We start from the raw sequence: 47,356 nt of genomic DNA on the forward strand, positions 1-47,356 counted from the left end.
TATCCCCTGTGTGCCTTGTTGTGGTCCTGCTTGCTGTCCGTATTGCATCCCTTGCTGAATTCCCGGTTGCTGGCCATATTGCATCCCTTGTTGTGTTCCTGCTTGTGGTCCGTATTGCATCCCTTGCTGAATTCCCGGTTGCTGGCCATATTGCGTGCCTTGCTGAGTTCCCGGTTGCTGGCCATCATTTTGCATCCCTTGTTGTGTTCCTGCTTGCTGTCCGTATTGCGTGCCTTGCTGGCCGTACCCTGGCTGGCCTTTGCCTCCATATACGGGATTTGTCATAATGTCTACACTCTCGTATTCAACTTCTGTGAAATTTCCATGAAGATTTCCTTGCTGTGGATAATAAGACTGGTTGCCAGGTTTCATCTTCATTGCATAACTAGGTTGTGGTCCCTTTGGCGTTTTTTTACCACATCCACAATCTGAGCTTTCTTGTTGTGGCTGCTTTCCATAATATCCTTGAGTTAGCGGCAGTTGTGCCATGGCTTGCTGATAATAGTGCATTCCAAGACCAGAAGACTCACTGGATGACTCCGCTTGACCATATTGCGGCATCTGAGCTTGGGGCATCTGAGTTTGTTGATAATAACCTGGCATTTGCTGCTGACCCATCTGACTGTACAATCCATAATTTTTCCCCGATGAAGACGAGGAAGACGAAGATTCATCCATCTGATATTGTGCTGTACTCTGCATTGGTTGATAAGATGGCGCTTGATAGGACTGTTCAGATTGATAATACTGAGGCTGCTGGTACTGCTGCCCCTGTTGGTATGTCTGAGCCTGTTGATATGGATTAAACTCATTTTCGCATGGCACTTCTTGCATTGCAGGCGACGGCCAAACTGCCTGCGGACTAATTCCGGCACTCTGAACATGCCCAAATGCCCAAGGAGGAATTGGCTCACAATATCCCGAACCTGCCATGATTGGTGTAATTGGCACACACTCTTGCTCTGGAGCAATATACTCCTGTTCCGGGACTATAATTTCTTGTTGTTGTTCTTGTATAATTGTAATTTCTTCCTCAGGACTTTCCTCCAAAACTGGGATCGGTGGAATCTTAGGCATCGGCGGCGGAATAATTGGTTTTTGAACCGGCTTCGGCGCCTCTTTAACCGGCTTCTGTATATTCATATTCTTCGTCATATTTACCATATAATAATTATTAATATCAATTTCAGGAGCTACTGGCTTAGGCATTGGCATTTCTTTAACAATTGGTTTTTCTTTTACGATGATCTGTTCCTTTACAATTGGCTTCTCTTTTACTGGTTGCTGAACAATCGGTGCTTCCTTAACCAGCTGTTGCATGGGTTGTTGCATCGGCTGTTGTATTGGTGCCTCCTTCACGCCGTAATTAATAACTGCACCTTGGTTTGCAACCGATTCTTTTTTTACATTACCGGATGTACCCGGGATCTTTATTTTCATTCCCGGCATCATCATGTCCGGGTTACTTAGCTGTGAATTTAATTGCTTCAGCTCCTCAAAGCTAACGCCGTACTTTTTCGATACTTTCCAAAGCGTATCGCCTTTTTGGACTATATGAATCTTCACGTTGACGATCCCTCCTATGCATATGTCCATACATACTATGAAGAACTAGGCAAAGTGCTAACATTTTTCATGAAAACTTATGCCAAAACTAATCCATTTATGCTAAAACGCCCTTAAACAGCCTTTGAAGAATAAAAGAAATTTCACGAAAAGCTATTTACAAAGGGTTTACGTATTGAAGTAATAAGCCTCTAATCGAGGTATGTGCGAAATTGACAAGTTTATGTGCGCTTCAGGTCAATTTGCGTGCGGAAACCAGTTATTCAGTGCTCTTCACACCATTTGTTGTGCGCTTCGGTCCTGTTCCTGTGCGGAACGACTTTTCCCGTTATGATGGGGTTGGTTGAAATAGGGGGACTTTGCTTGCTAGAGATAGCTCCGATATTGTTGTTGATAAGCTTCAACTCACCGTTTGTGCGAAATTGGCAAGTTTATGTGCGCTTCAGGCCAATTTGCGTGCGGAAACCAGTTATTCAGTGCGCTTCACACCATTTGTTGTGCGCTTCGGTCCTATTCCTGTGCGGAACGACTTTTCCCGCTATGATGGGGTTGTTGAAATAGGGGGACTCTACTTGCTAGAGATAGCTCCGATATTGTTGTTGATAAGCTTCAACTCACCGTTTGTGCGAAATTGACAAGTTTTATGTGCGCTTCAGGCCAATTTGCGTGCGGAAACCAGCCAATCACCTTAAATCGCATGTGGAACAACAACTTTTCTGAGATGACAGGGTTATTGAAAATATCATAACTCCATGTCTGAAGATTCCAGCGCGCTATGGTAAAATGAGGGCAATGAGTTGAAGGAGAGATATTTATGAGTGAACAGAGGAAGCTTTATGGTGAAGAGCGACGGAATAAGCTGCTAGAGATTTTGAGGGAGAGCCCAGAGCCTGTGACGGGTAGTGAGTTGTCACGGATGACGCATGTGAGCCGTCAAGTGATTGTTAGTGATGTTACCTTGCTGAAAGCTAAAAATGAGCCGATTATCGCAACCAGTCAGGGCTATATTTACATGTCCCCGTCCAATTCGAAGCATTATGAACGGATTATCACTTGCTCACATTCTCCGGAACAGACGGAGCAGGAATTGAATTTACTTGTTGATCTTGGCATTACGATTAAGGATGTAAAAATTGAGCATCCTGTGTATGGGGATTTAACTGCTTCCATCATGGTCAGCAGCCGTAGAGAGGTGCGTCAGTTCATCCAGCGAATTGCCGATAGTAATGCCTCTTATCTATCTGTTTTAGCAAATGGCGTCCATCTGCATACCTTATCCGCGGACTCTGAACAACATCTTGACGAAGCCGAAGCTGCCTTAAAAGAGGCAGGATTTCTTATCGACTACATAAGTTGACTTAACCTAAAAAGGCCTGTCCCCAAATTGGAGACGGGCCTATTTAGGTTAAACCATTTGTGGCTTTCCCACCTTAAAGCTTGGATAGCTGCCTAGAACATTGACTTTACAGCCGAGTGCCTCCATTTCGGACATAGCACCAGGAATAAGAATGTCATCCATTTTCCTATCAATATCGATAATGAAAAAGTAATTGCCTAGACCAGTTTTTAATGGTCTTGATTCAATTTTCGTTAAATTGAGTCCACGCCAAGCAAAGGCGGATAACACTTTATGGAGTGCCCCGGAACTATCGACAGGGAGTGTTACCATGAGCGTCGTTTTGTAGCCTTGTTCACTTGTTAAATGGTCATCAAAGGTAACTTCTTGTTTTGAGACCACAATAAATTTTGTATGATTATGGCTGTAATCATGGATTTGTCTCTTAGCGATTTTCAAGCCATACACGTCTGCTGCCATTTCATTAGCAATTGCAGCAATCTTTTTATCCGGATTTTCGCTGACCATTTTAGCGGCGGCTGCAGTCGATGTTGTGCTTTCATAGGGTACACCCTTCAGCTCTTTATGGAGAAACTTATGACACTGAGCGATGGCATGGGAATGAGAATAAACAATCTCTGGTTTAAAAGACGGTGTATCATTGTCCGGGTGAATCATATAATGCTGTTCAATAGGAGCGGTAATATCTCCACGAATGGGCAGCTTTGCTTCGTGGTATAAATAATCAATGGTGATATTAACAGATCCTTCAAGCGCGTTTTCAATGGGAACGACCGCTACTTCTACTTCCCCGTCATTTACGGCATCCAGGCAATCCGGGATGGTCGAAAGGGGCACTTTATAATCGTTAGGAAATAGACGGCTTACGGCTATATCCGTGAATGTTGCTTTAGGACCCAGAAATGCAATTTGCTTATACATGTGTGACGCTTCCTCTCACGGAAAATTTACTGTTTATCTTATGCTATTTTCAGCACTTTTACAATAAATAAGTTTGAAAATTCGCGGAAAATAGATAATTAGACTGTACAAAAAATGCCCCGCACCATAAGTGGTGGGGGGCATTCATTTAAGCTCCTGTGCCAAGTACTTCAACTTTTTCAACAAACTCCATTTGACGAAGGCGTGTCATTAACTCATCAACCGGCATACTCATGCTGCCGGTATTTAACGAGAGCGTAACGTTGGCACGCCCCTGCAAAGGGATCGTCTGGTGGATAGTCAGGACATTACATCCTGATGAGGCAACTACATGTAAAAGCTCCGAAAGCGTGCCTGATCGGTCCTCCAGATAGAAAAAGAGGGTAACGAGCTGTTCTTTAACGATTGTATGAAACGGAAAAACTGTATCACGGTATTTATAGAAAGCACTTCTGCTAAGATCCACTTTCTGAACGGCGTCCCAGATCGACTCTGCTCTTCCCCGTTCTATCAGTTCCTTCGCATCTAGTGTTTTCTTCATCGCTTCTGGTAGCACATCTTCTCGAACCAGGTAAAACTTTTTATCGGTCTTATCCATAGAGCGCACTCCAATCCCTCACCTTGGCACCTAACGCCATTATCTATTCATCAATCAACAAATTCAAACTCATACTCGAGAATGCGGACAATATCGCCGTCTTTTGCTCCACGTTGACGAAGAACCTCATCTACTCCGAACGAACGAATTTGACGAGCAAAACGTTTCACCGATTCATCACGAGAGAAATCAGTCATCTTGAACAGACGTTCAATCTTAAAGCCAGAAACTACGAAGCAGCCATCTGGTTCGCGGGTAACATCGAATTCGTCTTTTTGTGATACATGTTTGTAAAGAACACGGTGAATTCCGTTATCTTCCGCTTCATCATGATCAAGAGGGAATTCTGGTGTTTGTTCGATTTTATCTGCAATCGCATATACAAGCTCACGTAGTCCTGAACGGTTCACAGAAGAAATTGGAAAAATAGGGAAGTCATCCGTTAATTTTTCACGGAAAGCCTTCAGATTTTCTTCCGAATCCGGCATATCCATTTTACTAGCTACGATTAACTGTGGACGTTCAAGTAAACGTAAGTTGTATTCATTCAGCTCATTGTTAATGGTCAGGTAATCTTCGTAAGGGTCGCGTCCTTCAAGCCCTGACATATCAATTACATGGACAATTGCCCGCGTACGTTCAATATGACGGAGGAATTGATGACCTAATCCTACTCCTTCAGATGCTCCTTCAATCAGACCAGGTAAATCCGCCATAACAAAACTGCGGTGATCTTCTGTTTCAACCATTCCTAGATTAGGGACAATGGTGGTGAAATGATAATCAGCAATCTTAGGTCGTGCAGCAGAAACAACGGAAAGCAGTGTTGATTTTCCGACACTTGGGAAGCCGACAAGTCCAGCATCAGCAAGCAGCTTAAGTTCCATTGTGATTTCACGTTCTTGTCCCGGTTCACCATTTTCAGCGATTTCCGGAGCTGGGTTGGACGGAGATGAGAAACGAGAGTTTCCGCGTCCACCGCGTCCGCCCTTAGCTACGACAGCACGTTGGCCATGTTCGATTAGATCGGCAAGTACTTCGCCGGTATTCGCATCTGTAACAACCGTACCCGGTGGAACTTTAACAATCATATCACTCGCATTTTTACCGTGCATGTTTTTAGACATACCGTGTTCACCGCGTGGTGCTTTAAAATGGCGTTGGTAACGGAAATCCATTAACGTACGAAGTCCTTCTTCTACTTCAAAAATAACATTAGCGCCATTGCCGCCGTCTCCGCCAGCTGGACCGCCCATCGGTACATATTTTTCGCGGCGGTAGGCAACGATACCGTTCCCACCGTCTCCGCCTTTTACCAATACTTTGACCTGATCGATAAACATGCAATCACTTCCTTGTTTTCTGTATGTAACCTTGATGCATTACATATATTTTTACCACTTTAAATCTTCATATCCAACGTAAATACGACACATGTTTCAGTAAATTCCGATGACACACGCTCTAGTTTATCCAGCGGCTGGGAAAGCAAACGCATAAGTGAATCATCTTCTTTGCGGCTTCCCTCTATGTCAAAGGTAAATCGAATATTCTTTGCATTTGTTTCAAAGATAGAAACGGTAAGCACATTTTCGCTAAACCCATCCAGCGATTCATTCAAAATCGTAAATAATTCACGTGTCCAGGCTGTTATCGTTTCATCGAGATCCGAACAGCCTTTTATAGTGTCGATGACCTCGAACTCACAGCGGAAAGCACAGGGCTGCCAATTTGCCGTCATAAGAAGTTCACCGAATTGCGGCATTTTCAAATTGGACAACCTTGCTTCATGCTGAGATTCAATAATGATTTCTTCAATAATGGCCCGTGCACGATCACTTCTCTCGAGTTCCAGGTTCCCTTTAATTAACTGAATCTTATTGAGCCAATCATGTCGTGAGTGGCGTAGAATTTCCACGGTCGTCCATTCATTATCCATTCCATTAACTCCTACCATTCAATAGAACATTCCATACGCTCTATCATGTCAGATGATTTCTTTAGTATATCAAAAAAAGCTAGAAGGTAGAATAGAGTAATCTCCCTCTAAAACATGAAAGCCATCGTCCAAAGGACCCGTTTCGGCACAAGAGTGCTTTGGACGATGGCAGAGCAAAGTCATCTAGGATGTAAAAAATTAAAATAGGAGCTTAGACGTTTTTGGGAGACAATAAAAAAGAAAAGCCCTGACTCCTTCCTTTTCACACATATGTAGCAAAACATTCATACGAACGAGCTGCCGCAATATATTGTGTTCAATAGAAGGAGCCGGACCCTATAAACCAGCTTCTAAAAAGATGCTGTATTATGCTTCTTGTGCTGCTGGATAAACGCTGACTTTTTTACGGTCACGACCGTAACGTTCGAATTTAACAACACCATCCACTTTCGCGTATAGTGTGTCATCTCCGCCGCGTCCTACGTTTTCACCAGGATAGATTTTAGTACCGCGTTGACGGTAAAGGATAGAACCACCAGATACGAATTGACCATCCGCACGCTTAGCGCCTAAACGCTTCGATTGGGAGTCACGTCCGTTTCTTGTAGAACCTACTCCCTTTTTGGAAGCAAAGAACTGAAGATCTAATCTTAACATATGTTCCACCTCCTATTGTCTGAGGATAATTTTCATGTATTTTCCATAATCATGTTCGATAGTCTGCAATGATACAAGCATCCCGTCCAACAACAGCTGAACCTTTTCTCGTGACGATTCTGAAATATCTTCAGGTATCACACAGTTCAGGTAGCCGCCTTGTCCGCTCTGCTTAATCTCAGGTATGACATCCGTTAAGGATTCAATTGCATTAACAGCCCCGAAGGTAACTGCCGATACCCCTGCACAAACGATATCAGAACCTTTTTTAGCAAAATCAGCATGTCCACTTAAGGTAAAGGAATGAATCCGTCCTTGAGCGACATCGAAAGTTATCTTTATCATATTCAGCCTTATGCGTTAATTTCGCCGATAACGACTTTAGTATAAGGTTGACGATGACCTAGCTTTCTATGATAGTTCTTCTTCGCTTTGTAACGGAATACAGTGATTTTCTTTTGCTTCCCTTGTTTTTCAACAGTACCTGTTACAGTAGCGCCTTCAACTAGAGGAGCTCCAACTTTCACGTCTTCGCCGCCTACGAATAAAACTTTGTCAAATGTAACAGTTTCGCCTGCTTCAAGGTTTAATTTTTCAATATAAACCGTTTCGCCAGCTGCTACTTTAATTTGTTTACCGTCCAGTTTCAATAATTGCGTACATACTTGCACCTCCTTGGATCTCTCAGACTCGCCAAGCACAGGCGTTTTACGAAACCGTAAAAACTTCGGAACCTGATTTGAGCGGTTGTAGCACGGGTGCTACAAACATAACAGTAAAATTTTATCACATATAAAAACCTCTGTCAATCTCATTCCTAGATTTTTATTCGTGCACAGATTTCGCTTGTTTAAGTTCTTTGTATGATCCAAAACGTTTGATTGTATAGCTGTTTAGATATCCTTCTATATAGGTAACAAGTAATTTCTTCCCAATCAATGCTTCAATCCATTCTCGTCCTGAATCTTTGGCTCCAAGTAAGACGTCGGCTACAGCTTGATTCATCTCGACCCAGACCGCCTCATCTACACTTCTTCGATGTTCAAACAGCTCGCGTTCAAGGCGGAATGCTACCGTTTCTGGACTATCTACTCTTCCTGTCCCTTGGCATACCTCACATTGATTCGTCAGCTTATCTTGGAGTGACGGGGATGTACGCTTCCTTGTAAGCTGGAGAATCCCAAGCTCAGTAAACCCGACAATTTGAACATGTCGATTGTCCTGTTTCATTTCCTTTGTCATCGCTGCAACAATTGCTTTACGATGCTTCTCTTCTGTCATATTAATAAAGTCTACTAGAATAATACCAGCTAGATTACGTAATATGATTTGGTGAACTACTTCATTTGCAGCTTCAAGATTCGTTTCAAACAGCGTCTGTTCTTTTTGTGCTTTGCCGATAAATTTCCCTGTATTGACATCAATAATCGTAAAGGCTTCCGTTTCTTCTATGATTAATGAACCGCCATTTGGCAATGGTACCTGTTTATTCAGTGATTCACTAACTTGTGTTTGGATATGATATTTAGTGAAAAGATCACCAGGACCCGAATCATATGTAACCGTCCATTCACTATTCTGATCATCCAGACGCTTTTTCAATTCTTGGCAGCTTTCGAAATGATCCATAATGATTTCGCCAGTTGGTATTGCGGCAATTTTAGTAGTTAACATGTCTAAGAATGTATCACGTGCATACACCAGCCCAGGTTTCTTAGCCGAATCGGCCGTTTTCACCAAATGTTGATAGGTAGCACGTAAGGCATGGAGCTGCTTTACAAAGTCGTCTTCACTTTGATTTTCCATGGAGGTTCGGACGATTAATCCTTCAAGCTCCTGCTTATGCTCAGATGCCGCTTTTCTCCAATAACTTTGTAAACGGTGATTCGTGAATTTCTTGGATACTCCAAGATAATCATTTCCGTATATGTAGACCAGTGAAGGGCTCGATAGCTCAATCATTGCACTTAATTTTGCTCCCTTGGTTCCCGATTCATCGCGGCTGACTTGAACAAGCAGCTTTTGCCCCTGATGGATATATGAACTAATCCCCTTAACGGGCAGGTTCTTACTCTTATCTTGTTGAAAGGCAGGAAGCTCATCTCGATGTAACAGTCCATTTTTATCCGCTCCATATTCAACAAATACAGCCTCCATACCCGGCATCACCTTGGTTACTTTACCTGTGTAAATATTTCCAACTGTACTTTCTTGTTGCGGCTGTGCAACTTCCAGCCTGACAACCCGTTCATTTTCCAGCAAAGCATATCGTTTTTCTCGTGTAACTAGACTAGCAATTATTTTTTTCATGACAAAAAACCCCTTCTTCATGTGGGGACAGCAGACTTGTGTTAGTCCATCCTGCAACCATTTGAAGAAAGGATATCATATCTAATAGGAATATAACAATTCACCGATACTAGCGGATGTCAATTTGTCGGAAAAATAAGCATGAAGAATCTCATTTTCATCCAGTGCCCCGCTCTCCCGTCCATCTTTCAAGACAATTACAGGATGCTTACACCCTCTTTGAAAACGTTCCAGTACTTCAATGATTTTTTCACTTTGATCCACCTTAATCGGTTTAAGCATCTCAAGTGTACTATTACGTCCATAATGACGCTCGAGAAGAAAACGAATAAACGCAAAGTATCGCTGCTTCCATTCCATCACAAGTGTAAAAATAATAAACCCAGCAATGATCCAAGCATTCAAATTCAATGGTTCAGTCAGTAAGATATAGAAAAAACCTAAAACCGCAATCGCCGTTGACAACAGGATCGTTAACCGATGAGCATCAATAAAGGACCGTTTTAGCGAAAGACCCAAAAAGAGTAGCTTCCCTCCGTCCAGCGGCCAGATTGGCAGCAGATTGAAGAGCATGACAGCTGAATTCATATAGAAAAATTGCTGATATAATTCAAAAGAAACCAGTGAAAATGAATACATCAAATAAGCGACACCAACGAGCCAAAGATGCTGGATGGGACCAGCTAAAATGACGAGAAGTTCCTCCCTCATTGACTTATTTCCATATTCCTCCGTTTCCACAGAACCACCGAATGGGAGAATCTGAATGGCTTTAATCCGCCAATTAAAATGACTTGCTGTCACCGCATGTCCCATTTCATGGACAAAAACAATGCAAAAAAGCATTAAAATTTGTGTGAAATGAGCGGTGACAACCGCAATCCCCATAACTACCCAAAGCGTCGGATGGATGTTGATTTTCTGAAGAAGCTTAATACTTTCATTCAAAGGAAATCACCTTTTTAGGATCAATAAATGCATCATCCTTTTTAATGGCGAGATAAAAGGATCCTTTTGATCCATCTTGACTTGCCGTCACTTGTCCAATTTCCGCTCCCTTTTTCACTGTTTCAAAAAGTGTTACATTGATGTTTTCAAGTTCGCCATACCATGATTCCGATTTATCCACATGTTGAATGACAATCGTTTTCCCAAGTCCCTCTTTCGTCCCGGCAAAGATCACTAATCCGCCATTCAGTGCCTCTACCTTGGAGTTACTGCCAGTTTCAAGAATAATCCCCTCTCCATTGGTTTCAAAACTTTCAGTGATCTTACCAGACACAGGCTGTGCAAATTGCCCATCACTCTCTGCCACATTCGTATTCGTGTTATCAGATGGTAAAAAGGCAATAGGCTTCCCAAACGTATCCTCATACCAGGATGACACAGCTGCAAATTGGAACTCCTGTTTCATTGCCGTAGAAACAGCATTCCGCGCTGGTTCAAACTGTGGAGAAGGATGCCTGAACAGCACAGCCACAATTAAGAATAAACAAGCTGCACCTAAGATTTTAAAAAGAAAGTATTCCTTCTTAAACAACGGATGCTCCTTTTCCCGATTACCTGATTCAAAAGAGACACTCTCATAACCATATTGCTCCTGATTATCCACTTTCATCTCTGACCACGGAATCTCAGTCCGGCTACTCTCAAGCTTACTCTCAAGCCTTCTCCGCTTTGCAATCCGATCTTGTATCTCCTTCCTGCGGTCTACCAACAAGCATCACCCTTCCCCAAGCCTTTGTAATCAGCATATGACACCCTTGTCCAGACTATGACTTTCAAATTTGCGAGGCGTGGGAAACTCGAACAGCAATTAATGCTCGAACACATTTATCGGTCCGCCAAAAATTTATCAGTCTAATTGGTCCTTTAACAGTCACCTAATTTCAACGAAAAAAACACCTCCAGCATAACTGGAGGTGTTCTACATTTATTGACCGGCAAAGATTTTCTTGAGCTTGGCCATAAAGCCTTTTGGCTGATCCTCAAGCGGGTTGAGCGGCACAGATTCACCAAGGATTCGACGGGCTATATTTCGGTACGCAATAGACGCCCGGTTGTTCGGATCGAGGGCAATCGGCTCTCCCTGATTGGAGGCTTTGATAACTTGATCATCATCGGCAACGATTCCGAGCAAGTCAATGGAAAGATGAGTGGTAATTTCGTCAATATCCAGCATCTCTCCGTTTTTTAGCATATGATTACGAATTCTGTTGATAACGAGTTTAGGAGATTCAATATGATCTTCTTTCTCAATCAACCCGATGATACGATCGGCATCACGGACAGCTGATGTTTCAGGTGTGGTTACGACAACTGCCTTGTCAGCTCCTGCAATCGCATTTTTAAAACCTTGCTCGATACCTGCTGGGCAATCGATGATGACATAATCATAGTCCTGCTTTAATTCACCAATTAATTTCTTCATCTGCTCCGGATTAACGGCCGTTTTATCACTCGTTTGCGCTGCTGGAAGCAGATACAATAAGTCATCAAACCGCTTGTCCTTCACAAGTGCTTGGTGAATTTTACAGCGTCCATCAATGACATCGACTAAATCATAAATGATTCTGTTTTCAAGACCCATAACGACATCTAAATTACGAAGTCCGATATCTGTATCAACCAAGCAAACTCTTTTACCGAGAATTGCCAATGATGTACCTAAGTTAGCGGATGTTGTGGTTTTTCCCACACCGCCCTTTCCCGACGTAATGACTATGGCCTCTCCCACGATTAGAGTCCTCCTTCTAATCTATTTAAATTCGGTCTTTGTTTCTTTAAAACATGGAGTTTTTCAACAACGATGTGTTCATCATTATCGATAAATGCACATTCCATGCCATGACCTTCATTGGTGTATTCTTCCGGTGCATGACTAACAAGTTCTGAGATTCGTAGCTGTGACGGTTTCATAACAGAAGCCGCAATAACAGCTCTCGAATTGCCGTGTGCACCTGCATGTGCGATGCCCTTAAGCGTTCCCATGATATAGACGTTTCCGCCGGCCACCACTTTCCCGCCAGGATTGACATCACCTATTAGTAATAAATCACCCGGCACCTCAAAAACCTGTCCTGATCTGATGACTTTCGCTACAGTTTCAATTTGATTTTCATCTTTCCACTGCTTTGCTTCATCATATGTCATCACATTCGACACAATCTCATCGACGACTAGCTTTTTCTTCTTACGAATTAATTCTTTAATTTCTTCCTTCTGTGCCTCTGTTAAATAACGATTGCCTATATGTACCTTTACGGCAAGCAGTGGGTCATTTTCCTGAAATCTATAATTTAAGGATAGCTTTGTTTCCAGCTCCCTTATTAATTCTGAAAACGAACACCCATCATCAAGATGCAGTGTGAGCCCATCTTTCGTACCCTTTATTAAAACATTTTGCTGACTTCTTTTATTCATGGCGCCTGTTTCACCTCAATGAAAGTATAATTCGACACAGACAGCGAATTTTCCTTTTTATCCGAAAGAAAACACGTAGATTACGATTATTCCCCTTCAGAATCGACTCTTAAACTTTCTATCGTCCGTCTTAAAGGATATGCAGTGATCACAATGAACACCAAATTCAAGAGCAGTGTCGGTACAAGACGTAGCAAGGAAAAATCACGAAAATCCACAGATGTGAAACCAAGAAGTATGTTTAACTGATAAACCGCCGCTTCGATGACGGCGATGAAAAGGAGTGTAATTAATCCACTAATCAACAAATTCGATTGTAGAATCTTCATAATCTTTGATATTAAGTAGGCAGCGACAGGGAACGCAAACGTATAAACGCCAAGAATCTCTGTATATGCTACATCATACAACAAACCAAGAATAAAGGCATACATAAACGCCGTCTTTCTCGAACCATAAATAGTCAAAAAGGCAATAAAAATAACGGTCATCCTTGGAATAAGGAAGCTTGTTCCCCCGTATAGGTATCCAGAAAAAACATTAGCCAAGACGCTTTCTCCAATAAAAATAATCAAAGCGAGCAGAGGAATAATAAGTTTTCTCATTACTCCTGACCCTCATCTTGTATTTCTGCTTCTTTTCCTGCCACTTTACGTTCAAGGACCATGACATTATTAATATCGTAGAAATCAGTGGAAGGCTGTACATAGGCTGTTTGATTCAAACCATTCTGATCAATCTTAACATCGACGACTTTCCCAATCGGCAGACCTCTCGGGAAGATTCCGCCATAACCAGATGTGATTACATAAGAATTCTTCTTAATCTTCTTATCATAAGGTATCCGTTTCAGCATTAATAACCCTTTTTCCTCATCAAATCCTTCAATAATGCCATATGCCTTGTCATCACCTTGAACAATCGCAGACACACGATTTGTCGTATCAACCGATGTCAGTAATTCGACAGTAGAAGAAAACTGACCAGGTGTTTTCACTTTCCCAATCAACCCATCTGCCGTAATAACCGCCATATTTTTCTCTACACCTTGAAGCTTGCCTTTATTAATTCGAATTAATTCATGCCACATTTGGTCGGGATCACGCCCGATGACAGTAGCCTGAATCGATTCGTATTCACGAAGACTATCTTTTTTATCCAGCGTTTTCCGCAGATCCTCATTTTCTTCGGATAACTCCTGTACTTCAGTTTTCAACTGAACATATTCATCTAAACGTGCTTTCAGCTTTTTGTTTTCATCATATGTATGCTGAAGATCACCCAAGTTCTCAACGAAACGAGTGACGGCTGACACCGGTTTATTAAATACATTTTGAGCCCAGCCTGTCGTATCCTGTATAAACTGCTCCGGCCAAGTCAATTTATCTCGATCTCTCATGGAAAATCCAATTAATGCCACGAGAAGAATGATACTAACCAGCAAAAGAATAAGCTTTTTATTGAAAAAAAACTGTGGCATGGCGATTTTCACCTCTATCATTTCCAACTTTGTCTCATACAAAGACGCAGATACGTAATAAATAAGGATTGGGCTTTTCGGATTGGATATGTCCCAGCCCGGAAAGTCCAATCCCCGAAAGATATATAAAGCAGGACAAACTGCTTACTGAAAAAAGGGACGAATAGCAGGCAAAAAACCAGCGATTACGTTCCGTCCCTTCTTAAAACCCTATATTTATCTAGAATAATCCTTTGTTCTTGTTTTAAATAATTGGATATGGTCAAGTGCTTTACCTGTTCCAATAGCTACACAGTCAAGTGGATTTTCGGCGATTAATACCGGCATGCTTGTTTCTTCACTGATGACTTTATCAAGATTGCGCAGTAATGCTCCGCCGCCAGTCAGTACAATTCCTCTATCCATAATATCCGCTGCAAGTTCAGGCGGCGTTTTTTCCAGAGTGTTTTTCACTGAATCTACGATGGCATAAACTGTATCTCTAAGTGCTGTTGAAATCTCTTTAGCTGTGATTTCAATTGTTTTTGGTAATCCAGTCAAAAGATCGCGTCCACGGATTTCCATGTTTTCGATGCCTTCTGTGTCGCCAGCCGAGCCAATTTCCATTTTGATGGCTTCAGAAGTTCGTTCACCAATCATCAAGTTATAATTTTTACGGATGTAAATAACAATTGCTTCATCCATTTCGTCGCCAGCAATACGAATTGATTGGCTTGTTACAATGCCGCCCAAAGAAATAATAGCTACTTCTGTTGTACCGCCGCCAATATCAACGACCATACTGCCAGTTGGTTCCCAGACAGGCAGATTCGCACCAATTGCGGCTGCAAAAGGCTCTTCAATCGGGTATGCATCACGTGCCCCTGCTTGTCTTGTTGCATCAATAACAGCACGCTGCTCAACCGCTGTAATTCCAGAAGGAACACAAACCATTACATAAGGCTTATTACCGAACACGCCTTTTTTCTGTGCTTCTTGCATGTAATATTTCATCATAGTCGCTGTAGTTTCATAATCAGCAATGACTCCATCTTTCATCGGGCGAAGCGCTACAACATTCCCCGGAGTACGTCCAATCATATTTCTCGCATCATTACCAACCGCTACAATTTGCTTCGTATCTGTCTGTAAAGCAACAACGGAAGGTTCGCGTACAACGATTCCTTTTCCTTTTACATAAACGAGCGTATTTGCTGTTCCTAAGTCAATCCCCAAATCTCTAGTACCTATTCCAAACATTGCGGTATCTCCCTTTCATGGACAATCTGCTTTTATAATAAGGCCTTTGTTTGCATCATCATTTTTAATAAGAAAAAACTCGGAATTTCAAAGCAATCCCTTCAAAAATCATAAACAATATTATACAGCATCGTCAAATATTTTGGTAGTGTCATAAATAACCTTTTTCCTTTAAACTGATAAATTTCTGATCTCCAATGATGACATGGTCAAGCAGTTCAATGCCGATAATTTTCCCGCATTCAACCAAACGCTTGGTTACCTCAATATCTTCACGGCTTGGCTGTGGATCTCCCGAGGGATGGTTATGGAGACAAATGATAGAGGCGGCAGACCTTCGAAATGCTTCTTTGTACACCTCGCGGGGGTGGACAATTGAGGCGTTAAGGCTGCCGATGAAAATGGTTTGCTTATGAAGAACTTGATTCTTCGTATTGAGATAGAGGCAGACGAAATGCTCCTGTGATAAAAAACGCATTTCATCCATACAATAATTCGCACAGTCTTCCGGAGAACGAATCACGTACCGATCCTGATTATTTAAACTGTTGATTCTTCGACCGATTTCAATCGCTGCAAGGATTTGAATCGCCTTTGCTTCGCCAATCCCATGAATAGCGGTGATTTCCTCGATGGATGCATCCTTTAGGAGCCGAAGTCCCTCAAATGTACGAATCAAGCGGCTTGATAGTTGAATAACAGACTCATTCTTCGTTCCCGTTCGTATCAACAGCGCAAGCAATTCTTGGTTTGAAAGACTTTTCGGTCCTTCCTGCAAAAAGCGTTCACGGGGACGCTCTTCTTTTGGCGTATCCCTGATTAACATTTTTTCTTCCATTGTATCCTTCCTTCCCTTCACAGGACAAAAAAGGAAGAATGGCCGTCTACTCTACAGGATTAGGGTTAAACGCTTTTAATTCACGGGCAAGCCGGGAAATAGGCAGACCTACTACGGTAAAATAATCACCGTCTATTTTTTTTACGAATAATGAACCATACCCCTGAATGCCATAGCTGCCCGCCTTATCAAAAGGTTCACCGCTATCGAGATAAGTCTTCAGTTCTTCTTCCTGTAGGTCCCAAAAAGTAACATGCGTTTGCTCTGCAAACACAGTGATTCGGTCGTTCTGTACGAGGGCGACTCCAGTATACACACAATGTGTACGTCCAGATAGGAGCTTCAACATCCTGAAGGCATCATTGCGGTCGACAGGTTTTCCAAGAATCTCGTTATCAATGGCTACAACCGTATCCGATCCAATAACACAGGAATCTGGAAAATCAACTGCTGCCGCCTTTGCTTTTCTTAACGCCAGTTCTCTGACTACCTGTTCTGGATCTAAGTGAGAGGCAACGCTTTCGTCAACATTGGTGTTGACCGTAGTAAATGGTATTTGAAGGAATTGCAGAAGTTCTTTTCTTCGTGGTGAAGAAGATGCTAAAATCACTGGATGCATGAAACCACCTTACCTTATTGTCATGATTGAGAGATACTCTCTTATCGTACCAAATAGATGATAAAGTAACAATCTTTGTCATCGATAATGTCGAAAACTATCTATAAAACTATTTGAAAGACAAAAAACCTCACACCGTGAGGAGGATTTGCCATTATTCGAGGTTATTCTTTGTATTTCCCGGAAAATAAAAAACTGATTATTTTTGATAGTTTTGTAAAAACATCAGCAATTTATCTTGTGTTTGGAGCAACTGCGTCTTTTCTTGTGAGCTTTGGTATTGCCGATGCAATTCAGCAGCTGCTGTCAGCTGGTTATACGCATCTGATAAGCTGGCTGAAGAGGCGTTCTTAACCTCTGTTTTAAGGGATGCTAGCTGTTTATCGATTTTCTCTTGATTAAGCTTAGAGTCGGATCCTAGGAGTTGTGCAGAAGAGTCCTGTGTTAATTGTTGATAAACAGGCACCATATCGCCAAGAATTTTTTGTTCCTTCTCGTTGGCACCAGATTTAATGTTCACTTCTTTCCAAAAAACATCTACCCCAAAGGTTTTTAAAAATACAGCCAGCTTTTTGCTCTCTTCTAATGTATTTGAAGCACCCAGGTACAACACAAACTGATCGTCTTGCTTAAAAATCTCCGCAGGTACATTCTTTTCAGCCACTTGCTGCTGAATCTCAGCCGCCGCTTCTTTCGTTGTAAAGATTCCGCCTTGAACAAGATACGTTTTAATTTCAGTTACCGCTGCCGCTGCTTTCTTTTCCTTACCTGTATCTGCCATTTTACCTGACTTTTCAGTTGGAACAGTTTCCCTTTCGTACGGCTGTGTACCACTGGTAGTGGCCGTCCCTGCAATCGTCTTTAAGACGATAAACCCTAAGCTTGTCCCAATAATCACCGCACAAATAATCGGGATTAAATACGTTTGTAAAAAAACAATCGGTTTCTTTTTGTTCGGAGTGATCCAACCGTTTCCGAAAGAAAAAAATCCAGGTTTTGGTTTTTTTATTTCCGGAACCTTTCGCTCGGACTCCTCGTCCTCTTCAGGCAGAATCCAGTCGAAGCTTTCTTCAGGTTCAGCCGCCGCTGCTGGTTTCGAATCAACAAGCGTTCCATCTTTAAACGTTTTGACCTGTCCATTTATCTTTATCGTAATTTTTTTAGGATTATTCAGGTTGTCCATCTCACAACCTCCTCATCACGGTCATTTTGTCCATCCTATCATAGAGACAAAAAAAATAACAAGACTTTTGTCGTCTTGTTATCAATAGCTTTCGTCAATTTATTTAGGCGTGACCAGTTCGACATTTAATTCAGAGATGGGCGCAGGTCCGTCTATTAACTGCTTGTTCTCCATGCGCGAACACAGCTTGCGCTTTTCACCATATAAACAGATGCTCGTCACTTTTTCTTTCTCAACCTTTACAAAGGATTCGTTAGCCGAGGCATCCCAGAGCTTTCCTGTATCAGGGTCTTTGATTTCATCCAAAAATCCCTCTTCAACAAGTAATTCATAAGTGATTTGATTACCTACATCATGGTCATTTGCCACTTGGTCTTTTAAATAATAGGTTGCCGCATCCTTGACCGCATACGAATTAGAGACAAATGACTGAGTCCTAGCTTTCTCGATAAGCCCGCCGACAGCCGGCACTGCAATCGCCGCAATGATTCCGAGAATCACGATTACGGTCAATAGTTCTATCAACGTTAAGCCCTGTTCAGATAATGTCAGTCGTTTAGCTCTCATCGTCGCCGCTCTCCGCTTTCTCTTTCACAACCGGCGAATTATTAAATGGATCCCGCTTATTACTCGGCTTCGGTGCTTCAATGGTCGGCATTTGATCTTGCAGATCACTTAGGTTTGGTGCATAAAAGACAGAGATCGTCAGCTGGTACTCTAATTTATCACTGCTTTGTTCGATGGAATGAATCTCTTCAGAACCGTTGAACGTTAAATTATCAACCTTAAGAATCCGTTTCATCGAATGCAAAGATTCTAGAAAAGCTTCCATTTCAAAAAAAGCAGGAGATTGCACAGTCATGGCAACAGATACTTTTTTGACACCTTGAGGGAGAAGATCTACAACCTCCGCTGAAGGGTCCCCTTCTTCATTAGCAGGCTCCTCTTCTGTTGTTGCTGCTTGTTCATTCGTTCCTCCTGCTGTTGCATCGCTAGCTTCCGCAGCCTTTGCATTCGCAGCTGCTAAAGCGGCGGCACTTTCTTCTTCACTTAAGGTGACCTCACCATCAACAAAAGCCATCGTTGTAATGGCACTGCCCGAGATCACTTCGGCTTTTTCTAAATTCAGCACCAATTGATCGACAGCTTCTTTAACCGGCAGCTGCTTCTGCAGTTCCACTGTAGTAGCAAAGCTTGTACTTCCAGTTGATGAAAGTTCCGCATTCAATGCTTCCATCTGTTTTTCCTGATTGGATAACTCCGTTTCCTTCGTAGTTATCTGTGTATTCAGCGGACTGATTTGCCAAAAGTAGAGACCCGTAAACAAAAGCGAAACAATCAATACGATGGCGATGAATATTAGGAACTGCTTCTTTTCGATTGCACCTTTCATTTAGGGTTCTCTCCTTCTGCTTCATCTTTTGTGTCCGATTCCTTGTCACTCTCTTTAGCTTCCGTATCATCCTTAACCGTTTGTCTGTTTAGGGAAAGTGTATAGAGGGCGAGATAACGCGGCATAAACGGATCATTGATTAACTTCGATTTATTTTCTACGTTATCTTCTTGATCATTCAAATCAATTATTTCGGCTGACGTCGTAATCCCAGTTAATTTAGCTTCATTAATCCATTCCGACTCAGTCAGCTTCGTTAAATAAAAAGCAGCTTCACGTGACGAATCAAATTGAATCGATAAATTAATACTGCCATCATCATTATAAGCAAAGTTCTTAAAGAATCCTCTCTCTGGCAAAAAGGAGATTAAATGTTGTAATACCGGTACTGTCTCAATCGGATAATCACGGGCCCACTCAACAATCTTTTCAAGTTCAGCCGCAGAATTAGAGCTTTCAAATGTAGCAATCTTTTGACTTTGTACAGCAATCGTTTCTTCCATTCGCAGTGTTTGTGATTGAAGCGAAGCGAGACTTTCTTGTTTCGCTGCATATTGCCAGTAAAATAAACTGATTCCTATCGCTGCTAGGACGAGAAAAAAGATAATAAAGACAGGCAGTCCTGCTTTACGCGGTGCTTTTTTCGGTAATAAATTAATATCGACTAGCATCACTTCACCCCTTTCAGAGCGAGTCCGCAAGACAACAGATAACGATTTGGCAGGATTTCTCCTTTAGATGGTGTTAGCAATTCCGTATCAATAAAATCGATTGGCGGTTCAAAGCGGCGGCCGATTTCTTCTGAAATTTCATCTAAAAATGGATGATCTCCGGTAAGCAAAATTTTTGTCACATCCACTGCTCCGCGATTTAAGGAATATTTATAGAAATCAATCACACGTTCAATTTCTGTATAGGTATCTTCAAGCATTGTCATATAATCTTTTTTCTCATTTTTTTCAGTACTAACTCATACTGTTCAGTTATAGTTGAGAATTCTTTTTCCCACTCACCCGCTTCATCTGAGATAGAAATCTGTCTCATAAACACCGGCTTATCATCGAAAAAGATACTTGCATTCACCGTTTCAAGGTCAACTTGCAGCAGCATGAGATGATCTTCCGCACCTGCCTGACCACTTAAATCGTACAGACGGTATAAAGACAGCGGTGAAATATCAGCGGCAATCGTCTTTAATTTACTTTCTTCTAGCAGATCACTATATTCGGAGACAACACTTTCTGGAGCAGCAAATAGCAGTAGTTCTTTTTTATCGTTGGTTTCATCAAGGACAACTGCATCAAAAACAGGATCTTCGAAGGGAAGATGGATCGTGACCCCAAGTTCCAGATAGAGGTAACCCTCAATTTCATCATCTTTTACCTCTTTGGGAATCATGATTTTCCGAATAATGATAAACGGATCAGGCACTAAAAAACGAACCTGTTTTTTTGTCAATTTCCATTCATCGATGACTTCATCGAGAATATTTTGCAGTGTCTCATGATCAAGAATCTTTCCGTCGCGAATCACACCAGCAGGCAAATAATGTTCACCATATGATTGAATCACCGGTGGATTAATGGATTTAAGTTCCGTATGCCGGATGACATGATCTTTAAATACGAGATTGACGATTTTTTTATTCCCGGTAAATGAGAGAGCCATAGAGAGTACCCCTTATCTTAAAAAGTCATGGTGCAGAGAGAAAGTGAAAATACCAGTTTAGTAGTTGTTCACCGTAAAAGTAGGCAGTCAATGTTCCAAACACAATAAATGGACCAAAAGGAATGGGATTTTTGCGTTTAAGCAGACCAAGCATCATGCCAGCAATACCAATCACAGCCCCATACAAAGTGGCAAAGAAAAATGAAAGCAAGACCAGCTTCGTACCGACAATAAAGCCCAAGAGACCAAACAATTTAATATCGCCGCCGCCCATGCCGCCTTTGCTAATCACAGCAATAAACAACAACAGTCCAAAGCCAATTACAGCCCCGAGCAAGGAATCCCACCATGGATCAAGCGGGAGAAAGAACCGTATAAACAAAAAAACAACTGTAAAAAACAGAAGTATTTTATCTGGTATCAACATATATGTAACATCGGACACAAATATAATCATACAAAGCGAAATCAATGACCAAGCAACAAATAACTCGCTTGTCCAGCCAAGCAATAATGGCGCAGCTGCAAACAACAGCCCTGTCAACAATTCAACAATTGGATAAAGCGGAGAAATCCGCGACTTACAGCCGCGGCACTTTCCGCCTAAACCTATATAAGAAAGAACTGGAACTAATTCAAAAGCCGAAAGCTCTTTATCGCAAGTCGGACAAGCCGAGCGCCGCGTTGTGAAAGACTGCTTCACCGGGACGCTGAGACCGACTACGTTATAGAAAGAGCCTAGGGAAAGGCCGAGTAAGAGTACTAGAATATAGGTTAGTAGCATAGAGTCAAATCCTTAGTTTAAATATTAATTTCAAAATTTATTTATTCAGTTGCAGGAGTAGTAGGAATTGCATCTTTAACATTCGATCTTTTTACTGCTTTCTCTGTAGCATAGATACCTCTTTCACTACCAACTTCTTTTACTGTATAAGTATAACTTTTTTTATTTGCTTGTCTTACGATTAGTACAGATGATTTTGCAGCGTCAATTACTTCACTCTTATTATCAGGATCTTCAATTTCATCCATTTGTCCATCATCAATCATATTCTGTAAGGTAAGAGTTTTCCCAGCACCTATAAGATCCGCGTCATCCGTATTCGCTGCAACCCAAATCTTCGCAGAGCTAATCATCTGTTTCGCATTACTTACATGTGCATCTTTCTTCGTATTATCAATTAATCCGCCGATACTTGGGATAGCAATGGCTGCAATGATTCCGATAATAACGACTACGGCTAACAGTTCGATAAGTGTCATGCCTCGTTCGTTTTTGAGTGCTTTTTTGACAAAATTCATGTTTATTCCTCCTAATGGTATATGTAGGGCTTTTTACCCTATTTTTCTTTCTTAATACATATAATACTATATTTTCCTTGAAGAGTATATACATAGTATGTCATTTTTTTACATGCTACATTTTGTCTACTTGGTTAAATATATCGAACATTGGGACCATAATAGCTATTACAATTACCCCAACAATACCTGCTAAAAATACGATCATTAATGGTTCAATAAGGGACTTTAGCTGGTCCGTGCTATTATCTACTTCCTGATCATAAAAGTCGGCAACTTTAGAGAGCATGGCATCGAGTGCACCGGTTTGTTCACCAATGCTGATCATTTGCGTAATCAGCGGCGGAAAAGCCCAGTGCCCCTTCATCGGTTCCGTAATTGATTGGCCGCGTTCTAATGCATCGCGGGCGTCGCGGACGACTCGGGCAATGACTTCATTTTCCACAACTTCCTCCACAATTGACATTGCTTGAAGAATCGGGACTGAACTTGCGAATAGGGAGCTGAGCGTACGCGTTAATTTTGCTAATGCTGCCTTTTGTACCATGGGTCCGAATAACGGAATTCGCATAATCGTATAATCATAGTAATATTTCGTTTTTTATTTTTTTGGACATAGGTAATTCCTACTGTAAGTAAAATAATGATTAGAACAATAAAATACCAAGCTTTTTGCATAAAAGCACTTGAACCTAATACAAATTGGGTAACTGCGGGGAGCTCTCCACCAAAATCAGAGTACATATCCGCAAATGTCGGCACGACGCTTGTAAGCAAAAAAATCACAACAACGATGGCCATGATTCCTACAACCATCGGGTACGCCATTGCTGATTTAATTTTTGAGCGGGTCACATTTTGCTTTTCAAAAAAATCGGCCAGCCTTTCTAGCGTTTCATCCAAGTTACCGCCTGCTTCACCGGCTTTAATCATATTAATATACATCGGTGAAAAGATTTTTTTATGTTTGGCGGTCGCCATAGACATGGGATTTCCTTCACGCAAGTCTTGTTCTACCTCTATGAGCGCTTTTTTAAGATACTTACTTTCCGTCTGCTCGGCCAATATCCTTGTCGAATCAACCACCGACACCCCCGCTCTAAGCAGAGTGGAGAATTGTCGGATGTAAATGACGAAATGCTTTAGTTTTACAGGATTACCAATGGTAATATCCTTAGTCAGCATCGTTTCTGGCACCATGGTCATCTCAATTACGCGGATTCCGCTGCTTCGGAGTTTTTTTACGGCATCACTTTTGGTAGGAGCGGTTACGCTGCCAGACTTTTTACCGTTTTTGTCTCGGCCGGTATAGTTGAACTTAGCCATTTACTCCACCCTACCCTGTAAAAACGTGTACGCGTTTTCCTTCGAGATAATCCCTGCATCAAGTAATTCTTTAATGCTGCTCTCGAGCGTATGCATTCCTTGAGCACGAGATGTTTGCATCACATTCACAATTTGATGAATTTTTTCATTACGGATTAGATTAGATACAGCTGCATTATTAATCAAAATTTCAGTGGCTGCTTTTCGTCCTTTTTTATCAATGGTTGGGAATAACCGTTGAGATACAATCGCCACTAGCACAGAAGCAAGTTGAATCCTTACCTGTGCTTGCTGTCCTGGTTCAAAAACATCGATAATCCGGTCTATGGTTGTCGGAGCACTAGATGTATGGAGCGTAGCAAAAACCAAATGTCCAGTTTCAGCAGCGGTAATGGCTGTTTGAATCGTTTCTAAGTCACGCATCTCACCAAGAAGAATGACATCAGGATCCTGACGAAGGGCTGAACGTAAGCCATTGGCGAAATTATTCGTATCAAAGCCGACTTCACGCTGATCAATAATACAATTATGGTGCTTATGCAAATACTCAATTGGATCTTCAAGCGTGATGATATGTTTACGCATCGTATAGTTCATATATTGAATCATCGCAGCCAGTGTGGTAGATTTCCCGCTTCCGGTTGGTCCAGTGACTAGAACGAGTCCTTGAGGCTTGGCTGCAATTTGCTTTAATGACTGAGGCAAGTCCAAATCTTCAAGCGTCGGAATTTTCGTTGGCACAATTCGGATTGCCATAGCTACACATGAACGCTGAAAATAAGCATTGATTCGAAATCTCGACACACCAGGAATTCCGTAGGAAAAATCAAGTTCTCCTTTTTCCTTAAATTCATCCCACATATTATCTGGGATGATTCCACGCGCCATTCCCTCTGTTTCTTCCGGTGTGAGAAGCTCTTTTCCGTATTTCTTTAATTCTCCATTTAACCGCATAACAGGCGGCACACCTACGGTTACATGGATATCTGACGCCTTTAATTCATGGCCTGCACGCAGAAGTTGATCAATTTTCGTTTTCATACCGCTACCCCTTTACTCTAATACTGCTACACGCAATACTTCTTCCGTTGTGGTTAGACCCTGTTTTACCTTTAACAAGCCATCATCCATTAAGAATACAGTTTTAGCCTTAATGGCCATTTCGCGAAGCTTCGAGAAGGATTCACCGTTCATAATGACCCTTCTCATATCATCTGTCAGTACGAGTATCTCATGAAGAGCAATCCGGCCTTTATAACCGGTCATATTGCAGGAAGCACAGCCTCTCCCCTTAGTTACGTGATCAACTTTGAATCCCCGCTTTGCAAAAATCTCAATTTCTCGTTTGGACGGCTCCTGTTTTTGCCCACAATCTCGGCAAACCCGGCGGACAAGTCGTTGTGCAACAACCCCGCTCAATGAAGAGGCAACTAGAAACGGTTCAACCCCCATATCTACAAGCCTTGTGATCGTACCGAGCGAGTCATTTGTATGAATCGTACTTAAGACCAAATGACCCGTGAGCGAAGCTCTGATGGATACTTCAGCTGTTTCCCTGTCCCGGATTTCTCCAACCATAATAATATTTGGATCTTGACGAAGAATGGAACGAAGTCCTGCCGCAAAGGTCATCCCAACATTGGCATTCACTTGGATTTGATTAATTCCTTCCAATTGATATTCAACTGGATCTTCAATCGTAATGATATTCACTTCTTCGCTGTTCAAGAGATTCAGCGCAGCATACAATGTGGATGATTTTCCTGAACCTGTTGGACCGGTTATCAGGACAATCCCATTGGGCTGATCGAGCATCGTACGAAAACGCTGCAGATTTAAGTTATTGAAGCCCAGCTTATTTAAATCATTCAACGAACTGCCAAGATCGAGAATCCGGAGAACGATTTTTTCACCAAACACTGTTGGAAGACTCGATACCCGTAAATCAATCGGCGAGAATTCTAAATTGACTTTAATCCGGCCATCCTGGGGAACCCGGTGTTCGGTTATATCTAATTTAGCCATGATTTTAATTCGAGCGGTCAGAACATTTTGCATCGATTTTGGCAATACTTTTTCGGTACGCAACACTCCATCGATCCGATAGCGGACAACGATCTTAGTTTCTTGGGGATCGATATGAACATCACTCGCCTTTTGTGTGACCGCATTGGAGAGAATTTGGTTCACCAAGCGAATCACCGGAGAGTCTTGATCCCCTCTTTGCTCTTCTTGAACAGCATTTTTTGAACTGGAGAGGTCATCTAATAGCTCGACTAGCCCTTCATCCATGTCGTAATACTTAGAAATCGTCCGCAGGATATCATCCTTTGTCGCAATGGCCGTTTCAATTTGAAAACCTGTCGCCAAACGTAAATCGTCAATTGCTATAAAGTCCATGGGATCGGCCATCGCAATATAGAGCCGTTCTCCGTCTTTTTTCAAGGGAATAAGCAAATTTCGTTTAGCCGTTTCCTTCGATAGCAGCGCGAATAATTTTGGATCAAATGGATAATTAAATAAACTGACATGCGGAATTCCAAGCTGAAATTCTAGAACTTCGATCAGCTGCTGCTCTGTAATAAATCCTTTACGAAGCAAGACGTCTCCGAGACGCTGACTTTTCGTTTTTTCCTCTAATGCAGCATGAAGCTGATCTTCATTAATAAGACCAGCTTCTACTAATAAATCACCTAAACGTTTTCGGGTTTGTGACATAGTTAAACCCCGCTTTTCTTATTTTTCCGGTGCATCTGGATCTTCCCAGATATTATCATCGGAATCCTCTGTTCGTTCAGAATCAACTTCCTTGTTCGGTGTGGGCGAATCTGAGTCCGTAGAGTCACCAGTTTCCCCCTGATTGTCACTCTCATCTGTTTCTTCCGTACGACCATCCTCACTATCGGAACCCGACTCATCTTCCACACCATCACTGTCTTCATCAATCACATCATCAGCAGGATCATCTGATTCTTCATCCTTACTATCAACTACTGGAACAGATAATGGATGAATTTCTATTCGATGAATGGGCGCATAAAAATCTTCTGAAATCTCTTCAGTTTCAATTAAATCCCCTTTTTCATCAGAAATTTCCCGTGTGATTTTAATTGAAATTCCTTCTTTACCTGGTTCAGTTACGGTCATCTGTCCGCTGGTAAGCTGTGAGTCAAACTGAATGATTGTTTTTGGTTGATACCGTTTTTCGGCATTTTTCTTTACGTTGTAGTGATTCAAAAATGATTTCCCTTTGAGGACCACATTTAGGTTTTTACCACTTTGCGTAAACTCAAGAAAATACGAATCTTCATTTATGTTAGAAAAAACCAAATCAGTATTCTTTTTCGCATTAACCTTCGCTTCCATACCCAGATTCGCATAGCTTGGAAGCTTTGTATTTACGCTTCGTTCGATAATCGCAAAATTCGTTGGAAGAATAGTTTCATAGATGCCTGTCGCAATCCGGCTCAAAGCACCCGTACTATAGGTTTTATCTTCTTGCAGGTCCTTCAGTTTGTTCAACAGCGAAAATTGTGTTCTTCCCTGAATCTCTACTGGCTGTATCAAGCTGATAATCTCTTTTATTTCATTACTATATTTTCCTGTTTTAATGACTGCTTTTGCGATTACTTCATCCTCAGCAGTCACTCCATCCAAATAATTTTCTAAATGGAATCGATAAGAACCAGCGGTAAGCATGGTCGCGCTAGCACTGATATCATTTGCCAGCTGCTCCGTATTGACCGCTTCCGAAGATAGTGAAATGGAAGTATCGTATACTGCTTCCACCAAAGTATCCTGATCAATAACCACTGTTACTAGATTTTTTTGACCAGATTTCACATTTGCCAGCGTTTCTTCCACTTGAAACTGTATATCGACATCTTTAGCTGGATTTTCAATTTCTTTATACGTAAGATTAATGGCCGTTCCTTGCTTCCAAGCTACAATCTCTTCCTCTAGTAAATTCTTAATCTCTGGTTTCGTCTTGCCTGAAATATTCAGGCTGCCAAGTGTCGTTCCTGGTTCCATAATATCTTGGTCATTGACCAATTTATTAAACGCTGATGCCCCAAAATGTGAAAAACTGAGGATATAACCTGTTGATAGGATAAGAGCAAGAAATAATTTCAGCGTTTGCTGGTTCCTCACATTCAGTTCTCTCCTTTTAGACGATTACGCTTCCACATTCATGGACAAACCAACCAGTACACCCGGTCCCACTTCTTGTGCATGCCTAATGTCTTCCTCTGATAAAACAGAGCCTTCAGTGAAAAGTATGTTCCCTGATGGATCTTCGACATTACGAATTAATTTCTTTCCTTTTAACAACTCAATTTGCTTATTTTTGATTTCCATACCCTCGTCAAAAAACATTCCCTCTTCCCCATCATCACTGTTAAGTAATTGGTTCGGGTTATCGAGGAAGTAACTCGGCGCATCTTCAGTGACGATTAAAATATCTTTTCCAAATGTTAGAACGGTTTCAGAAGGAAGAATCACTTCTTTATCCTTAATTTTAATCAGCATACCTATCACATGACCGTTTTCTTCATCTGTAAAAAATTCCAAAACCGATCCTAGAAGCTCACCTTTACGAGTCATTACTCTTGCATCTGTTATTTTAATTTTTTTATTGACGAGCTGGTTCGCAATTGGAATTTCATTCAAATCAATAACCGCGCCCTCACTATCTACTGTCAGTGCATACTCTCCAATTCCAATTACTTTTTTAAATGGAATGGCTTTTACACTTACCTGCCAGTCTTCATGCTCTATTGTTAGAAAATCGACCGATCCTTTTTCAGGATTGATCACCAATGATTTAACTGTACCAATTTCCAGTCCCTCTGAAATACTTATAATGGGAAGTCCTAGCATTTGTGCGCTTGTTCTCATTTCTTCACCCTACCTAGTCTTTGAATTTAGATTATTGTATGCTGCTTATCTAGTTGTTTAAAATGATAATCTAGTATGATCCCTTGCAGAAACGGTTTTTCAGATAATTAATTTCTGCCAGCACAACCGGGTATGCCTGAAATTTGTCCTCTAAACGTTCTAAAAGCTGTGACAGTTTTTCTTGATTCTTCGTCTGAACGTACTGCTGAATTAAAATGTTGGCAAATATATAATAATCCTGATGCGGCAGACTATCGTCTAAATAACTGCTGACCAGCAGTTCATAATCATGATCACTCTTCTGTTTTTTAGCAAGTTTTAATTCCTCAATCAATGTCTGGAACAACTCTTGTTGGAGCTTGGTTTTATGAACAGGCATTTCAGATTGAGCATCTTCCTTTACCGCTTCTTGTTGTTCAGTACTAGTATCTATATCGGTCATAACTGGTGCTTCTAAAGCACGTTCTGCTATAACTTCTACGTCCTGCTCCATGATTTCTAAATGTTCATCAATTTCCTCAGGACCTTCTGCTGCTTCTGGTTCCTCTATGAACTTAAGGATTTCTTCTGAATCAATTTCTTCCACTACATTCTGTCCAACCCACTCAGGTTGTTCTTCTAAACTAGCAGCGGCTTCACTGTCAGTAAACATTTCAACATAGACATTCTCTTCAAGTGGATCTATTTCTTCAATAAGATTTTCACTTTCAAGAAGCTCAGCCAGCGAAATGACTTCCTCAGATTCCTTACCTGCATCACTAATCAGATTTTCATCTTTGTTTACAGGTAATTCTTCCTCAGCAACCAACTCTTCCTTGATTGTCTCCGGCTCCAACACTTCTAAAAATAGATCTTCATCCCACTCATCCACAACTTCTGCTTCTGTTTCATCAGGCTCTACAACCTCTAAAAATAGGTCCTCATCCCACTCTTCTACTTCTTCCGGCAAAAGAGAAACGGTAGGATTAGTCAGTACACTTCCTTCTTCACTAAGAACTTCTTTGTCATCCAAAGGCTCCATTACTTCTAAAAATAAGTCCTCGTCCCACTCTTCTACTAGCTCCGACTCAGAAGCGGCCGGCTTGTCCTCATATTCTACATTTGAATTTTCCAAGTCCTTTTGGTTTTGGAAAAAGTCAAACTCTTCGGAAGTTAAAACTGGGGCTGGCTCAGATTGAGCTTCAGGAGCATTCTTAATTTCTTTTTCTAAAATAATGTGTTCTAAATCTGGTTCACTATCAAAATCAACTATTTCTTCTTCTGATTCATGAAGAAGCTGTTCGAAATCTTGATCTCCTTGTTCACTATAATTGCTCGCCTGTTCAGTTCCTTTGTCATTTACTGTCGATTCGGCAGCGTAATTGTATGAATAGTCCTCTTTACCTTGTTCCTTTCCTATCAAAGTAAATAGCTCGGTTTTCTTCTCAAATAGATAGGTAAATATAACGAGAAGAAGCAATGATAGCAGGGCACCTAACCAAGGATTGTAGGTAAAATTAGCTATTAATCCCGCCATAGCGGCAATCATAGCTGCCCCCATAAGAATTACTTTTCCCTTAAAATCGATACCAATCGGGAGAAAATAAAAAATTGGAATTAGAAAAACCAGAGAAATACACGCAAAAATAATCGTTTCCAATTTATTGCCCCTTCTCTAAACTTGTATTTTTTTCGTATAAAAGAATTTATAACCATAATTACAAAAATCGCCTATAATTATTGTATAATAAATACAGTTATATTGAAAGAAGGGAAAGCCATGAAAAAAATGATTTTTTTCAATACCCAAAAAGGATTTACCTTAATAGAAGTCCTTTTATCAGTCTCGCTACTGGGTATTATTTCCGTTTCTGTCCTATCATTCTTCAATCAATCCTATGATTATACAAAAAACAACCAAAGTAAAACGGTAGGAATAAACGTTGCTAGAAACGTTGTTAATTATATTGAACAGCTGGATTTTGATAAAACGATGACCTTTCTCACTAAGACCACAACAACCCCATTAGTCATAAATAAAAATAATTGTTCCGACCTCAGCAGTGATTCTACCTGCCAAAGAATCTTTGAGTCTGTCATTAATAACGTTCGATATGAAGCCATTGTTACGTTGAATAAGTATGAAAAAGATCCTACTGAGAAAATTGATGCAGAAGTCGAGACGCCCCTTCAATTAGAAAAAAATCTGATTCCGATTTCTGTTAACGTTACGTGGAATGAACAGGAAACAACGGTGAAAGGGATTATAAAAAAATGAAACAGATACTTTCATCAAATCGTGGATTCACGCTTATTGAAGTATTACTTACTGTAATTATTGGAACAATTGTCTCTTCCATGATTTATTTATTATTTACGACTGGACTCAACCTCTATCAAAAAATTCAAATCGAAGGACAGCTTCGAGATGAAGCCGATTATATAGCGACGATGATTTTAAATGAAATGTACAGCAATTCTCCTGAAAGTATCGAAACGACGGTAGATGGAATTAAACTTAATCGAGCGGGGACGAAAAAAGTTGATAGCTATCTTATCGAGGATACGGATGAAGATAAAGCGGAAATAGACATTTATTTTAAAAATGGTCAATTTACGATTAATACAAACAAAGACAGTGGATCCGAGACGACTGTTTTAGATATTCCCAGTGCCACCTTACTTGAAGAGTTAGACGGCAAGAAAACAGCGATTTCACTTGCACCGTCTTCTGCCTGTACGAATAAGGGTACCCAAAGAGAATGTACACATGGCACACTCAATGTAACGATGGTTATCGAAAATAATCCTCGCATACAAGGCTCACTGATTAAAACAGAACCGCTCGTTCTCGAGAGCAGCTTCGGATTTTAAGGAGGATCATATGTTAAAAAGTCAAAAAGGCTCCACACTTATAGCCGTCATGCTGGTCTTTCTCGTTTTGACAACCCTGCTTCTAGTCCTTCTAGCTGCAAATATTGGCGGTGCTAAGCGTACCGAAATGAGAGAAACTGATATTACCGAAAATCTGGATGCGCTCGCTGCCATAAAAGAAGGGGTCGCTGTGACACAAGCATTCATCACCAATAACAGCCCGACTCTGCTTACCTCAAACACTACCTATGATTCTAAACTTAAACTATTTATGGATGAAGAAAACGCTAAAAACAGCGGTTACAAACTTAAGGATGTAACTATCGACCACACTACTCTGACAGATGGTTTTACGAGAGTATTAAACGTAACTAGTCCACCATACAGTCAGTTAGTGTATGTAACAGCCACACCAAGTTTTCTAAAATATGCACTTGGATCGCGTTCGAATCTAACCATGAATGGTTCGCCCTCCATTCAAGGAGATATTTATTCGCGATTTTCCTTAAATATTAGTAATGAAGCATTATATTTGAATAACAGCGTGCTTCAATCAAAATCAACGTATCTCCCAGTTAGCAAACATTCACCCGAAGTAACTTCAGAACTTTTTATTGAAGAAGGGGATCTTCAGCTTTGTACGAGTGGAAACTGTTATAGTAAAACCGCCAATGCTTTTGAAAAAACAGCCGCCTGGAGAACCCTATCCCGCGAGAAGTTACCAATAGATATCCATACAGCTTTTAGTGACAAATATGCCCCACGATACGCACAACTGGATGCACCCTTTGCCGATATCGATATCCCTGGTACTTTTCTAGAAAAAGTAAGAGATGTCGGGATCATGCTAAAAGATTTTCCTACTGCGTTTTACGATACAGAGGAAAAAAGAAATGCAGCTAAAGTCGCTCATATTCGCGATGAATTAGCAAAAGAAGCTCCAACCTATACAGATTCAAAAAAATTAGAAAATCCTCCAGCATCTCCATATATTTTGTATCGCGGCGATCCAAATATTAATGTATCATCCTTAACAGTACCTGAGGGTAAATGGCTGATTATTGATGGTGACGCGAATTTTGAAGATAACGGTCAAAAAGCACTCGATATAAAAGGAAATATTTTAATAACGGGGAATTTAAAGCTGACAGGGAATTTGAGTTTTGATTCTGTTATCTATGTATTAGGCCAAACCACCATAAAAAATGCTGATATTCATTGTTATCAAAATTCCTGCACAACCGAAACAATTGATGAAGATATTTGGAAAAATCCTGCCTTTATTTTAATGACTCAAGGCAATTTAGATATTAACTTAGTTAATAAGTTTAACGAAAGTACATCTGGAATTAATGGATATCTGTATACCGCTTCAGTCGCAGATGTCTATGGAGTAGGGTCGTTACTTAATGTGACAGGCGGCCTCTTTTCAAAAGATAACTTAACGATTAATAGTTTTAGAGGGAATGCTGCAGATGGCACCCCTGAACTGAAGTTCACCGAAAAAGCTGATATCGAATTTTCAAGATTTAAAATCGTTAACAATAAACGACTATTCTTTGAACAAGAAGACGCATTACCAAAAGTCAAACAGCTTTCCGCCGTTCCAGATCGTCTTGAAAAAGATAACTAACAAAAAAACTCCGCTGAGATTAGTCAGCGGAGTTTTTTAATGTATCCATCACGTCTTTATGCTTCCATTCTTTTGCGTAACCATAAGCAGTTAATCCTTCATGACTTTTTAACGCTGCGTTTGCGCCAGCTTTGAGTAACAAATTAACTACCTCAACGTTGCCAAACTCACTAGCATACATGAGCGCTGTTTTGTTATTTTTATCTTTCGTATCTACGGCTATGTTGTGTGGAAGCAACAGACTGACGATATCACTTCGACCATTAAGCACAGCACTGATTAAAAGAGTATTTCCGCTTTTGTCTATGGTGTTAACCTGCTTCTTATCCGCCTTTATCAGCTGTTCACATACCTTCGTCTTCCCTGACTGCACAGCGTAAGCGAGCGCTGTTTCACCAGCCTTATTGGTTACAGCTGGAGATATTCCTTCTCCCAGCAAGAGCTTCACTACTTCATCATTCCCTTTTAATGAGGCATAATGAAGGGCCGTATTCCCCTCGTTATCAACAAGATTCACTTGATCCTTATCCTGTTTAATGGCTGTCTTAAACAACTTAACAACCTCTTTTTGCATGTCAGGATTACCTTCAAGCTGAATACTATCATTTAATGAAAGTGACAGCTGAACAAACAGCGGCATTGCTGATTGTTCACTGATTTTCGCGTTCTTTTCCATTAGTTCATTTGCGATAGCATACTCCTGATAAGCAATCGCATATTCAAGCGGTCGTCTACCATCCTCTGTTTCTGCTTTTAGTAGTTTCGAGTTATCATCTAAAGAATCCAACACCTGTTTTTGATTTCCAGAAGTAATGTTCTCAATAAATGCATGAAGCTCTTCAGGATCCACCTTAGCAGTTGCTGATGTATACGCATAGAAACCAGAACCGGCTGCCACGATTATAATCAAGATTATTACTAGATATTTCTTCAAAGGAGTTTTCATTTTACACCCTTTCTATGATGTATGTAGCGAAAAATAAAAAGAAAAGAGGGCATGGAGACTGCAGCCCTCTTGTTTTAATACTTATCATCATCACTGTTACTACCGCCTGATTCACTAACTTTGACAATCCCCTCAGCAGTAAATGTTTTTCCTTCTTCATCAGTGACTGTAACTTTAATTTTGGATTGACCCTCACGCTGCCCTGTTACATAACCAGTACTTTCATCAAGCTTTACAGAGTAATCAGTATCAAGTTGTTCATATTTAATACTTTTAATAATATTTGTTGCATCTCCTGGATGTTTCATAAAGTTAATTTTCTGAGTCTCACCTTTAGCAAGGTTGATCGTAGGTATTGAAATGGATGTCATTGGTTGTCCAACTTTTACTTTTACGGTTGTTGTAACCTTTCCATCAAGCGATGTTACTTCAAGTGTAGTTTCACCTGTAGCATTGCCTTGAATTATCCCTTTTTTATTGTCTAATACCGAGGCAATAGTCGGGCTGAGAGAAGTCCACACCACGTCCTTATATGTAGCATTACTAGGTTCAACCGTAACCGTAAATTTATCGAAAATCTCTGATTTGTCGATTTTCACCTCATTTGGTGTCACTATGATATTTGTGACGGGAACATTTTTCACAGTAATAGTAGCTGTTTTTTCAGTCCTGACTCCTTCTGAATTTAGTCCCGCGACAAATAGTTTAATTGTACCTTCTTTTAAACCTTTAATAGTGAAGTCATCTTTATTAATAGAAGCAGTTTTCTTATTATCCGGCTCATCAGCAAGCCAAACTTCTAAACTAGATTTACCATCTTCAGGTTTTATTGCTGTAATCGGCAAGGGTAGTGTCTGCCCAATTTCTATGTCCATATCTTTTACAGTGAATTCTTCAACTGGAATCCGCACGGTAACCGTTGTACTAGCTTCTTTTACATTCCCAAAGTTATCAGTCACTTTTACTTTAACCGTGGTCTGACCTTCCTTAATTACCTTAGCGACCCCCGTGGAAGGATTAATCGTTAGATTTTTCCCGCCACTTTCTTCACTCCAGACAATCTCCTTAATTCCGGAATTTTCAGGAAGCATTTTTAAATCAATGCTGAAATTCTTTTCAGAACCTTTGCTTAAAACATAGCTTTCAGGGAGTTTAATTCCGGCTAAAGCCACGTCAGCAAAGAAATTAATAGAATTAAAAGCTGGTTTTTCTTTTTTCTCGGTTAGATCTGTATAACTTAAGAATGAATCGGTAAGAGCATATTGACCTTTCTTAATTGGTGTTACTTGAACAGTAAAAGTCATTGGCTCTGCAATAAATTTATCGCCTGACTTTTTATATGTGATATTTGATAAAGTCTTTTCTAATTGAATCCCGGTTTGTTCATTCCCAGTTTGTATTCCATCTGAGCTGACTTTCAAATTGGCAGGGAATGTTTCTATTAGCTTCAAATTTGGAACATTCACTATATTAGTCTTAATTGCCGACGCGGCAGTCCCAGTAATATCCTTAGGAGTAACTGTATAGGTGATCATAATCGGTTCACCCGTTTTCACAGGGTTAGATACTGAAACAGACCGATTTACTTCTAAGCTTGCTGTTATCTTTTGAATGGTAACATTAACCACCTTTTCACTCACTGCGCCAGAAGCATCCGTAGCTTGAATCTTTATAATGGCCCTGCCGCCATTTGGCATTTCATGTCTCAATGATTCATTTATGGTCGATCCATTAGTGACATCATTATTGGACAAGACTAATTTGTCATTTATAAACACCTTAGTAGACACTTTCTTATCTTTCATATCATAATCCTGTAGTGTATATGATAATTCGATATTTTGATTTGTTGGAATGATTTGATTCTCTGAAGGTGTATGCACAGTAATTTCCGGTGCATGATTCGAACCTAGAAATGCTCGATACATTGTATTGACGAATAATCGTTGTTCTTCATCAGGAAACCCAGTACTTGTATGCCCAGTTCCTGAATAAGTAATGTTCCCCTTAGAATACGTATAATAATGATTCCAACTGTCATTCGCATCCCGGCTATCTTCATCAATGTTATACCATGAAATGATATCCGGATCTTCTAAATCCAGCGTAAAATACTGATTATGCGTTTTTGCAATTGTGATATTTGTTTTTTCCCTACCTTGACCATCTTTATCAATTGGAAAAGGATATGATGTAATTAGCCCTTTATTCATTATCTTTGTATTAGTTGCTGGATTTGGCGCAGCATAACCTAGATTCGTCATTGGATCATTTTGTCCAGTTGCCTGTCGAAAATTTTTAACCCAGTTGTTGGTTCCTGTATTGTTTTCTATAAAGATTGTATCATGTGTGAACATGACACTTTGTTTAGAGTTAATATAGGCATTAACAGAATCCGCTGCTGTTTGGTTAATAGCGGCTGTTTGATTATACGAATCTGCAAAACCAAAGATCACCATATCGTATTTACCATTAATCGTTTGATGAACAGACGAGTTAAATGTTGCCATATTGACTACATCTATTTCAATATTGTATTCCCCTGTTCTTTTTAGATAGGACTGCTTCATATTTGATTCCGTCTTTAATGAACTCGCATTTGAACTATTCGTCACTTGAAGAACTTTTACATCTACTGACTTTCCCTTAAAGTTGACCATGCCTTTTTCATAACTTTTTAGGTTGTTAGCACTATCAACTAGTTCAAGTTTCCAGTATCGAACCCCAGAATAGCCCTTCGGCAATTGATAGGATAAGTTTGTTGAAGAAGAAGTTATCTCTTCCTCGACCATTATTTCATCTGTGGTATATTTATCGTCAAAATTAGAATCAATATACAGCTTGGCTTTTAAGCTTCTAGAATTGACATCAGCAGGAACGGCTACATTCATAGTAAAATCCAGCGTCTGTCCTGGCTCATATTGCTTAGTGGTACTTGGTTCTTGGCTCAAGGTGTAGCTAGGAACTTGCTGATAGGCACCGGTCTTAATAAATTGATTAAAACCATTATCATCATATTTATAATTTATAAAAGGGTAATACCAAAAAGTTTCCACAGACGAGCTAACTATAAACACATTTTTAAAGTTACTATTTACATATTTCCCAAAATTAGACTTCATTTTATTTCCTGTATTTATACTGTCTTTATGTATAATAACCGGCTGACCTTTATTAATAAAATCATTAATAATTTCATTTGCTTTTAAGTTCGTAATATCATTCATTACGTTACTAGTATTATGCTCTTTTTTGACTACTCCTGTACTTGTATAGCTCCCGTCCATAATAGCTATGACATCATACTTTCCATCTAATTCCTCACGTAATGCGACAAATTTCTTCATCGTCATCGTTGTCTTTGTATATTGATAATTTCCTTTGCTTAGATAATTATCTATTTGGCTGTTACCACTGGCCACTATCTCAAGCACCCGTAATTTTGAACCTGATTGAATAGCTGCTTCGGCATTATTTGGCATTGGTGTGAAAATCGAAAAAATCAGCAATAATGACAAAAAGATTGTAATTAGTCTCTTCATGTCCATACACATCGCTCTCTTATAATCTATTATTATTCCTTACTTTTATTATATAACGCAGTTTACCAGTGTCCTACAAAAATATTGTTTATTTTACAAATTTTGTGACATAGGTAGACTTATCCCACATACTGAGCAACTTTGTTCCTTCCGGCTTGTTTAGCCCCTGTATACATGGCACGATCTGCGTGACGGATCAGTGCTTGTTCATCATCGGCATCATTAGGCGCGGTGGCAACACCCATACTTGCTGTAATCGTCACCAGCTGTTTGGAGCGGTACTCATCGAGATCTGAATGGACCGCGAATGGTTTATTGGCAATCGATAAGCGAATAAATTCAGCAAATTTAAAGGCTTCTTCCTTTGCTAAATTCGGTAGAAGGATAACGAACTCTTCCCCGCCATATCTGGCTAACGTTCCCGTTTTACCCACAATTGAATTCAGTCGTTCTGCTAACTGGCAAAGGATTTCATTGCCGCTTTGATGTCCAAAACTGTCGTTTACCGCTTTAAATCGATCAATATCGATCAAAATGAGTGAGACATTTTTAGTAATGTGATTAGTTAGATTCGTAAATTGTACTTGTAGTTCTCGTTCTATATATCGGAAATTATATAAATTTGTTAATGGACAGCGCTCACTTTGCTGCATGGCAAGTGAGTGGTGCCGAGCATTTTCAATAGCCACACCGAGATATGAGCAAAGAATATCCATAATCATCATTTGATGGTTTTCATAGGCGCGTTTTTTTGTCGATACAAGCATGACTTCTGCTACAACCAGCTTGTCTCTGACAATCGGAATCGTCATAATACTCTCTATATTTGGCTCAATGATGCCCATATCGAGATGCTTCCATTCCTTGCGAGAATGAAAGAGTAACGCTTTCCCAGTCTGCCAAACTTCTCCGGTAATCCCAAGTCCATTCCGCAGCGGCTCAATATTTTTTTCAATAGCCTCGCCATTTTCAAAATAGCGCAGTAGATGAATTTCCTTTTCCGCGTTATATATATCGAATATATAGCCCTGTTCAGTCTCAACAATCGTCGATATCCGATTGATGAATAATTCAAGGACACCATCGATATGCAGTTTTTGAGTAAGCTGATGACCAAATTCTCCAGCACTTTTCAAATGAATATTAATCTGTTTAGATTGTTTATATAGTTTTAAAATCCAAGTCAAACTAATGACAGGTACACCAATAAGAAGAATTGAAAGTAGTCCGATTTGTTGATAGAGAATGAATAAGATAATTCCGATTGGCAGTATCAACAAAGTCGCTATGCCATCCCATAAGAGACCTTCATCCTTAAACGTGAATTTCTTATTATGTAAAAATAGTCTGAGATGGAGAGCGTAATTGAGTTGGTAACAAAATAGACTAACTGGTAGACCATGATTAAAACAATGTGCTTTCCATCTAGTGTTGAACCAAATTGATGATCACCGCCAAATGAATAATAGGCTAAACCGCTCATTAAACTCATAATAAAAAATATTAGTGAATTAAGCGGAATGCGATATACTTCCGTGCGTCGTATGTGTACCATCAAAAGGATAAATATGAAGGAAATCTGTGTCGCAATGATTTCTGCTGATAATCCAAATTCGAGAAAGAGAGCTAAAGAAACACCTTGTACGACCGTTACCGGTTCCTTGTTAATCATGATCGGCAACATGGAAAGAATGCACATTAATGCTAGAAAGGCTAAAATGTGCCATTCCATGCCGATGAATTGAGGAGGAAAATAATGAAACGTCAGCCAGAGACCTATTGGAAAAACTAGTGCCCATAATCCCCATATAGTCCATATTTTTCGCTTTGAAATCACCATTTCCCCCTCCTTCTTCCAAAAACTATGTAAATATTGGTAAAATAGTCCTTGTTTTTAAATATTTTAGCAAATATTTGGATTAAAGTCACACTAATTAGATAGTTTTCAGAAAATTATTTTCTTTTTTAAGTAAGGACGAACGAAGGCAACAAAATATAATGAACCAGTAAAAATGAGTATTTCATTTTCTTTTACCGTATTTAGGCCGTATTCAGCGGCTTCTTTCCAATCAGAGAAGGCCATTTTATCAGCTAATTTACTTGCTTTAAGTAAATCCTCAAGACTGGAAGCTCGATCAATGTCTATCTGCGTCAAAATCAGTGCGGATGCATGTTCATCAATGAGATGCAGCATGTCGTCGAATTTTTTATCTTGTAAAGCTGTAAAGACAAAACGATAGTTCTTATCAGGATAACGTTCCTGTAAGGTTTTAATAAGAACTGTAATGCCGGCAGGATTATGAGCACCATCAATGATTACCTGCGGATTCAGCATTTCGAATCTGCCGTTCCATTTTGAAGCAAGTAACCCCTTCCGAATACTTTCTTCATTTATTTGATAACCATATTGCTGATTCAATAGTAAGATCGCCGAAACACCAAGTGCTGCATTGTCTACCTGATGTCTGCCAAACATAGGTTGAATCAGGTCTATGAATTCTACCTCTCCAAATGTAAGTGAAAAAGATTGAGTTTGATTCTGTATTTGATAGCTGCTTATCTTTAAATCTTGGTCTATCCTGTAAAGCCGTGCTGACTGTTCGGCTGCCTTTGCAGCAATCACACTGGAAGGTTCCTGAGCACGTACACCTGTTATGACTGGTACTGCTTGTTTGATGATGCCCGCTTTTTCAAAAGCAATATCCGCTAGTGTATTCCCTAGAATATTCGTATGGTCAAGTCCAATAGAAGTTATCACTGAAAGAAGCGGTGTAATGACATTGGTCGAATCTAGTCGACCACCTAACCCCGTTTCAATAACAGCGATATCAACCTTCCTTTTTTCAAAGTACATAAAAGAAAGAACCGTCAAAATTTCGAAATAGGTGGCACCATATTCTTCAATAACCGGTAACGCATTATTTATTAAGTCAAGTAAGTCCTTGTCTGAAATTTGAGTGTTATTAATCATAATTCGTTCATTCACTCGTTCTAGATGCGGAGAGGTAAACGTTCCTGTCTGTAAACCAGACTGTATTAATATTTGCTTGATCACATTTAGGGTTGAACCCTTTCCATTGGTACCAGCGATATGAATGGACCGGAATTTTCTTTCTGGATTACCTAGAGCTGTTAGGATAGACTCCATTCTCCCTAGGCCAAAATCCATGCCCAATGCTGATTCTCGAGTATGTAAATAGTTCATCATTTCTTCCACTGTGTTAAACAATTAGTTCCACTCCTCATGGCTGCACTGTAAATTTTTCTTTCCATATTACCATTCTTCTATTTAAAAAGCCCGCTGAAAATAACAACATGTTATTTTCAGCGGGTATTAGCTTACAGTTGCTTTAATTCTTGAATCCGGCTGATTACCGCATCACGTTTTTCTACATAATCTTTTTCTTTGGCACGTTCTTCTTCAATGACAGCTGCTGGGGCTTTTTTAACAAAGCCTTCGTTGCCTAGTTTTTTCTGAACACGTTCTACTTCCTTGTTCAGTTTCTCGCACTCTTTATCTAAACGTTTAATTTCATCCTCAATATTGATTAAGCCTTTCAGTGGTAGAATAAGTTCAACACCCGTAACAACGGCAGTCATCGCTTGTGCTGGCCCTTCTACATTTACACCAATCGTTAATTCCTCAGGATTACAGAAACGGTCAAGGTAAGCACGATTTTTCTCAAGCTTCGCAACGATTGACTCGTCTTTTGCTTTTAACATCAAGTTGATTTTCTTACTCATCGGCGTATTTACTTCTGCCCGGATGTTACGAACAGAACGAATAATTTCAACAAGAAGCTTCATTTCTTCTGCCGCTTCTGTATTTGTCAATGCAGGATCAACCGTCGGCCACGCTGCAATGGTGATGGATTCCCCATTATGCGGCAAGTTCTGCCATATTTCCTCGGTAATAAACGGCATAAACGGGTGAAGCAGGCGCATTGTGTTGTCAAGGACATAAGCAAGGATTGAACGTGTTGTTTTCTTCGCTGCTTCGTCTTCACCGTATAATGGCAGTTTCGCCATTTCGATATACCAGTCACAGAAGTCATCCCAGATGAAGTTATATAGGGCACGGCCAACTTCACCGAACTCATATTTGTCAGCTAGTCTTGTTACTGTTTCAATCGTTTCATTTAAACGAGTTAAAATCCAGTTATCAGCTACTGATTTTTCACCGCTTAAATCAATTTCTTCATATGTTAAGCCGTCCATGTTCATCAAGGCAAAGCGCGAAGCATTCCAGATCTTATTCGCAAAGTTCCATACGGATTCCACTTTTTCCGTACTGTAACGTAAATCTTGACCTGGTGAACCGCTTGTTGATAAGAAATAACGTAATGAATCGGCGCCATACTTCTCGATTACTTCCATTGGATCGACACCATTACCTAGTGATTTACTCATTTTCCGTCCTTGTTCATCACGAACCAGTCCGTGAATAAGTACATCTTTGAATGGGCGTTCTCCTGTAAATTCAATACCTTGGAAGATCATCCGTGATACCCAGAAGAAAATGATATCATAACCAGTTACAAGAGCGCCGGTTGGGTAATAGCGTTTGAAATCAGCTTGGTCAGTATCCGGCCAGCCCATTGTTGAAAATGGCCATAGCGCTGAGCTGAACCAAGTATCTAAAACGTCATTATCCTGTTCCCACATCTCGCTGTCTGCTGGTGCTTCTTGCCCAACATAGACTTCGCCTGTTTCTTTATGGTACCAAGCAGGAATTCTATGTCCCCACCATAGCTGACGAGAAATACACCAATCATGAATATTCTCCATCCAGCGTAAGTACGTATTTTCAAACCGTTCAGGAACAAAATTAACTTTTTCGTCCTCGGATTTCTTCTGTAATTCAATAGAAGCATCAGCAAGCGGCTGCATTTTTACAAACCATTGTGTTGAAAGATAAGGTTCTACAACAGCTCCGCTTCGTTCTGAGTGGCCAACTGAGTGAAGATGTTCTTCAATTTTGAACAATACACCTTGTTCTTGAAGATCCTTAACAATTTGCTTACGGCATTCAAAACGATCCATTCCTTCATAAATACCAGCTTTCGCATTCATCGTACCGTCTTCGTTCATTACGAGAATACGTTCCAGATTATGACGGTTCCCCACTTCAAAGTCATTCGGATCATGTGCCGGTGTAATTTTTACAACCCCTGAACCAAAATCAATTTCTACATAATCATCGCCAACAATCGGAATTTCACGTCCAACGATTGGTAAAATAACAGTTTTCCCAATCAGGTGTTTATAACGATCGTCTTCTGGATGAACGGCAATTGCTGTGTCACCAAGCATCGTTTCTGGACGAGTAGTTGCTATTTCAATTTCACCTGAACCATCAGCAAGCGGATATTTCATATGATAGAAAGCACCTTGAACATCCTTATGAATAACCTCTATATCCGAAAGAGCCGTTTTCGTAGCTGGATCCCAGTTGATGATTCGTTCCCCGCGGTAGATCAGCCCTTTTTTGTATAAGTCAACAAACACTTTATTAACAGCTTTCGACAAACCTGAATCAAGGGTAAAGCGTTCACGGGAGTAATCCAGACCCAGTCCTAATTTCGCCCATTGATCACGAATATGTCCTGCATACTCTTCTTTCCACTTCCATGTTTCTTCGAGGAATTTCTCGCGGCCTAGGTCATAACGGCTAATGCCGTCTGCACGAAGTTTTTGTTCTACTTTCGCTTGAGTAGCAATCCCCGCATGGTCCATTCCCGGCAGCCACAGTACATCCATTCCTTGCATCCGTTTCATACGAGTCAGAATGTCTTGGAGCGTGGTATCCCATGCATGACCTAAATGAAGCTTTCCTGTAACATTCGGCGGCGGAATGACAATCGTATACGGTTCTTTTGTTTCATCAGGTGCGGCTTCAAAGTATTTCCCTTCTAACCACCACTCATAGCGGCCTTTTTCGATACTTTGCGGATCATATTTCGTTGGCATTGATTGTAGATTATCTTCCATAATTATTCCTCCTATAATGGCTTTTTTTCCATAAAAAAACTTCCTCATCTCAAAAGGACGAAGGAAGTTTTTCGCGGTGCCACCTTTTTTCCGAAAAAGAGAATCATCGCGCATTTTGCGATTCTTAATCGGCTCTCAAATAAGATAACGGCTTCTGCCGGCACCCGTTACTCACTTCACGGATACAGCTCACAGGCGACTTCAGGGGATACTTACTTAGAAACCTTTCACCAATCGGTTTCCTCTCTAAAAGCAGCTTTCCACCGTACTACTCCTGGTCACAGCATTCAATTTATGTAGTTACGTCATTATTCACAAAAGAATTAATACTATTATCTTACTTAAAAAACAGGGCTTTCGTCAATCATCTTTTCCTAATTTCCGAGATTTTATACGATTTGTGCTAGCTTATGCGAGCCATTTCAGGTATGTGCGAGAATTACGCGTTATGTACAGTGAAGGAGTTGGCCAGTTAAAAAATAGCCGGAGCAAGTATGGTCATGATTCTCCACCTGCTCCGGCATTAACTTTGCTCCTGTTCAGCTGCTTGAGCTGCTTCCGCTGCTGCAGCTTTTTTACTGTTTTCAATTTCTTCAATTTTCATCACCATATATTCGATATTTTTCAACTGCCAGTAGTGACGTTGTAATGATCTCACGGAGTGGTACTCACTTTTATTTGTTTTTTCGAAATACTTTCTCGCAATGGAAACAGTAGCTCCGGGATAAGCTAAATAGCTCTGAAAAAGAAGCATTTCTTCTTCCTTAAATGGAAAATAGCGAAAATAATTATATAACCAATCAATACAATCATTATTATTAGATGGATACGTTTTGGCCGTTTTCTCCAAAAACGGAAGCAAATCAAAATGCGGCGGTGCTTGTTGTGACCTTTCAAAATTAATGAAATAACCATAGCCTCGTTCATTATAAATAAAGTGTTTTAATGAGACCTTGCCGTGTGTGACAACCGTCCTGACTTTTTCCAAGTCCTTTGACTTCTCTGCCCACGATTCTATTTTTTTCAGGGAGTAATCCATTGCTTGTGAAATATCGGTATAATAGCTGCAAAACATCATTTCAAAAGGCGCCATATACCATTTCTTTTCACAAGCAACGACAAATTCATCTAGAAATACGCGCTGCTTTTTCCACTCTTCAACGGTTACGTTATAATGCTCTTCTCGTTCCTCCGTATCAACCGGCATATCCCTCACCGATAACGTATGCATACGTGCTAATTCACGAAACATCTGCTTGTGACGCTCGGAACGCTCTCCGCTCTCTTCATCAACAAGCCAAGGCATTAAATAATACACACGGTTGTTATTCAGAACACCATATCGGCCACCCTCAGCTTGATAAATCGGCACAATCCGATTATAGCCGCGTTGATACAGCGTTTGGATATTTCGGATAAAATCAATCCCCGCCTGTGCTGGCATTGACTTTAACGCAAATACTCCCTGTTCACTGTAGACCTTAGTGATTTTCCCAAAGTCTTCAAGATATTTTACACGAAGTCCATATTGAGACAATATTTCGCCCAGGTTTTCATCAGGTTCCCTATTTCGATACACTGTCTGTCACTGCCTTTCTTCATTCAATAAAAGCAGAGCCAATGGTGACCCTGCTTTTATCGGTTAGTGCTTGTATATGGTCACCTTAGGAATGTACAATACTTGCCCTTCATAAATATCCATTGTTGGCTCAAGCATATTGCTGTTCATTAAGGATTGAACAGAGACATCATAACGTTCCGCCAAGATGTCGAGTGTATCACCTTGTTGGACGATACAGACCTTCATCTTCACAAGCTCTTCTTCTTGTTTCCTGCCGAAGAAATCAGTTAGTGAAACATGCTTCTCTTTCGTCTCTTCCTTTGACTCCTGTTTATTTTTCTTATAGCTTTTAGATCGCGGAGTTTCTACAGGTTCTGCTTCTTGAGGCGCTGGCTTTCGAACAAGATCCAATAAGTGATGGTATTTCTTTTCTTGTTTTTGTTCGGCTTCAACTGCTGACTCCTCTTCACCGCTTTCTTCATAAACAGGTTCTGTTGTTTGTTGAAATACCACTGGATCTGCCGCTTCCACAGAGCGAACTTCCTCCATTTCTGCTTTCTTCGCTACAGTTTCAGTCGGACAATCTTCTTGGTCTCTTTTCAGCACAGGTCCTTTTTTAGGTTCAAAGACAGTCGTTGACGATTCTTCATCTGGCTGCTTCCTAGCTTCAACGTAAAACGGCTTATATAACTCATCCTCAGTGGGACTCTCAGTAGATTCAGGGATTTCCCTGTTAAGCGGCTCCATCTTACGATCAGCAACAGCCTCCTCGCTCGATTCAACACTTGACTCCACTTCAACTTCCGCTGACGAATGGGAACTAGATTCTTGTTGTTTTTCCTCCCTGGCCTCGGCATTTACCTCTTGTTCTACTTTATCGTAATGCTGAGAACTCGACTCTTGGTCAAATTCGTATCTTGATTGAGAACTTACCTGCTGCTCTTCGGTTGACTGAGAACTTGACTCCTGTACGATTTCGATCTCGTATTCTTCTTGTTTCATTTCTTCTCTTTGTGGGATTTGCGGCTGTTCACCATAAATACCTGTCACCAGCAAGTCAGCCTGAAGCTTCAAGCAATTCCTTTCAATCAACGTATAATCAAACGTTTGAATATTTACACCAATATCATCCACTGACTCCACCCGATTGTATGGAATGGAAATATCAACAGGAAAGCGATGATTAAATTCCTGTGTACCATTTCCAGAGTCTTCTACGGATTGCATCGTCTTTGGATAATACCCCTGTGAATAATGCTTGATTTCTGATTCACCACTTGAAAGATTAATCTTATATTCCCCACTCAAATCAAGAGTTCCTCTAATTACTACGTACTCATCACTTTCTTGGATAGTCACATTTGGATCGAGTGAAATCGAATAGAGCTCGGCTACTTCCTGCCCCTTCTGAAACCAAATCGATTCCTCGAGTGTAAAACGTAAAAACGGCAAATTATCCGCGGTCAAAACCATTCCTCCTTTCAAAACAATAACGATACCAATACAATTTATGAAACTTGACAGCCGTTTATGCCACCAGCTTGTTGGATTATTTCGAAAGTTAGGATGGAGGCGGGACTACGAAAAATGTATTTTTACCGCTATATACCTAGGGCAAACCCGCCTCTTAAGCTATCAGAAATGATAAAAAGCTAGTTTTATCGTTATTGGCTCATTGAAACCGCCGATTCGGACCATCTTAGCCGTTCTTCTTCCTTACACCAAAGTCACCAAGCTAATCCAAATATTTTAATTATCCCTTTATTTGTTACAAAAATAGTGTATCTGGCTCTTTTGGATACCCTTTCTGGGCAAACCCGCCTCTCAAACTAACAGAAGGTGATTTAATTTTGATAAATAACTAGGATTTTAAGGTAGTTTTAGCGTTTCAAGCTAGTGTGGAACCCGCATTCTGCCTCTTTAAGCAATTATTCTTCCCTAACTCGCTTTTATTCTTCCCTATCCTTCGCTGATTCTGCCCGACTTCAGTATCATTCTTCCCATAATCAAAATGACCAAGCTAATCCATTTATCCCTTTATACTCTTGTTGCAAAAATAGAGTATCTAGCTCTTTTGGTAGTACCCTTTCCTTGGGCGAACCCCGTACCTCC

At 40.4% G+C, this 47,356-nt stretch carries 42 protein-coding genes, 2 pseudogenes and 2 other annotated features; of the genes and pseudogenes, 4 read left to right on the forward strand and 40 right to left on the reverse strand.

The features are described 5' to 3' along the window. On the reverse strand, positions 1 to 1,566 hold a 1,566-nt coding region (safA, locus tag WYK_RS26075), incomplete at its 3' end, for a SafA/ExsA family spore coat assembly protein (protein ID WP_051387763.1). An 814-nt stretch (positions 1,567 to 2,380) separates the two neighbouring features. Between safA and WYK_RS19910 the strand changes: the two genes are divergently transcribed. Next, positions 2,381 to 2,923 (forward strand): transcription repressor NadR, encoded by a 543-nt coding sequence (locus WYK_RS19910; protein WP_040376201.1) that lies wholly within the window; start codon positions 2,381 to 2,383, stop codon positions 2,921 to 2,923. A gap of 48 nt (positions 2,924 to 2,971) precedes the next feature. On the opposite strand, the gene pheA is transcribed toward WYK_RS19910, so the two are convergent. From pheA to WYK_RS20060, 31 genes and pseudogenes are all read right to left on the reverse strand, one after another. Then, complete coding sequence (gene pheA, locus WYK_RS19915) at positions 2,972 to 3,844, reverse strand: prephenate dehydratase (RefSeq protein WP_040376202.1); 873 nt, start codon at positions 3,842 to 3,844, stop codon at positions 2,972 to 2,974. 148 nt (positions 3,845 to 3,992) lie between these two features. Further along, positions 3,993 to 4,442 carry an ACT domain-containing protein gene (locus tag WYK_RS19920; protein ID WP_040376203.1) on the reverse strand — a complete coding sequence of 150 codons (450 nt, stop codon included), beginning with the start codon at positions 4,440 to 4,442 and terminating at the stop codon, positions 3,993 to 3,995. A 50-nt stretch (positions 4,443 to 4,492) separates the two neighbouring features. Further along, on the reverse strand, positions 4,493 to 5,785 hold the full coding sequence (gene obgE / locus WYK_RS19925) for a GTPase ObgE (protein WP_040376204.1): 1,293 nt from the start codon (positions 5,783 to 5,785) through the stop codon (positions 4,493 to 4,495). A 59-nt stretch (positions 5,786 to 5,844) separates the two neighbouring features. After that, the gene (locus WYK_RS19930) at positions 5,845 to 6,381 is read right to left on the reverse strand and encodes a Spo0B C-terminal domain-containing protein (protein ID WP_040376205.1); all 537 of its coding nucleotides are present in this window, start codon (positions 6,379 to 6,381) and stop codon (positions 5,845 to 5,847) included. Between the two features lie 366 nt (positions 6,382 to 6,747). Then, positions 6,748 to 7,038: a 50S ribosomal protein L27 gene (gene rpmA, locus WYK_RS19935; RefSeq protein WP_040376206.1), complete on the reverse strand. Its 291-nt coding sequence runs from the start codon at positions 7,036 to 7,038 to the stop codon at positions 6,748 to 6,750. 12 nt (positions 7,039 to 7,050) lie between these two features. Then, complete coding sequence (locus WYK_RS19940; protein WP_040376207.1) at positions 7,051 to 7,383, reverse strand: ribosomal-processing cysteine protease Prp; 333 nt, start codon at positions 7,381 to 7,383, stop codon at positions 7,051 to 7,053. A gap of 8 nt (positions 7,384 to 7,391) precedes the next feature. Next, positions 7,392 to 7,701, reverse strand: a pseudogene (gene rplU, locus WYK_RS19945) (50S ribosomal protein L21). Positions 7,702 to 7,714: 13 nt separating this feature from the next. Further along, positions 7,715 to 7,797, reverse strand: a sequence feature (ribosomal protein L21 leader region). 66 nt (positions 7,798 to 7,863) lie between these two features. Further along, positions 7,864 to 9,348: an Rne/Rng family ribonuclease gene (locus WYK_RS19950; protein WP_040376208.1), complete on the reverse strand. Its 1,485-nt coding sequence runs from the start codon at positions 9,346 to 9,348 to the stop codon at positions 7,864 to 7,866. Between the two features lie 81 nt (positions 9,349 to 9,429). Beyond that, positions 9,430 to 10,296 (reverse strand): M50 family metallopeptidase, encoded by an 867-nt coding sequence (locus WYK_RS19955; protein WP_040376209.1) that lies wholly within the window; start codon positions 10,294 to 10,296, stop codon positions 9,430 to 9,432. After that, positions 10,289 to 11,065, reverse strand: a complete 777-nt coding sequence (locus WYK_RS19960; protein WP_040376210.1) for a peptidoglycan DD-metalloendopeptidase family protein — start codon at positions 11,063 to 11,065, stop codon at positions 10,289 to 10,291. The genes WYK_RS19955 and WYK_RS19960 overlap by 8 nt, the downstream gene beginning before the upstream one ends. Positions 11,066 to 11,281: 216 nt before the next feature. After that, complete coding sequence (gene minD / locus WYK_RS19965; protein ID WP_040376211.1) at positions 11,282 to 12,085, reverse strand: septum site-determining protein MinD; 804 nt, start codon at positions 12,083 to 12,085, stop codon at positions 11,282 to 11,284. A 2-nt stretch (positions 12,086 to 12,087) separates the two neighbouring features. Then, complete coding sequence (gene minC / locus WYK_RS19970) at positions 12,088 to 12,771, reverse strand: septum site-determining protein MinC (protein ID WP_040376212.1); 684 nt, start codon at positions 12,769 to 12,771, stop codon at positions 12,088 to 12,090. A gap of 86 nt (positions 12,772 to 12,857) precedes the next feature. Further along, positions 12,858 to 13,376 (reverse strand): rod shape-determining protein MreD, encoded by a 519-nt coding sequence (gene mreD, locus WYK_RS19975; protein ID WP_040376213.1) that lies wholly within the window; start codon positions 13,374 to 13,376, stop codon positions 12,858 to 12,860. After that, on the reverse strand, positions 13,376 to 14,251 hold the full coding sequence (mreC, locus tag WYK_RS19980) for a rod shape-determining protein MreC (RefSeq protein WP_040376214.1): 876 nt from the start codon (positions 14,249 to 14,251) through the stop codon (positions 13,376 to 13,378). Before mreC ends, mreD begins: the two co-directional genes overlap by 1 nt. 216 nt (positions 14,252 to 14,467) lie before the next feature. Further along, positions 14,468 to 15,490: a rod shape-determining protein gene (locus WYK_RS19985; protein ID WP_040376215.1), complete on the reverse strand. Its 1,023-nt coding sequence runs from the start codon at positions 15,488 to 15,490 to the stop codon at positions 14,468 to 14,470. Positions 15,491 to 15,641: 151 nt separating this feature from the next. Then, positions 15,642 to 16,328: a RadC family protein gene (gene radC, locus WYK_RS19990; protein WP_040376216.1), complete on the reverse strand. Its 687-nt coding sequence runs from the start codon at positions 16,326 to 16,328 to the stop codon at positions 15,642 to 15,644. A gap of 46 nt (positions 16,329 to 16,374) precedes the next feature. After that, on the reverse strand, positions 16,375 to 16,947 hold the full coding sequence (locus tag WYK_RS19995; protein ID WP_040376217.1) for a Maf family protein: 573 nt from the start codon (positions 16,945 to 16,947) through the stop codon (positions 16,375 to 16,377). A 199-nt stretch (positions 16,948 to 17,146) separates the two neighbouring features. After that, the gene (locus tag WYK_RS20000) at positions 17,147 to 18,130 is read right to left on the reverse strand and encodes a hypothetical protein (RefSeq protein WP_040376218.1); all 984 of its coding nucleotides are present in this window, start codon (positions 18,128 to 18,130) and stop codon (positions 17,147 to 17,149) included. Between the two features lie 99 nt (positions 18,131 to 18,229). Next, positions 18,230 to 18,697, reverse strand: a complete 468-nt coding sequence (locus WYK_RS20005; RefSeq protein ID WP_040376219.1) for a type II secretion system protein — start codon at positions 18,695 to 18,697, stop codon at positions 18,230 to 18,232. Continuing rightward, positions 18,687 to 19,523 (reverse strand): GspMb/PilO family protein, encoded by an 837-nt coding sequence (locus WYK_RS20010; protein WP_040376220.1) that lies wholly within the window; start codon positions 19,521 to 19,523, stop codon positions 18,687 to 18,689. Before WYK_RS20010 ends, WYK_RS20005 begins: the two co-directional genes overlap by 11 nt. Next, complete coding sequence (locus tag WYK_RS20015; protein ID WP_051387765.1) at positions 19,520 to 20,194, reverse strand: PilN domain-containing protein; 675 nt, start codon at positions 20,192 to 20,194, stop codon at positions 19,520 to 19,522. Before WYK_RS20015 ends, WYK_RS20010 begins: the two co-directional genes overlap by 4 nt. Continuing rightward, on the reverse strand, positions 20,194 to 20,460 hold the full coding sequence (locus tag WYK_RS23510) for a type IV pilus biogenesis protein PilM (RefSeq protein ID WP_051387767.1): 267 nt from the start codon (positions 20,458 to 20,460) through the stop codon (positions 20,194 to 20,196). The genes WYK_RS20015 and WYK_RS23510 overlap by 1 nt, the downstream gene beginning before the upstream one ends. Next, the gene (gene pilM / locus WYK_RS20020) at positions 20,457 to 21,191 is read right to left on the reverse strand and encodes a type IV pilus biogenesis protein PilM (protein WP_051387770.1); all 735 of its coding nucleotides are present in this window, start codon (positions 21,189 to 21,191) and stop codon (positions 20,457 to 20,459) included. Before pilM ends, WYK_RS23510 begins: the two co-directional genes overlap by 4 nt. Before the next feature lie 25 nt (positions 21,192 to 21,216). Then, entirely contained in the window at positions 21,217 to 21,975 is a 759-nt protein-coding gene (locus tag WYK_RS20025; RefSeq protein ID WP_040376221.1) for a prepilin peptidase, read from the reverse strand. A gap of 41 nt (positions 21,976 to 22,016) precedes the next feature. Then, positions 22,017 to 22,493: a prepilin-type N-terminal cleavage/methylation domain-containing protein gene (locus WYK_RS20030; RefSeq protein WP_040376222.1), complete on the reverse strand. Its 477-nt coding sequence runs from the start codon at positions 22,491 to 22,493 to the stop codon at positions 22,017 to 22,019. A 115-nt stretch (positions 22,494 to 22,608) separates the two neighbouring features. Then, positions 22,609 to 23,819: pseudogene (locus WYK_RS20035) on the reverse strand (type II secretion system F family protein). After that, positions 23,820 to 24,860, reverse strand: coding sequence for a type IV pilus twitching motility protein PilT (locus WYK_RS20040; protein ID WP_040376223.1), 1,041 nt, complete (start codon positions 24,858 to 24,860; stop codon positions 23,820 to 23,822). Positions 24,861 to 24,872: 12 nt separating this feature from the next. Continuing rightward, complete coding sequence (locus WYK_RS20045; RefSeq protein WP_040376224.1) at positions 24,873 to 26,537, reverse strand: GspE/PulE family protein; 1,665 nt, start codon at positions 26,535 to 26,537, stop codon at positions 24,873 to 24,875. A gap of 18 nt (positions 26,538 to 26,555) precedes the next feature. Then, a complete protein-coding gene (locus WYK_RS20050; RefSeq protein WP_040376225.1) occupies positions 26,556 to 27,971 on the reverse strand; it encodes a VanW family protein in 1,416 nt (471 codons plus the stop codon). A gap of 24 nt (positions 27,972 to 27,995) precedes the next feature. Further along, the gene (locus tag WYK_RS20055; RefSeq protein ID WP_040376226.1) at positions 27,996 to 28,718 is read right to left on the reverse strand and encodes a PRC-barrel domain-containing protein; all 723 of its coding nucleotides are present in this window, start codon (positions 28,716 to 28,718) and stop codon (positions 27,996 to 27,998) included. Positions 28,719 to 28,788: 70 nt separating this feature from the next. After that, entirely contained in the window at positions 28,789 to 30,357 is a 1,569-nt protein-coding gene (locus tag WYK_RS20060) for a hypothetical protein (RefSeq protein ID WP_040376227.1), read from the reverse strand. A 120-nt stretch (positions 30,358 to 30,477) separates the two neighbouring features. Between WYK_RS20060 and WYK_RS23515 the strand changes: the two genes are divergently transcribed. Genes WYK_RS23515 through WYK_RS20075 form a run of 3 tightly spaced genes read left to right on the forward strand, consistent with a single transcriptional unit; the run spans position 30,478 to position 33,204 of the window. Further along, positions 30,478 to 30,975 (forward strand): type II secretion system protein, encoded by a 498-nt coding sequence (locus WYK_RS23515; RefSeq protein ID WP_051387772.1) that lies wholly within the window; start codon positions 30,478 to 30,480, stop codon positions 30,973 to 30,975. Continuing rightward, the gene (locus WYK_RS23520) at positions 30,972 to 31,571 is read left to right on the forward strand and encodes a prepilin-type N-terminal cleavage/methylation domain-containing protein (RefSeq protein ID WP_051387774.1); all 600 of its coding nucleotides are present in this window, start codon (positions 30,972 to 30,974) and stop codon (positions 31,569 to 31,571) included. The genes WYK_RS23515 and WYK_RS23520 overlap by 4 nt, the downstream gene beginning before the upstream one ends. Before the next feature lie 10 nt (positions 31,572 to 31,581). Next, complete coding sequence (locus WYK_RS20075) at positions 31,582 to 33,204, forward strand: hypothetical protein (RefSeq protein ID WP_040376228.1); 1,623 nt, start codon at positions 31,582 to 31,584, stop codon at positions 33,202 to 33,204. Between the two features lie 19 nt (positions 33,205 to 33,223). Here the strand turns inward: WYK_RS20075 and WYK_RS23525 are convergent, their stop codons facing one another. The 8 genes from WYK_RS23525 to WYK_RS20110 form a co-directional block, all read right to left on the reverse strand. Beyond that, complete coding sequence (locus tag WYK_RS23525; RefSeq protein ID WP_051387776.1) at positions 33,224 to 34,150, reverse strand: ankyrin repeat domain-containing protein; 927 nt, start codon at positions 34,148 to 34,150, stop codon at positions 33,224 to 33,226. 74 nt (positions 34,151 to 34,224) lie between these two features. Next, the gene (locus WYK_RS20085; RefSeq protein ID WP_051387778.1) at positions 34,225 to 37,698 is read right to left on the reverse strand and encodes a DUF5057 domain-containing protein; all 3,474 of its coding nucleotides are present in this window, start codon (positions 37,696 to 37,698) and stop codon (positions 34,225 to 34,227) included. A 113-nt stretch (positions 37,699 to 37,811) separates the two neighbouring features. Continuing rightward, positions 37,812 to 38,972 carry a sensor domain-containing diguanylate cyclase gene (locus WYK_RS20090; RefSeq protein WP_051387780.1) on the reverse strand — a complete coding sequence of 387 codons (1,161 nt, stop codon included), beginning with the start codon at positions 38,970 to 38,972 and terminating at the stop codon, positions 37,812 to 37,814. Positions 38,973 to 38,977: 5 nt separating this feature from the next. Continuing rightward, positions 38,978 to 39,532 (reverse strand): hypothetical protein, encoded by a 555-nt coding sequence (locus WYK_RS23530; RefSeq protein ID WP_051387782.1) that lies wholly within the window; start codon positions 39,530 to 39,532, stop codon positions 38,978 to 38,980. 105 nt (positions 39,533 to 39,637) lie between these two features. Next, complete coding sequence (locus WYK_RS20095) at positions 39,638 to 40,921, reverse strand: bifunctional folylpolyglutamate synthase/dihydrofolate synthase (RefSeq protein WP_040376229.1); 1,284 nt, start codon at positions 40,919 to 40,921, stop codon at positions 39,638 to 39,640. Between the two features lie 110 nt (positions 40,922 to 41,031). Continuing rightward, positions 41,032 to 43,683, reverse strand: coding sequence for a valine--tRNA ligase (locus WYK_RS20100; RefSeq protein WP_040376230.1), 2,652 nt, complete (start codon positions 43,681 to 43,683; stop codon positions 41,032 to 41,034). A gap of 50 nt (positions 43,684 to 43,733) precedes the next feature. Next, positions 43,734 to 43,974: a binding site (T-box leader), on the reverse strand. Between the two features lie 232 nt (positions 43,975 to 44,206). Beyond that, positions 44,207 to 45,262: a spore coat protein YsxE gene (gene ysxE, locus WYK_RS20105; protein ID WP_081704981.1), complete on the reverse strand. Its 1,056-nt coding sequence runs from the start codon at positions 45,260 to 45,262 to the stop codon at positions 44,207 to 44,209. Between the two features lie 63 nt (positions 45,263 to 45,325). After that, positions 45,326 to 46,711: a LysM peptidoglycan-binding domain-containing protein gene (locus WYK_RS20110; RefSeq protein ID WP_051387784.1), complete on the reverse strand. Its 1,386-nt coding sequence runs from the start codon at positions 46,709 to 46,711 to the stop codon at positions 45,326 to 45,328. Positions 46,712 to 47,356 lie beyond the last annotated feature (645 nt).

It is taken from the genome of Peribacillus psychrosaccharolyticus ATCC 23296, from assembly GCF_000305495.1.
Classification (GTDB): domain Bacteria; phylum Bacillota; class Bacilli; order Bacillales; family DSM-1321; genus Peribacillus; species Peribacillus psychrosaccharolyticus.

Coding starts and splice junctions, on each gene's coding strand:
- pilM (WP_051387770.1), bottom strand. CDS start 21,191: ATGGCTCTCTCATTTACCGGGAATAAAAAAATCGTCAATCTCGTATTT.
- WYK_RS20025 (WP_040376221.1), bottom strand. CDS start 21,975: ATGCTACTAACCTATATTCTAGTACTCTTACTCGGCCTTTCCCTAGGC.
- WYK_RS19940 (WP_040376207.1), bottom strand. CDS start 7,383: ATGATAAAGATAACTTTCGATGTCGCTCAAGGACGGATTCATTCCTTT.
- WYK_RS20100 (WP_040376230.1), bottom strand. CDS start 43,683: ATGGAAGATAATCTACAATCAATGCCAACGAAATATGATCCGCAAAGT.
- WYK_RS23525 (WP_051387776.1), bottom strand. CDS start 34,150: ATGAAAACTCCTTTGAAGAAATATCTAGTAATAATCTTGATTATAATC.
- WYK_RS19985 (WP_040376215.1), bottom strand. CDS start 15,490: ATGTTTGGAATAGGTACTAGAGATTTGGGGATTGACTTAGGAACAGCA.
- WYK_RS23520 (WP_051387774.1), top strand. CDS start 30,972: ATGAAACAGATACTTTCATCAAATCGTGGATTCACGCTTATTGAAGTA.
- WYK_RS20075 (WP_040376228.1), top strand. CDS start 31,582: ATGTTAAAAAGTCAAAAAGGCTCCACACTTATAGCCGTCATGCTGGTC.
- WYK_RS19920 (WP_040376203.1), bottom strand. CDS start 4,442: ATGGATAAGACCGATAAAAAGTTTTACCTGGTTCGAGAAGATGTGCTA.
- WYK_RS19910 (WP_040376201.1), top strand. CDS start 2,381: ATGAGTGAACAGAGGAAGCTTTATGGTGAAGAGCGACGGAATAAGCTG.
- pheA (WP_040376202.1), bottom strand. CDS start 3,844: ATGTATAAGCAAATTGCATTTCTGGGTCCTAAAGCAACATTCACGGAT.
- mreC (WP_040376214.1), bottom strand. CDS start 14,251: ATGCCACAGTTTTTTTTCAATAAAAAGCTTATTCTTTTGCTGGTTAGT.
- WYK_RS20045 (WP_040376224.1), bottom strand. CDS start 26,537: ATGTCACAAACCCGAAAACGTTTAGGTGATTTATTAGTAGAAGCTGGT.
- WYK_RS20085 (WP_051387778.1), bottom strand. CDS start 37,698: ATGGACATGAAGAGACTAATTACAATCTTTTTGTCATTATTGCTGATT.
- WYK_RS23530 (WP_051387782.1), bottom strand. CDS start 39,532: ATGGTGATTTCAAAGCGAAAAATATGGACTATATGGGGATTATGGGCA.
- WYK_RS20005 (WP_040376219.1), bottom strand. CDS start 18,697: ATGAGAGCTAAACGACTGACATTATCTGAACAGGGCTTAACGTTGATA.
- WYK_RS23515 (WP_051387772.1), top strand. CDS start 30,478: ATGAAAAAAATGATTTTTTTCAATACCCAAAAAGGATTTACCTTAATA.
- minC (WP_040376212.1), bottom strand. CDS start 12,771: ATGAATAAAAGAAGTCAGCAAAATGTTTTAATAAAGGGTACGAAAGAT.
- WYK_RS20030 (WP_040376222.1), bottom strand. CDS start 22,493: ATGAATTTTGTCAAAAAAGCACTCAAAAACGAACGAGGCATGACACTT.
- WYK_RS19930 (WP_040376205.1), bottom strand. CDS start 6,381: ATGGATAATGAATGGACGACCGTGGAAATTCTACGCCACTCACGACAT.
- rpmA (WP_040376206.1), bottom strand. CDS start 7,038: ATGTTAAGATTAGATCTTCAGTTCTTTGCTTCCAAAAAGGGAGTAGGT.
- WYK_RS19950 (WP_040376208.1), bottom strand. CDS start 9,348: ATGAAAAAAATAATTGCTAGTCTAGTTACACGAGAAAAACGATATGCT.
- radC (WP_040376216.1), bottom strand. CDS start 16,328: ATGGAAGAAAAAATGTTAATCAGGGATACGCCAAAAGAAGAGCGTCCC.
- obgE (WP_040376204.1), bottom strand. CDS start 5,785: ATGTTTATCGATCAGGTCAAAGTATTGGTAAAAGGCGGAGACGGTGGG.
- WYK_RS20010 (WP_040376220.1), bottom strand. CDS start 19,523: ATGAAAGGTGCAATCGAAAAGAAGCAGTTCCTAATATTCATCGCCATC.
- WYK_RS20040 (WP_040376223.1), bottom strand. CDS start 24,860: ATGAAAACGAAAATTGATCAACTTCTGCGTGCAGGCCATGAATTAAAG.
- WYK_RS23510 (WP_051387767.1), bottom strand. CDS start 20,460: ATGACAATGCTTGAAGATACCTATACAGAAATTGAACGTGTGATTGAT.
- WYK_RS20015 (WP_051387765.1), bottom strand. CDS start 20,194: ATGCTAGTCGATATTAATTTATTACCGAAAAAAGCACCGCGTAAAGCA.
- WYK_RS20000 (WP_040376218.1), bottom strand. CDS start 18,130: ATGGACAACCTGAATAATCCTAAAAAAATTACGATAAAGATAAATGGA.
- mreD (WP_040376213.1), bottom strand. CDS start 13,376: ATGAGAAAACTTATTATTCCTCTGCTCGCTTTGATTATTTTTATTGGA.
- WYK_RS20055 (WP_040376226.1), bottom strand. CDS start 28,718: ATGAGAACAAGCGCACAAATGCTAGGACTTCCCATTATAAGTATTTCA.
- WYK_RS19995 (WP_040376217.1), bottom strand. CDS start 16,947: ATGCATCCAGTGATTTTAGCATCTTCTTCACCACGAAGAAAAGAACTT.